Origin of the sequence: Erythrobacter sp. AP23, assembly GCF_001542855.1 — a bacterium.
Classification (GTDB): Bacteria; Pseudomonadota; Alphaproteobacteria; order Sphingomonadales; family Sphingomonadaceae; genus Qipengyuania.
On the sequence record NZ_LNBY01000017.1, the window covers coordinates 57,672 to 114,509 of the forward strand.

Sequence of the window (56,838 nt, forward strand, 5' to 3'; positions counted from 1 at the left end):
GTATGCCGTGATATAGGCTTCGATCAGTTTCCTCTGCTGGCTATCGTCCATTCGCCCTCCCTTCGTCTGCGTCAGGTTCATCGTCGAGGAAGGCGAGCACCTGCCGGACCACCTTGTGCGGAGCTTCCAGCTGCGGCAGATGCCCCGCACCCTCGATCACGGCCAATTCGGCATCGAGGAGAGACGCAAGTCTCCTGCCTCTATCCAGGGGTATCCAGGGATCGCGCTCTCCCCAGAGCACTTTGACGGGAGATTTCACCTCGGACAGGCGATCTTCGAACTCGGCTGTATATCGCTCGTCGGCTTGCGCGAACTGGTTGTAGAAGCTCTTCCGGCCTTCATCTGTCAGCCATGGCGCGCAAAGCCGTTCGAAATCTCCTTGCGGGACGTCCCCAGACAAAGCGCCCTGAATATAGGCGGCGACTACCGCTTTATGGATCGGCGGCGGGAGCCCCTCGAACGCTTCGACATGGCGGCCGACGTGGTCGAAGAATTCGGAACCCCACGGCCGCAGGGCTACGACGTTCATGAGGACGTAGCGGCGATATTCGCATCCGTGGAGAAGGTGCGCCCGCAAAGAAACCGCCCCGCCGAAATCATGCGCCAGCACATGCGGGCGATCCAGCTTAAGCGTGTCGAGCATGTAGGCGAAGACTTCGCCCTGCACATCGAGCGAAGTCGGCCGGGTGCCCGACATTTCCGACTGTCCATAGCCGGGCATATCGTACCAGTGGACGCGGAATCTTCGCGCCAGCGGTTCGACGATCCTGTGCCAGCAGAAGGATGACCATGGCCAGCCGTGGGCCAGGATCAGGTCCTCGCCCTCGCCGCAGGCACCGAAGGCCACCACGCCGGCCGGGGTCTCTACCGTCTGGTCGACATTCCAGGCGAGTTCTGTTCCCACGGATCACACCTTCATTCGCGATGCCATCGTGCAAAGCCTTGCCTCGCACGCGAATCGGTTCTAGCAAAGTAGACAGACCAGTCTACCTAGAGAATCTATGAGCAGTCGAGCCTCACAACGCCTTACCGAAGCCGCCTCGCGCCTATTCCAGGCGAAGGGGCTTTCCTCGGTCGGGATCAACGAAGTGGTCAGGGAGGCGGGCGTCGCGAAAATGTCGCTCTACAACAACTTCCCTTCCAAGTCCGATCTCGCCAAGGCCGCATACGCGCAGCTTTCAAAGGAACGGCAGCAAGCCATCGAGGCGCTCGTGAAGAAGGTGGCCGATCCGGAGACTGCCATACTCGAGATGTTCGACCTCGCCGGTCGCCTCGCGGCGCGGCCGGGGTTTCGAGGGTGCGCCTTCATAGACCTCGCCGCCCATTCGGCGCAGGATATCGGGCTGCGAGATCTTGTCCGGGACCACAAGCGCGCGATCCATCGGCACTTCGAGGAATCGGCCCGACGCCACGGCGCGGTGCGCCCGCGGCAGCTTGCGACCCAGCTTCTCGCCCTCTGGGACGGCGCCCTGACCGATGCTGCCATCGAAGGGAGCCTCGAGCCGATACATGCCGCGCGCGAGGCGGCGCACGTCTTGCTCGCCGCCTCGAAATGACCATGCTCCTCGTGCGCGCTCGCCTTTGCTGACCGGCCGCCTCTCCACACATACTCCCGGAGAAATCGAAACATATGTTGATGGCCTCGTTCATGTTCCGGCCCGGTACGCCGGATGCCGATTTCACTGCCCTGAACCGGGAAATCAGCTCCCGGGCGAATAGTCTCGAGGGTTTCCTGGGAGAGGAGAACTGGATTTCCGACGACGGCTCGTTGCGCGTCGCCAATTACTGGTGGGCGGATCGCGCCAGCCTCGATCTTTTCATACGCGACAAGGTCCATCGTTACGCGAAAAGTCGCCAGTCACGATGGTACGATGGGTATCACGTCGTCATAGTCGAAGTGCTCGCCGCCTATGGAGACGGGCGACTGCCTCACGTGACCGGGGATACGCGACGGCAGGCCGGAGGCAAGCGGTGAGCGCCGAAGTCTGGGCGGCCTTCCTCCTGTTTGCAGTGGTCGCGGTCGCCACGCCGGGCCCAAACAACCTGCTCTTGCTCAACGCTGGCCTGCGTCAGGGGCTCCAAAAGACGCTTCCCTTCGTAATCGGGATAAACATCGGCTTTTCGATGTTGATGCTGGCGATCGGCTTCGGGCTGGGTCGGCTCTTCGAGGAGAGTCCCGCAATTCAGATGGCCCTCAAGATCCTCGGCACTGCCTACTTCCTATATCTTGCATTCCGGTTGTTCCGGCCTGCGGAGGCAAGGGAGCAGGAAGAGAAGCCATGGAGGCTGGGGTTTTGGTCCGGGATCGCCATTCAGGCGGTCAATCCCAAAGCCTGGGTAATGTGCATTACGACGATTTCCCTCTTTCTACCCCGCGATTGGGATATCGGGACGCTGGGATCGATGGTTGGCGCGTTCGTGGTCCTGGGCGCACCGGCGAATATTGCCTGGGCAGGATTGGGACGTTCGCTGAGGTCCATTCTGTCCGACGCCAAGCGGCTCCGGCTCTTCAACATGTCGATGGCAGCGCTACTCATCCTCTCGATTGCACCAGTGTGGATTTCCAGATTCTGATGGAGGTCCAGCCACCTCTGTTGCTTTCCGTTCTCGGTGCGGCATTCATCGCGCAGGTTAGCCCCGGGCCTGCAACGGCCGCGATCGCGCGCGAGGCAATGGTGAAGGGGCGATCCGCGGCGATCCGACTGGCCCTGGGCGTGACGACCGGTTCGTGGGCGTGGTCGGTCCTGGCCGCGGGCGGATTGGGCGCGATCATCCTCGCTCAGGAATATCTCCTCATCCTCGTTCGGATCGCGGCTGCCGTCTATCTCGGCTGGCTCGCCTGGAGGTCGGCCCGCGCGACCTTTGCGTCGAATCGGAATGACCTGCGGGCTTGCGCCCGGCCATCAGGAAACAGCTATGCCAGGGGCCTGTTCATCCATTTGACCAACCCCAAGGCTATCCTGTTCTTCGGCGCGCTATACTCTTTGGCGCTCCCGCGAGGCGCATCGATTGGTGCGATCGCCCTTATCGTCGTGAGCATCGCGATTCAGAGTCTCGCGACCTTTCTCGGACTCGCCATCCTGTTTTCCCATGAGAGGGTGGTTGCCGGGTATCGACAATTTGGGCGAATGCTCGAGTGCCTGTTCGCTGCCGTCTTCGGATCGGCCGCCGTCCTGCTCACCTTCGATCTTGTTCGTGCCGTGAAGGGCGCATCCAAGGCTTCATGATTCGAAGCGTCCCATTCGCGTCGAAAATTCGCAGTCCCAGGCACAGGCGCTGCGCTGTTATGGCAACTTTCCGCCATCAATACCGATTAGGATGAAGAGGTCTTGCACCTCCGGCGGTTGGAAATGCCACTCGCCGCCGAGATGAGACATTCGATAAAACCAATATAATACAGGTATTGCCTCTCGTTCGGATTGCGCTAAGGTGGCGCTGTGACAAATAACACCGGCATTCGTGACGCTTTGCAACGCGACGCAGCTGCCAGCGTCTCCGCTATGCTCGAAGGGCAAGTCGAAGCGGCGAGAACGACGCTGGCCTTGGCGCCGCTCATCGAACGCGCTGGCGCCGAATCGGCGGAGCGTTTGCGAGGTGGAGGTCGTATTGTATTGGTAGGCGCGGGCACGTCGGGACGGATCGCCGTCCAGGATGGGGTCGAACTGGCGCCCACCTATGGCTGGCCCATCGACCGCATGGTCTTCCTGCTGGCAGGCGGACGGGGAGCTCTCATGGAAAGCGCAGAAGCCGCCGAGGACGATGCCGGTCTCGCCGAGGAAGAAATCGCACGCCATGCCATCGCGCCGAACGATGTTGTAATCGGCGTGGCGGCCAGCGGGAGCACGCCTTACACCTGCGCAGCGATCAAACGAGCACGGGCAGCCGGTGCGCTGACCATCGGCATTGCCAATCGGGCGGGCACGCCGCTGCTCGAACTGGCCGAAATCGCTTTGTGCGCGGAGACGGGTGCGGAATTCGTCGCGGGCTCGACGCGGATGAAGGCCGGAACGGCGCAGAAGATCGTCCTCAATACGCTTTCTACCGCGATCATGATCGCACTGGGTCGAACGCATGACGGGTTGATGACGCATATGTCCGTCTCGAACGAGAAGCTCCGCCGGCGCGCAGTCGATATCATCTCGGCCATATCGGGCGCTCCGGCCGACCGCAGCCGGAAAGCGCTGGAGGCGGCGTGCAACGAACTGCCGGTCGCAATCCTGGTGGCTGCGGGGTATGATCGCGAAGAAGCGAAGCGGCGGTTGCTCGAAGCGGATAACAGCGTCGGTCGGGCGCTTTCGCGACGTCCGTCGCATATGGCAGGAGTGCCCGATGACGCTTGACCTGGCCCCGGGCCGGACCCGTTCCACCCCGCTCTATCTGCAGATCGCGGCGAATCTCAAGCAGCACATCATCGCGGGCGAGTGGGGGGTCGGCGAGGCTCTCCCGTCCGAACGCGAACTTTGTGCGCTGACCGATGCGTCGCGAGTCACGGTTCGCAAAGCGATCGAGGAGTTGATCTCCGAAGGATTGCTCGTTCGCCGGCAGGGGTCGGGGACTTTCGTCAACCGCTTGATCGAGGCCAAGAACGACGCCCTGGGCAGCTTCAGCGACGAAGCGGTCGCCCGCGGCGGTACTGCCGGCACGATCTGGATCATGCGGACGATCGCTCGCCCGACTGAAGACGAGGCGGGGATACTGAAGGTCGGCGCGGACAGCGAAGTGGTCCGCTTGGGCCGCGTGCGGCTGCTCGACGGCGAACCGCTGGCGATCGAGCATGCGGTAGTGCCTAAACCTTTCCTGCCGCCGATCGACGACCTTGGGGAATCGCTCTACAAGGCTTTGGAAACGGTTGGAAACCGTCCGGTCGGCGGGACTCAGTCCATTCATGCGTCGCTGGCGACCCCGACCGAGGCGGGATTGCTGTCGATCGAAGAGCAGAGCGCGGTGCTGCGCATCGAACGGGTGACGCGCAATGCAAAGGAAGAGGTCGTCGAGCTGACCCGTTCGGTCTATCGCGGGGACCGCTACAAATTCGTGTCGGACCTGCACCGGTGACCGGCTTTTCGGCCAGTGCGGCAGGTGCCGGAAAGCTTCCCGAAGCGCTGCCGGACATCGACTGGCTCGATACGGACGAGATCCGCCTGCGCCAGACCAGCTACTGGGATGCCTCCTCGCTCACCGCACGGGCGCTAGCCAGGCCCACCACGACGGAGGAAGTCGCCGACGTCCTGCGCATTGCATCGTCGACAGGGCAGCCCGTCTTCACGCATGGTGGCCGGACGACATGCGTGGATGCCGTCAGGACAGGCGCAGGCGACATAATCCTGTCGCTCGAACGGATGAACCGCATCCTCGAGATCGATCCGGTCGAGGGCATTGCGGTCGTCGAGGCGGGGGTGGTGCTCCAGACGCTGCAGGAGGCGGTCGCACAAGCGGGCATGTTTCTGCCGCTCGATCTCGGTGCGCGCGGAACGTGTACCATCGGCGGCAACGTTGCGACCAATGCGGGCGGCGTGAATGTGCTGCGGTACGGCATGATGCGCAATCTCGTCCTCGGGATGGAGGCCGTCCTGCCGACAGGCGAGGTGATCTCGTCGATGAACCGCATGCTCAAGAACAATTCGGGCTTCGACCTGAAGCAGCTGTTCATCGGCACGGAAGGGCTTCTTGGTGTGGTGACAAAGATCGTCCTTCGCCTCGAACCGGATGTCGGCGCTCGCGACGTAGCCATGCTCGCCCTCGAAGATTTCGATGCCGTTCTCAAGCTGCAGGCCGATGCCAAACGGACTCTGGCTGCACGGCTACTGTCGTTCGAGGTGATGTGGGGTGCATATTACGATGCGGTCACGGCGGATGGCGGCCACCGCCCGCCCTTGCCGCGCGAAGCGCCCTTCTACGTCCTCGTCGAAACCGTCGCGGCTGAGGCGGGCGGCGGCGAGACATTGCTGTCCCTGCTCGAACGCAACCTCGAAGGTGGCATCATTGCCGATGGCGTCGTGGCCGGATCCGAGCGCGAACGGTCGGACTTCTGGAGAGTGCGCGACGACTTCGAGCGCATCCTCGCCGAACCGCCTGTCTATCTTTACGACGTCAGCCTCCCGCTCCGGTCGATGGAAGCCTATGTCGGCGAAGTGGAGAAGGCGTTTCGGGATGCTTTCCCCGATGGGGCGCTCCACGTCTTCGGTCACATCTGCGACGGCAACCTTCACCTGTTCCTTGCGCCAGGCACGGCTGGAAGCGACACGCCCGGCACGCGCCGAACTGCGGACGAGGCGGTCTATACCGCTCTGTCGCGCTTCGAAGGTGCGATTTCGGCCGAACACGGGATTGGCCGTGAAAAGAAAGAGTGGTTGCCGATTTCGCGAAGCCCTGAGGAAATCGCCTTGATGCGCAGGCTCAAGCGCACGCTCGATCCCGCCAACATCCTCAATCGCGGACTCGTCTTCGATGTTTGACGACATAGAAAAGCTGGCGTCGGTCGCAGCAAAGGAGGAGCGTCATATCATCGGCTTGATGAGCGGCACATCGCTCGACGGCCTCGACATCGCGCTGTGCCGGGTGGCGGGCTCGGGCGATGCGACCCGCTTGACGCTCGAGGATTTCACCACCGTCCCTTATGCCGCCGCCTTCCGCGAGCGGGTGGCGGAGGTGTTCGCACGGCGAACGATCGATCTCGAGCGGCTTTGCCAGCTCAACCCGTTCGTGGCCCATGTGCATGCGGATATGATCCTGAAAACGCTGGACGAATGGCGTCGCCCGGCCGACAGCATCGACCTGATCGCCAGCCACGGGCAGACGGTCTACCATGCCCCGGGAATGCCGGGTAAGGGCTCGCCCGATGGCAATGCCACGCTTCAGCTGGGCGATGGCGATCACATCGCGCACCGCACCGGCATCATCACCGTGCACGATTTTCGGCAGAAGCAAATCGCGGCGGGTGGCGAGGGTGCGCCGCTGGCCGCTTATGGCGACCATTTGCTGTTCGGAGACGAGGAGGCGGACCGCGTCCTGCTCAACATCGGTGGTATCGCCAATCTCACTTGCGTCTCCAGCGCGAGAAACGGTCGCCGTTCGTCCTGTTCCGACATCGGGCCGGGGAATACGGTGATGGACCAACTGGTCCAGCGCCATTCGCCACTCATGCGTTTCGACGTTGACGGGACCATGGCCGGATGCGGATCGGTGTTGCCCGAACTGCTCGACGCGCTGCTGTCGCATCCATTCTTTTCACAACCCCCACCCAAGACGACCGGGCCCGAAACCTTCAATCTCGCCTGGCTCGACGAAGCGATAGCACGCACGGGCTGCGGGCAGGCGCGCATCGAAGACTTGCTCGCCACCCTCAGCCAGTGTTCGGCCCGTTCGATCGCTACGGCGATCGAGGCACTGAAAATCGCCCCCGATGCATGGGTCTACGTCAGCGGGGGTGGCGCCCGGAATCCCACACTCATGGCGAATATCCGGCGCGAGCTTGCTGGCGGGCACACGGTTGTCACGACCGATGATCTCGGCATCGATCCGGATGCCAAAGAGGCGGTCCTTTTTGCAGTTCTCGCCAATGAGACAATCGCGGGACAGCGCATGGAATCTGGCCGGATCGCCGGCATGCCGGCCGTGTCGATGGGCAAGATCAGCTTGCCGGGATAGGTGACATGCAAAGCAATCCGAAGCACGAAACCGATGCAGGCGAAGTCCGGTACTGGCTTGGCATCGATGCCGGCGGCACCAAGAGCCGCGGCAGTCTTGTCGATGGCGAGGGACAGGAGATCGCTCGCGTTACCGCCGGACCGGGCAATCTTCGTATCGGCGTGGAGGCGGTCGAACAGCTGACGCTCGGGATCGCGCAGGAGGCGTTGGACCGGGCAGGGCTTTCCGGAGACGCGATTGGGACGATCGGTCTGGGCCTTGGCCTCGCCGGGCTTTCGCGGGCGAGCCAGTCGCGCCAGCTGGCGGCCCATAATTGGCCCTTCGCCGAGGTCGCCATCGCCTCCGACGCCGCGATTGCAAACCTGGGTGCGCATGGCGGAGAGGATGGTGCGATCCTGATCGTCGGCACCGGATCGATCGCCTATTTGCGGGTGGAGGGGCGTGTCGACACGATGGGTGGATACGGCTTTCCGATCTCGGATGAAGCCAGCGGTGCCGCTCTGGGTCTGAGCGCGGTCCGTCACGCCCTGCGCGCGCTTGACGGGCGCACGCAGTCCACCCCGCTGAGCGATGCGGTGACGGGCCGGTTCGACGACAATACGGAAGCGGTAATCGAATGGATGGCCGCGGCCACACCCGGAGACTACGCGACTTTGGCGCCGCTGGTGATATCTTATGCGGAACAGGGCGACTATATCGCCCGGTCGATCGTCATCGAAGCGGTCCGGCACATCGAACGCTTCATCGAAACCATCTTCGAAAAGGGCGCGCCGCGGTGCTCGCTTATGGGCGGGCTGGCACCGCATTTGCGACCATGGCTGAGGGCTCGAACGAGTGACATGCTGGTCGAGCCGCTCGGTGATGCGGTGAGCGGAGCCCTGATGCTCGCCGGAGTTCCCAAGGACCGGATGCAGTTCGCCGTCATGGAAGCTGACAGGGAAAGCACATGATCGGGGAGACGCAAACGCGGATGGCCACCGAGGCAGCCGAAGCACCCGATCGCATCGCGCTGCAGGCTGCCTCGCTAGCGGAGCCGCTTGCGGACTTGGCTGCGAAATGGTCGGCCTCGCCGCCCCGCGCGATCGTGACCTGCGCGCGCGGAAGTTCAGATCACGCGGCGCTCTACGGGAAATATGCCCTGGAAATCGCCACCGGGCTACCGGTTGCGTCGCTGGGGCCTTCGGTCGTGTCGGTGCATGAGACCCCGTTGCGGCTGGATGGGATGCTTTACATTACCGTTTCGCAATCGGGGCAGAGCCCGGATCTTCTGCGTTGTGCCGAAGCGGCGCGGGCCGGCGGCGCGCTGGTGGTCGCAATCGTCAACGATTCCGCATCGCCGCTTGCCGGTGCGGCGGACATCGTGCTCGACATGCAGGCCGGTCCCGAACATGCGGTGGCAGCGACGAAATCCTTTCTCTGCACACTTACGACCATTGCCCGCCTCATCGCCGCCATTACCGATTCCCCGGCTACCGATGCGGCCGTGGATCGCCTGCCCGAACAGTTGCGGTCCGGATCGAAAGATCCTTGGCCTTCGGAGATCCTGGATCGGTACGTTGATGCCGGTCGCGCATTCGTCATCGGGCGTGGGCCCGGCCTGGGTGTGGCCGCAGAGCTGGCGTTGAAGGCGAAGGAAGTGGCGGGCCTTCACGCGGAAGCGTTCAGCGCTGCCGAGGTTCAACATGGTCCGAAGGCCGCGATCGGGCCGGATTCTCCGGTGATCCTGCTCGGTACCGAGGATGCGGCCAAGGCCAGTGTAGAGGAGGCCGCCCGCACGGTGGGCGCGCTCGGCGCGCCAACTTTCGGAAGTCTCGTCGCGGTCCCAGGCATCGTCGATCTGCCGACTGTACGAACAGGCCACCCGCTCACCCAGCCGATCGTGCAGGCCGGCGCCTTCTATGGTTTCATCGAGAAGCTTTCGCGTCGTCGCGGGCTCGATCCCGATAATCCACCATCGCTGCGCAAGGTAACAAAGACGCTATGACCACCCTGAGCGGCGCGCAGATTCTGCTACCATCGGGAGATTGGTGCGAGGGTGCCGTCACTCTCGAACAGGGCAGGATCGAGACGGTGGAAGCCGGGCCCGCATTGCCCCGTCGACCGGACACTCTGGAGCTGGATGGCGGCTACCTCGTTCCCGGCTTGTTCGATATCCAGGTCAACGGCGGCGGCGGTGTGCTATTCAACGATGCCCCAACGCTCGAAACCCTGCGCACAATGTCCGAAGCGCATAGGGCATTCGGCACCTGCGCAATGCTTCCGACTTTGATTTCGGACGACATCGACAAGGTGCGGGCTGCGATTGCCGCGGTCGAGCAAGCAATTGCCGAGGGCGTGCCGGGCATTGTCGGCATGCACCTCGAAGGACCGATGCTTAATCCGGCCAAGCGCGGCATCCATGATGCCCGCCATTTCCGTACCTTCGATGCCGAAACGCTGGAGCTGTTTTCCTCCATGCAAGGAGGAAGGACGTTGATAACGCTTGCTCCGGAGGCGGTCGAACGCGACCACATCCGCGAACTGGCACGGCGCGGGATCAGGGTGGCGCTGGGCCACTCCCTTGCCGGATACGACGAGGCCCGCATCGCCGAAGCCGATGGAGTGACCGGCTATACCCATCTCTTCAACGCCATGACCGGAATCGAATCGCGCAAGCCGGGCGCGGTCGTCGCGGCACTCGAAGGCCAGGCCTGGTGCGGACTCATAGTGGACGGACATCATGTCGACCCGGCCGTCCTACGTCTCGCGATCCGGGCCAAGGCCGACCAGCGGTTCTGCCTTGTGACCGATGCCATGCCCGTTGCCGGCACTGACCTCGAGGAATTCGTCCTGGGCGGACGTCGCATAGTGATCCAGGATGGCGCATGCCGGGGGGAAGACGGGACGCTGGCAGGATCGGCGTTGACGATGATCGGCGCTGTTCACCGTGCCACCGAAAGTCTCGGGATCGATCTCGCGAGCGCACTACGCTTCGCTTCTATGGAGCCAGCCCGTTTCATGGGACTGGAGGGCGAACTGGGGACGGTGGAAGCGGGGCGTCGGGCGAACCTACTGCATCTCGATGGCGACCTGCGGGTGCAGCGAAGCTGGATCGATGGCGACATGGTCGAAGTGCCGGCGTGAGCGGCACATCCCGGCGCCTGCTGTCGGTCGATGCCCTGCGCGGCTTGGACATGCTCGTCATCATCGGTCTCGATGCGCTGGTCCATGCCATGGCGCGGGCCTGGCCCATTCCATCTTTAGCCTGGCTTTCCAACCAGTTCACGCATGCCGAATGGGCCGGGGTCCATGCCTACGACCTCGTCTTTCCCCTGTTCATCTTTCTGTCGGGTGTCTCGCTGGCGATCGTCGACGCCCGCCCCTCCTCGGCAGCGATGTCCCGCCGCCGGCGCCTGGCTGGGGCGGCGCGCCGCATGCTTATCCTCGTCCTCCTCGGCATCGTCTACAATTTCGGCTGGGACTGGTCTTGGGACCGGTTGCGCTTCCCGAGCGTGCTCGGGCTGATCGGCGTGAGCTATTTCATCGCAGCAGCCACGCTGATCCTGTTAAGGGGATGGAAGGCGCGCATCGGCGTCGGGCTGGCCATTGCCGGGACCGTCGCAGCCCTGCATCTCGCCTACCCCGTTCCGGAGCATGGTGCTGGCCTGTTGACGGCCGAAGGTAGCGTCAACGGTTATCTCGACCGGCTGCTCCTGCCCGGGCGCCTCCATGGTGGGAGCTACGATCCGGAAGGCTTGCTGGGAATGTTATCGGCTGCGACTATCGCGTTGGCCGGTGCGGGAGCTGGCGCAGTGATGGTCTCGGGCCACCGCTACAGCGGTCCGGCAGCCCTGGGATTGGCGGGGTTGGTCATTCTTGCGACCGGTATTGCGATAGGCGCCGTCTATCCCCCAATCAAAGCAATCTGGACCGTCAGCTTCGATCTGATCGCGATCGGCTGTTGTCTCTTCCTGCTTGCCGCGGCCCGACGACTGTTCGATGGGGAAGGGACAAATGCGATGGTCCGGCGCTTGGGCGAGGTGCTCGCTCCCATCGGCGCAAATGCGATCCTAGCCTACATGCTGGCGCGCTTCCTGATCTACCCGCTGTACCCACCGCTAGCTGCCCTTTCGCCCTTGGCGGAAGTGGCCGGATTGTGCGCGCTTATCGTCATCCAGTGGATCCTGCTTCGCTGGCTTTTCGTCAGGGGCTGGACCCTCAGAGTTTGACGAGCGACGGGCCGCGAAAATCGCGCGATCACGGCAAGCCGCTTGCCAAGAGGTCGTAAAGTGGTAATATATAGGTTCACAAGCTAAGCTATCGGGAGGACCAAGTGAAGACATCCGCAAGACTTTTCGCCGGCACCATGCTCGCAGGTGCCGTAGCCGCCTTCCCCACGGTGGCCTTTGCACAGGATTCCGATCCCGAAAGCGAATCCGGAGCCAGTGAGCCCGGCAATGCCATCGTGGTGACCGGATCGCGAATTCAGCGGACCGAACTGACGGCAACAAGCCCGGTTTCTTCCTTCGATGAGGAACAGATCGAGCTCGATAGGGCGGTCACTATCGAAGATATCAGTGCCCGGATCCCGCAGTTTGCCGGAGGGGTCAACGCCACCCAGACTGGTAGCGACGGGCGTGGCGCGCAGACGCTCGACCTACGTAACTTAGGGCAGAACCGGACGCTTGTACTGCTCAATGGTACTAGAATGGTCCCTTTTAGTTTCCGGAATGCAGTTGACGTCAATAGCATCCCGGCACCGCTTCTTAAGCAGGTCGATGTCCTTACCGGCGGTGCGGCGGCGGTCTACGGTGCCGATGCGGTCGCGGGTGTGGTTAACTTCATCGTCGATACCGCCTTCGAGGGCGTCCGTGTAGGCGGCAGTTGGGAGGGCGCCGACGATCTCCAGACCTACAACACCAATCTCACGCTTGGGGCCAGCCTCGGCGACAGGGGTGGCATCGTCTTTTATGCCGATTACACCGATCGCGGCGAATTGCTGGTGGGCGATCGGGATTTCCTCGCCGACAACACCACTTCGACCCTGGCTGGCGCCGGAGGCAATTTCACCGACGTCGCGAGTGGCAATTTCTTCGCTTTCGACGAGAGCGGGACATTGCGAACGACCCGCCAGACTTCGGATTTCTCCGACCTCTACCCGGCGGTGCAGCCGCTAGAGCGTATCAACGTGTCGACGTTCTTCGACTACGAGATCGCGCCCTTCGCCGAGATCTATGGCCGGGCGATGTACACGAAGGTCGACACGGTGGGCGCCGGCCGCGCGGGCAACAATCCTGTCACGGTCAACGAGACCGTGTTCATCGACGAGACCAACCCATTCCTGACCGACGACATCCGCTCGCGGCTGACGTTCGTCAACGGCCAGGCGGAAGTGGCGGTCGAACGGACGCTGGGAGAGCTCGGCATCCTGACGGCGGCCACCGAGCGAACGACCACGCAGTACCAGATCGGCCTGCGCGGCCCGCTGGCCGATTGGCTACGCTACGATGCCTATGTCCAGCACGGCCGCGTGGAAGAGGAAACGGTAACCTCGGGCGACGCACTCAGGGTCGACGGTTCGGGTAACAGCCGCTTTGCCGCCATCGTCAACAGCGTCGATATCTTCGGCCCCGGTGCGGACCTGGCAGGCTTTGGATCGAATTTCGTCCAGGAAATCCGCGATCGCAAACAGACCGTCGCAGCCTTCAGCATTTCCGGCGACAGCTCGCCCCTGTTCTCCTTGCCGGCCGGCCCGATCCGCTTCGCCGTCGGCTACGAATACCGCGATGAATCGCTCGAAACGGGGGACGAGGCCGCGCTGGTCAACGGCCTGACCTATCGCGGAAGCACGGGTGGCGTGATCGTAGGCGGTTTCGATGCGAACGAGATCTACGCCGAAGTGCTCGTCCCCGTGCTCGCGGACAAGCCCTTCTTCCAGGAGCTTACCTTGGAAGGGGCGATCCGTTTTTCCGATTTTTCGAACGCCGACGTCGGCAACACCGATAAGCTCGGCTTCTCCTGGCAGGTCGACGACAACATCCGCTTTCGCGGAACGCGCCAGACGGTCGTTCGGGCGCCCAATATCGGCGAGTTCGCAGCGCCGGTCTTCTCGATACCGTTCTCGCTGCTCCGCACCGTTCCGCGATTGCAACCCCGCTACCTCGGCGATCCATGCGTGATCGGTACCGGCGATCAGGCGCAGTGCGACCGTTTCGGTGCGCCGCCGCAAGGTTCCTATGACAGCCTCGATCCCGCCAATCTCACGGGTCAGTATTTCTTCGGCGGCAATCCCGATATCGGTCCGGAGAATGGCACGACCTACACGCTCGGGGCGATCATCACACCGCAGTTCGCACGCGGGCTCGAGATCATCGTCGATTACTACGATATCCGGATCACCGATGCGGTGGGGCAAATCCAGCCCGTCGACGCGCTACAGAGCTGCTATGTCGATAATCCCGTGGCGGACAACCCAATCTGTCAGGCCATCTCTCGCGACCCGACGACGGGTTTCATCGACGATGCCTTCGTCAATGATCGCAATCTGGGCGTTATCGAGCAGTCGGGCGTCGATATCGACGTCAATCACAGCATCGATCTGTCCTCGACCGGCTTCGTCACCGGGCTTAGGCTCGGTTACCAGGGTACGATCGTTACCGACTACACGATCCAACGCAATCCGGTGCTCGATCCGGTGGACTGCAAGGGAACCTTCGGATTTGCCTGCTCGTCCGACGCGGTCAGCCTGGTCCAGCCCGACTACCGCCACCGCGTCGCAGCGACATTCGATGCCGACATGGGGATGCTGCAGTTCGTGTGGCGCCGGATCGGCGAGGTGGAAAACGCGTCCGACCGAACCGAAAAGATCGGCGCCGTCGACTATTTCGACATCAATGCCCAGTTCGACACCGGCATCTACGACATGAAGATCAATGTCGGTGTGCGGAACCTGTTCGACAAGGAGCCGCCTCAGCCCGCATCGCCGGGAGCGTTCGGCACCTATCCGGGGACCTATGACATCGTCGGGCGGACTTTCGGGGCATCGGCCAGTATCACCTTCTGATCGTGGAGCTTGACGACCGGTTGGTTTCCCTTCCAACCGGTCGTTGCCTTCGGCGTCGGAGGGAACCGGGCCGAGCGCCCAAGAACTAGGGTGCGCACTCCATGTCCATGACTTCTGGTTTCGCTGCGATCGATTGGCTGGTGGTCGCAGTGTACCTCGTCGGGAATGCGGCGCTGGGCTGGTACCTTTCGCGGCGGGGCGCGCGATCGGCCAAGGAATACTTCCTGGCCGACGGACAGATGCCGGGCTGGTTGATCGCCTTTTCCGTGCTCGCGACCACGCAGTCGGCGGCGACGTTCCTCGGCGGTCCCGACTTCGGATATCGGTCGGACTATACCTATCTCGCGGGATCGTTCGGCGCGGTGCTGGCGAGCGTCGCGGTGGCGAGTATTCTGCTTCCGCGATTCTATGCCCAGAACGTCACCACGGTCTATGAATTGCTCGAGCGGCGCTACGGTGTTCTGGCCTTGCGCAGTGCCGCCGCCATGTATCTTGTCGGCCGTATTTTCGCCAATGGCGCGCGCCTGTTCATGGCTGCGCTCGCCGTGGCCATGATCCTGTTCATGCGCGCCGATTTCGCGGCCATCGCGCTGGCCACCGCGATCATTGTCCTGCTGGGACTGGCATTGACGCTGGTCGGCGGATTGCGATCGGTCATCGCGAGCGACGGCGTGCAGTTCGCCGTCTACGTCGGGACGGCCGTGGTGGTCCTCTACGTTTTGTACATGCAGCTCGGTCTCGAGTTCGAGCAAGTGCTCGCGGCGCTCGATTCCCCGCCATCGGGAGACAGCAAGCTGACTGTCTTCGACTTTTCGTTCACGCTCGACGACCCGTTCACCATTCCAGCGGCGCTGACCGGTGTGGTGCTGCTCAACATCGGCAATTTCGGCCTCGACCAGGATACGACCCAGCGCCTTCTTGCTGCAAAGAGCTCGCGACATGCGGGGCGCGCGCTGTTCTGGTCGACCATCGGCGCGCTGCCCATCATCTTCATCTTCCTGAGCATCGGGCAATTGCTCCACCTGTTCTACGACCGCGGGGATTTGACCGGCATTCCCGTCACCGGTGAGGATCTCGACAGCGTGACGATCTTCATGCGTTACATCCTGACCGAACTTCCCGACGGGCTGAAAGGCCTGTGCGGCGCGGCGATCGTGGCCGCGGCGGTCTCCACGCTGACCTCGGGTCTCAGTTCGATGACCTCGGTCGTCGTCACCGATTTCTACAAGCCATGGGCGGGACCGATGTCGGAAGAACGGACCGTGTTCGTCGGGCGGATCGCGATGGTCGTGATCGCCGTCGTCCTTGGCCTGATGGCGCTGGTCTGTTTCTTCTGGCAACGTCAGTCCGACCTGCCCCTCCTCGAATTCGCCCTGCAGGTGATGGTGTTTGCCTATGCCGGCCTGCTCGGCGTGTTTGCCGCGGCCGTATTCACCGGACGAGGAAGCGAGGCCTCGATCATCTGGGCGTTGGTCGTGGGCTTCTTTGCAATGGTACTCGGCGAAGCGGGAATCGGCGGCGCAATCGGGGTCCCCGACAGCGTGACGTCGCTCGCCTTCTCCTGGAAACTGCTCGCGGGCTCTGCGCTGTCATTCCTCGTTGCCATCAGCGTGCGCGCACCCATCTCTGCGAGCGAACCCCGGCATCCCGAGCCCATGATGACCCGATGATCCACGCGCTGAGCGAGGGAAGGTCCGCTCTCGGAAACGAGGATCGGCTCGGATACGCAGCAGGCGCGGCCTGGGTGCTCGATGGAGCAACCGATATCTCGCAGGTGCAGCTCGAGGGGCGAACAGCCGCCTGGTGGCTGGTTGAAGCCTATCAGGCGGAATTGCAGGATCGGTGTCCATTCGATGTTTCGGAAGGAACCCGGACATTCTTGGCGAGCCTCTCCAGCGGGGTCCGCGACCGGTTGGAGGCGAGATTCCCCGCTGCGCCTGCCCCGGTCCGCAAAGCGCTCGAGCAAGCGTCCGCGGCGCTCAGCCTGGTCCGCAAGACGACTGACGGCTGGTCGGTGCTTTGCTTGGCGGATTGCCCGGTCCTCTACCGCGATCCCGCAAACGGGCGCGTGCAGGCAATTGTCGATCCCGGCTTCGCTCGGTTCGAGCAACGCTCGCTCGATGCCTTGCAGGATGCGCGGGCCCGTGCGCCCGATGCAGATTACGATCGGCTGCTCGAAATGATCCGTCCGGTGCTCGAACAGAACCGTCAGGTGATGAATCTCGAGGAAGGCTATGCCGTGGGGGGCATCCGTCCTCCGCACCAGGCTCTCGTGAGCGAGCGCGATCTGCCCGCAGGAGTGACGGCCTTTGCCATCATGAGCGACGGATTTTCGCGCTGGTACGATCTCTTCCGTCTGGGAACCGCGGAAGATCTATTCGTCCGGATAGAGAAAAGCGATCTCGGTGCGGTCCTCACCGAGCTACGCCAGGCCGAGCGCCGGGATCCGCTTGGCAAGCTTTTCCCACGTTTCAAACAGCATGACGATGCCACCTGCCTCTACGTCCAGGCGGCCGATCTGTGACGCAATCTTGGCGTACACCCCTATGGCTCATCGAGGCCTTTTACGGGACGCCTTGGCCCATGGAGGCGCGGCTGGCGAACTATCGACTGATCGGGCGGTGGGGATACGAAGGCGCAATCTATGCGCCAAAGTCGGACCGGAGTTTGCGGAGCGAGTGGCAACGCGACTTCACGCGCGAAGAAAACTCGCAACTCGAGGAGATGGCTGCGACGGCCCGCGAATCCGGTCTGGAGTTCGGAGTCGGACTGAGCCCACTGGAGATATGGGAGGACTGGTCGCGGGAAAACCGGGCTAGGCTCCGCTCGAAGCTTATCAGCTTGCATGATCGCGGATGCCGTGTGCTGAGCCTCCTGTTCGACGACATGCGTGGCGACCGCCCGCAACTCGCCAGCTTCCAGGGAGAGATCGTCGCATTCGTCCGCGACCACTGGCCGGGACACCGCGTGATCGTTTGCCCGACCTACTATTCGGACGATCCCATTTTGGCTTCGATCTTCGGCGAACCGCCGCCCCGCTACCTGGAAGAACTATCCCATCGTATCGCGCCCGACGTCGGTATCTTCTGGACGGGACCAAAAGTCGTCAGCGACGCGATCGGATTGGATCACATACGCGAGGTGACGTCCCGCATGGGAAGGCAACCGTTCCTGTGGGACAACTATCCCGTCAACGATGGTGCTCGGACGAGCCGCTATCTCTTCCTGAAAGGAGTGCAGGGGAGGGGTCCCCTGATGTCCGGGCAGCTGGTGGGCTACGCTGCGAATCCGATGGTGCAGCCCCACCTTTCGCAGATACCGCTACACGCGCTTGGCAGGCTGGCTCGCGACCCGGTCAATTCTTGCGCCGACGCTGCATTCGAAGATTCGGTCCGCGCGTGCGTTTCCGGCCGGGCGGCGGGTGCGATACTCGCGCACGTCGATGATTTTTGTGAACGTGGGCTCGATCTCCTTTCCGACCGGGAACAGGAGTTGATCGCCGGTGCCTTCCGCGAAATTGGTGGGCCACATGCAAGCGAAGTGGTCGCCTGGTTGGCGAATGAATATGAATTCGATCCCGACTGCCTGACCGGTTGACTGGGACCGGAAACTACCGTCATCGCCCGCGCTCCAAGGCACGCAAGACCTGCAAGAGTCCTCGACGGATCGACTGCTCTCTCGCCTCGGTCCGATCCGGTGAAGTCCTATGCTCACCTGACAGCCCAGCTATTCTGGAGCAGTCTAGCTTAGGCGCGCCCATGCTCGCTAGGTCGGGAAGCGGCTCCTGGGAGCGTGCGACAAACCGCTGCGTCTGCCGGGGAACACATCTGGGAATATCTGCAGATGCTGCCCGGACGCATTCCTGGAACAAAGGAAGTGGCGGAGACGGAGGTGACAAGACTGAAAGACTAAACATCTCATCCTAAGATCAAATTCTGATTGCCAGATGTTGCAGCTCCCACAATTGCCCCAACGGTGAGGCAGCGGTGGGTTAGGCGCGAGGTGCTTTCACGCGCCTTAAGGTGAGAAGGCCAAACTAGGCTAACCGCGGCTTCTTCTACAAGACGGCGTAGCGACGGACCTACGAGTGTCCTTTGGTGCGCGCAGCGATGTCTTGCCTTTAAGTCATGAGCGGGGGCGCTTTCTGATTTGCTATGTGATTAGTCGTCAAAGCCGAGTCCTTATTGCAGAGTAGCCTTGTTGGGGATATCCCTTTCCTCCCGAAGGATACAACTCTCCCGCCGATGCAGTCCAAGCCCCTGTGCCAGGCTCCGGTTTTCTGGGGTGCCAATTCGCTATGCCGATGCGTGCTGATCCACCTGGTCAGTGTCGTAACGCTAGTCTAGGTATTGTGCGCCATACACCTGCGCATCAGACTGCATCGACGCGCACTCTGCACCGCCTCAAAACAGAACTCATCCTTCCGCTTCATTGGATTTTTGTTTACTTTCAAGCAAACAGAACCCCCATTTGAGCGGCATCAAAACCTGTCACGTCCACGATCGATAAATCCACGGACTCATACCGGAAACCCGCGGAGACTCATTCAGGGATCGTCCTATTCATTTTGCCATATGATCGAATACTCGACTAAACAGACTGAAGGCACGATCTCTACCCGAAGCCGGAATCTCCTCAAGTGCTTCCATCAGCCTGGAGTAGTATGGGTTCTCTTCCCCTATCGCGTTAGCAATGGTCCTGACCGTGGTTTCGTCGAACTCGGGGTGAAACTGCACACCAATTGTCTTACCGTATTCGAACTGATAGACCGTTTCTCCTTCGACATGCGCTGCGCCTATCTCTTCGAAAGGAAGAATGTGGTCCTCGTGGAAACAAAACCAGTCCCCCGATGAAAGTGGATCGTTAGGGAAATGCAGGGGGCGAATGCCGATCCTCGGCTTGTCGAGGCGTGCAATCTCGGCACCCAACACACTAGCAATTAGTTGTGAACCGAAGCATATCCCAAAGGTAGGTTTACCCTTCATGAGGTGTTCTTCTACAAGCTTCCGCATCCAATTAATCCAATCGTCATCATCATTGACGCTAGCAGGCGAACCAAGCAGGATCAGGCGATCCACAGTATCAAAATCGCCCCAATTCGATGCATTAATGTCGGAATAAACCCTAGTTTCATAAGGTTGCCCGCTTTCGTCAAGAAATGTGCCCAGATGCCCGAGGCAAGGGAAACTAAAGTGCTGGAAAACCGCCGTTCTTTGCGTCATAAACTATCCTTGAGTTGCGTTAGGAGAAGATGTGTCGTCTGGCATCGACTGGAGCCTGATAAAGACGTTCCTCACGATCTATCGTGCGGGCACCTTTGTTGAGTCGGCGGCTGAATTGGGAGTGGATGAGTCGACCGTTCGTCGTAGGTTGAGCCATCTGGAACGTATGCTGGGTGCCCCCATATTCACCCGGCGCGAAGGTCGACTTTTCTTGTCGGAAGATCAGTCGGGCCTTGTCGAGCAGGCGTTGCGGATGGAAAAAAACGCGAACCAATTTTTGGATATTAGCAAGTCTGGGCAGCGGACGGGCGCAGTCAGGATATCGCTGATAGACCTCTTTGCGATTGACTTGGCCGAAGACTTTGCCAATTTCTGCGATGACAGCCCTGAAATCTTGCTCGATATTACCACGGAACCGCAAATCGTTGACCTCCGGCGTGATGGCGTCGACATAGCGATACGGATGGCGAGGCCAAAACAAGGCGATGAGAAGCTCCGTCGCCTTGGTAGTGTAGGGATAGGGTTGTACGCCTCGCGCGAATATCTGGAACGAGTGCGGGGGACTGATAGGCACAATCTTGTTGCACTCGGTGTTCACTATCCGCATTCGGACCACCAGTTTGAACTCGCCGATGAAATAAAGGCCAGTGACCACAGCGGAATTGGAGCGGCGACAATCATGGTCGACTGTTACCCTGTTATGCTTCGGTTGTGCGAAGTCGGGGCCGGCATTGCACTACTGCCCCATTTCTTGGCAAGGAAGAGCCCATTGCTCGAGCGTTTCGGGAGTTCAGAGTCCGATATTGAGGTTGACGCTTGGGCTCTCATTCGTCCGGAGATAGCCAACGTCCCCAAAGTGAGAAAAACGCTCGACCTGCTTATCGAGGCGTTCCCTAAGCGCTTTGCATAACGGACCGGGTTGAGATATAATTCGCATTTTCCGATGAGGTAGGATTGCCTCAATCCGATGCAGCAAGATTCTGCTCGAAACACAGTCACAGATCGAGCGTGAGGCTTGGCGTTAGGGAGCGCGAGCAGCACAAAGCCATTCGTTTGCCTTCTTTGCGTTCCTCCTCTCTCAAAAACGTATCACGATGATCGGGTGTCCCATCGAGCACCGAAACCACACATGTTCCGCAGATACCCTGCTCGCATGCCACCGGGACATTGATGCCCTCGTTAGCAAGAGCCTTGGCGAGGGTGCAGTCGCCCGGCACCTCAACAGTCTTGCCGGATCGTTCTAGTCGCAAGGTGACGGGATCACCATCAACCGGATCGTTTGGGGCCTTGAAGTGTTCGAAATGGATGAATTCATCGCTCCACCTAGTGGCTTGAGCGGCCTCTACGGTCGCGCCGATGAGTGGCTGCGGGCCGCACACATACAAATGGCGATCTTCTCTGGGCTCTCCTATCAGTTCTGCAAGACCGGCCGAATCGGCTACGCCCTGCTGATCGTCATGCCTCAGATGGACATGATCGCTGAATGCGGAGGAACGCAGTTCTTTCCGAAAGGCTGTGGATGAGCGCGAGCGCGTCAAATAATGAAAGGTAAAGGGCACAGACTGCCTGTGAAGAGTCTGCGCCATTGCCAGCATTGGCGTTACACCAATGCCGCCAGCGACCAGAACAGCACTATCGTGATTGTCGGCCAGAGGAAAATGGTTTCGAGGCTTTCCTATCGAAAGTTCTTGACCGACGGCCAGCGAATGAACTTCACGCGACCCACCCCTTGATTGGGGATCAAGCAGAACCGCGATGCGATAAGAACTGTGCTGTTCCGGATCTGAACAGAGTGAATATTGTCGAATAGTGCCGCTGGGTAGCAGCAAATCGATATGCGCTCCGGCCGAAAAGGCGGGAAGGTGTTCACCTTCACAAGGTTCAAGCTGCAATGATACGATGCCGTTTACTTCTCGACGGCGGCTGCGAATACGAACTTGGCATAGATCAAGTTCGGTCATTTGCGCGCTCCCGAGCTTTGAGCATGAGCGCCCGTGTGCTCGCTAGCGTTGCGCGATGCCTTGATCGACGCAAAACCTGAACCAACATCCAGAACCCCGGGGCCGAAGTCCTCAACTCTTTGCGTACCTGTAAGTGCCATCGTAACTCGCAGTTCCTTTTCTATCTGGTCGAGCATTCCGAAGACACCTTTTTCGCCCTTCGCACCAAGTGCGTAGGCCCAAGCACGACCCAACATTACGCCGCGTGCCCCAAGAGAAAGCATTCGCGCTACATCAAGCCCCGAGCGAACTCCGCCGTCAGCAAGAACGGCCACTCGGTCACCAACAGCATCCGCAATTGCTGGCAGTACGCGAATGGTTGACACTGCACCGTCAAGTTGCCGTCCTCCATGATTCGATACCACGAGGCCGTCGGCGCCCATCGAGGCCGCAGCGATTGCGTCTTCGCTATCAAGTATGCCTTTGATGACTAGCGAACCTGGCCACAAGGCCCGGATTTCCTCAAGATCCTTCCAAGTCACAGTCGGATCGAAGTTTGCGCTCATCCAGGCAAAGAAATCCTCTAGCGGAGGCCGCTTGCGCAGTGATGGCGCGATGTTTCCGAGCGTATGGGGGCGCCCCATAATCCCGACATTCCATGCCCAGTGCGGACGAAATGCTGCCTGAAGGCAGCGCCTCGCGAAACCCGTTATGCCGGACGCACCGGCTAGGCCTGAGCGATAATCTCGATAACGGGTTCCCGGGACCGGCATGTCAACGGTGAAAACTAAGGTTTTACACCCCGCATCCAGAGCGTTTTGAAGAAGATCGCGCATGAATGCCCGATCGCGTATCATGTAGAGCTGAAACCATATTGGTGCCGCTACCGCAGCTGCCACTTCTTCGATCGGACAAACCGAAACGGTCGAGAGGCAAAACGGCACGCCATAACGATGCGCGGCACGTGCGGCAGCAACTTCGCCCCGGCGAGAGTTCATTCCTGCGAGCCCAACCGGCGCTAAGAGCACTGGGCTGGTCAATTTCTGCCCGAACAGTTCCGTTTCAGTGCTGATCTGAGATACATCTCGCAGCACTTTCTGCCGCAAACATATAGCACCTAAGTCTTCTTGGTTGCGGCGCATGGTCTGCTCATCGAAAGCCCCGCCATCGATGTATTCAAACAGAAAAGGAGGTAGTCGCCGCCGCGCTGCTTCACGGAGGTCCGAAACCGACTGCACTGGCGTTATCCTTGGGAATCCGAAAGGAATGCAAGAACATCGCGGTTGAACTCGTCGGCGCGTTCCCACTGTGCCCAATGACCGCATTTGGGATAGACCAGCAGCCTCGCATTAGGCATTTGCCGGGCAAGCACCAATCCTTGTTCGACCGGATTTACCCGATCGTCTCGGCCCCAGATCATGAGCGTTTCGTGAGTTACCGTATCCAATCGCTCGCGCCAAATTTCTTCCATTACAGGAGGCTTGCCGTCGCGCAGGCGGATCGGCATGTACTCGACGCTTTCTGGATCGCTGGCGACCTTGAAGCGTCCCTCGATCAGTTCGTCGGTAACATGCGAAGGATCGTAAACGAGTGCTTCGGAAAATGCTCGCAACTTCTCTCTTGATGGCCCCGGCGGTTCATAGAATGCCAGAAGCGCTTTGATGCCTTCGGTCGGTGCGGGTCCCAAAACGCCGTATCCGCCAGCACAACCCATCAGCACAAGCTTGTTTACCTTTGCCGGTTCACGCAGTGCCAGCATAAGCGATGCTGCACCGCCCAGCGAATTGCCTACGAGATGGGCTTTACCCAGATTCATCGCATCAATAAAATCTCCGACGACTTTCCCGTAGTATCCCCAGACTGGAGAATCTATCCGAACCTTTTCCGAGGCACCATAGCTAGGGAAATCCAGCGTAATCGCCCGGTAGTGTTCGCCGAAGAACTCCATGTTTCGCACGAAATTCGACATGCCGTGCGCCCCGGGACCACCCCCGTGCAAGAAGAGGACGGGCTCTCCTTCACCAACTTCGTCGTAATGCACGCGAACGCCTGCGACATCAACGTCGCCGCTCTTGATATTGCTCATGCTTGAATTCCCTTGCTCTGCGTTCGCTCAGCGCCCACCAAGGCCACGATGCCCCCACATGCTGGGGGTGGTGTGACGAGCCAGTTTCCAATTATCATCGATCACGATACCCCCATAGCCGAACTCTACGGCAAATCCCGATGGTGAAACCATATAGAATGAGGTCACAAGGTCGTTTGAATGACGCCCCAGAGGGATCGGGACGGGCACACCAGCCCGCTCAGCACGGTCGATCGTAAAGCCCACGTCGTCCATTGTAGGCACTTCGAGCATAAAATGATGCATACGCTTATTGCCACCGCCCGGTGCCAAACCGATCGTGTGATGGCGGGGGTTGCAATGGTAAAACTCTAAATCGACGCTGACATCTGGCGTTGATGGATCAAGCGGCATGTGGATAATATCGGACATCTCGAATCCCATGCCTTCTACATAGAATTCGCGCAGACGATCTATATCTGACGATTCCATGAAGATGTGCCCAAGGCCTTGCTCACCTGTGACGAATTCCTTGATTCCCGCGGGAGATACGAACGGAATGTCGGTTAATACATTCGGCCCATAGAAAACTTCGATTTGCAGTCCGCTTGGATCTTCGCATTGAAAGAGGCCCATTACACCACGCTGGGCACAAAGTTCCGGGCTACCGTCAGTTACTTCAACCCCAATATTCCTAAGCCTTTCCCGGATGTCACGCAGGGATGCAACATCTGGAACCTCGTAGCCCGTATAAACTAGATCATCTTCCTCGCCCGGTTCAATGGCAATTCTCCAAGCGTAGCCATCCATCCGCATTCGAGTGGTGTCGCCGTCGGGGACGCCCTCCATCATTCCGAGAATATCGCCAAGAAAAGCCTTCCAAGCTTCCTGATCACTGACTGAAAGCCCAATATAGCCAAGACTACTTACACTCATTTCGAATTCCTCTCCTAAATGATTCGGATCACTTCAAGGCGTGCTTCCACCATTGGCGACAATAAGTTGCCCGGTGATCCACCTTGCACGCCTGTCCACTAGCAAACTAACAACGTCTGCTATGTCCTCTGGTCTGCCGAGGCGGCCGAAACTAGTCTGAGCACTTGCAGCGAGCTTTCGCTCTTCTGGGAAATTGCTCGTCATATCGGTTTCGGTGACTCCCGGGAGAATCGCGTTTACGGCGATGCCACGAACACCGACCTCCTTCGATAATGACCGAGTGAATTGCTCGATCGCCGCCTTTGATCCGGCATAACCGGCGGCCTTCGGCGCCCAGTTTCTGGTGAGGCCGGTGGACAGGTTAATAATATTGCCGCCATCGTTTAGTCGACGAGAAGCCTCGCGCATCATGTAATAGACGCCCTTGGTGATGGCGAACATCTTGTCGAAGTCACCTTCGTCAAGAGATTCAAACGGGCCCATCGCCATCACCCCGGCATTGTTGACAAGGATGTCGACACCACCAAACTCACTTTCAACTGCGTCGAATATGGACGGAATACTTCCGATCTGCGCGATGTCGCCAACAATATCAGAGGCCCTAACCCCCATGCCCCGTACTTGGTCCGCAACCTCTTTCGCAGCATCGCTATTGGAATGATAGTTAATGGCGATGTTCGCGCCGTCACTGGCCAAGCGTAGGGCAATTGCCCGCCCAATCCCTCGTGATGCACCCGTGATCAGAGCAGTCTTCCCTTTGAGTTCCGCCAATCTCTCTCTCCGTGATGCAACCCAACGCTGGGTCGCCGAACCCACCGAAGCCGCCCAAGATGGAGTTCTTCTGATAGGTGCATCGCTTCTGTCTTAGGGCCCAATCAAGCCCACTATTTCATATGAGCCCTGCACACTAAGCGGCCAATATTGCGTTTGGCCATCGGCTCATATGCCGATCAGGATTGCAGAAACGCCGATGGCATTGTCTGGCAAACCTCTACATCCTTCGAGGCTCAAAGTCGGGAAGCGCGAACAGCGTGTGCTCGTGCAGATCCGCAGATGTGGAGGGTGAATTGCTAAAGGAAGCAGCCAAGAATTCCGTTACTTATGCTGAGCATGTGTACGACGACTACTTCGGTGAGGGTCGCGTCCACAGGGCATTGTATACGGATGCCGAAATCTTCAAGCATGAGATGCTGCGCCTTTTTGGTTCAACTTGGATTTATGTCGCCCACGAGAGCGAAATCCCCGATGCTGGTGATTTTGTGACTCGTCGAATGGGTTTGCGCTCGGTGATTGTCACGCGTGACCTGGACGGCGACCTTCATGTGCTGTTCAACCGTTGCTCCCATCGCGGTGCTACCTTGTGCCGGGAAGAGAGTGGGAATGCCAAGGTTTTCACATGCCCCTATCATGCTTGGTCCTTTGGTCACGATGGCGGCTGTCGTGGTCGTCCGCTTCCGAAGGGCTTTGGTGCGTCGACCGACGACTTTCCGTATGATCTGAGTAAGGCCGATCATGTTGAGTCCTACCGGGGCTTCATTTTTGCGGCGATTGATACGAAGTTGTCGCTGAAAGAGCATCTTGGCGGTGCCGCCGAGAAGCTTGATGAGTGGCTCGACCGCAATCCGGGTTCCGATCTGGTGGTCCAGAATGGTTCAATGCCATTCGAAATGCGGACCAACTGGAAGTGCGTCTACGACAACGCTGCCGACGGGTACCACGTTCCCTTCAGTCACGAGTCTCTGCTGCGCATGCTTTCGGCGCGTTACGGCAACGTAGATATTGCGTACTACGAGGGTGACTTTGATGCCTTACCGCTTTTGGTGAAGGACTTGGGCAATGGGCATACAATGCTCGATCAGCGTCCTTTGATGCATGCAGATTCCGCGTGGGAGCGCCAACATGTGCTTCCGGGCAGAGAGTCCATTTGGAGCAAGTTGAATGAGGACCTCGGCGAGGAAGAGGCGCTGAAGCTGCTTAATGGCTCGACTGGTTCGGGGATGAACCTCAACATCTTTCCGAATCTCATGATCATCGGAAACCAGATTCAAGTGCTTGAACCCGTTTCGGTCAATGAGACGATTGTTCGCTGGTACTCGACTTCGCTCACCAACGTTCCGCCTGAGATTAATGCGGTCCGTATGCGCATGCAGGAAGATTTTCCGTCCTTTGGTGAGGTTGATGACACAGCAAACTTTGAGGCTTGTCAGATCGGACTTGAGGAAATTCCCGAAGCGGAATGGGTGCACATCGGGCGCCATATGGATTCCAGGTTGGGCGAGACTGACACCGATGGATTCTGGAAGGAGCCGGTTTCGACCGATCTACACGCCCGCGCTTATTGGCAGGCTTGGCGAACGATCATGGAGTCCAATGAGGGGGGAAAGGCGTGATGGAGATCACTGGGGCACAGCCTGGCTACTTCGATCTTGAATATTACCGCCGGATTCAACGGATTGTCGGGTCGTGGATGGAGCTCGACGAAATATCGTCCGATGACCAGCCACCCGCGGAGGTAGCGGAAGAGTGTAGGGCGTTACTACTTCATGAAGCGCGACTGATTGACAGGCATCAACTTGATGATTGGCTTGATCTATTTACCGACGATGCGGCCTACTGGTTGCCTGCCGACGCCTCTCAACTAGATCCGGCCTCGACTGTATCTTGGGAATTCAATGATCGGCGCCGCATGGAAGAGCGGGTCGAACGCATTCTGACTGGCAAGGCCTACTCTCAAATCCCGCCGACCCGAACCACTCATTGCTATACGAATATCGAGCTTCTGGCCGTGTCTGAGAACGAAGTTCATGCGCTCTGCAATTTCATACTCAATACGCATCGCCCAAAAGGTGGACGACTATTGTCGGGCTGGAACGGCTTCATTCTTAGATGTGAAGAAGGTCGTTGGTTGATCGAACTCAAACGGGTCAACCTGCTTGATGCCGATGCGCCGCAGGGCAATCTAAGCTTCTTTCTTTGAAATACTGGCCGGGGGACGAAAATGGTACAGTCTGCCAATAAAGGCATTGATGCAAACGTAGCGCTGGGATCAGCTGATCTTCGTAAACGTCTCAAGCTGGACGGAAAGGAGTTCGATGCTGAACTGAAGCGCGTAGGCAATCTGATAGAAGAAGCTGGCATCGAGATCGTGCGTGTATCGTTCCTGGATGCGCACGGCATCCTGCGAACGCGACCAATTGAGGCGCGCCATTTCCGCCAGGTGGCCAGCAACGGGATGCCCACTACGTCGGCTATCCTGTCAATGGACACGGCAAACAATATCGCAGTTCCGATTTTCAGCGCCGATGGTGGGCTTGGCCGAGAAGACATGGGTGGTGGTGGTGACATGTACATCCTGCCTGACCTTAAAACCTTCAAGTCACTGCCTTGGGAGCCGAAGAGCGCCATGGTCCTTGGAGATATCTACCTTCGGTCTGGCTTGAGATGCCCGTTCGATCCACGCTTCCAAATGCAGGAGGCGTGCGCTCGCCTGAATGCGATGGGCCTGAAGTTCATGGGCGGCGTGGAGGTTGAGTGCACAATACTCAACGTGACGAACGGTCGCCTGACGATGGAAGACAGTGGGATGCCAGCCACTCCTCCCGCCGTCGCACCTCTCCAGCATGGCTATCAGTATTTTTCCAGCGATGTTGTCGATGGAGCAGGTGATTTGATAGCGGATCTGCGCGAAGCGCTCATCGGCCTTGATCTGCCTCTGCGGATGATTGAGCCGGAGTGGGGCCCGGGCCAAATCGAAATCACCTTCGATCCTTTGTTGGACGTCGACGCGGCAGATGCGGTTGTCTATCTCAAAACTGCAGTGAAACAAGTCGCGCGGCGTCGCGGTATGATTGCCAGCTTTATGGCTACCCCCGGCCTGCCGAACGCTTTCTCGACCGGTTGGCACCTGCATCAGTCATTGGTGGACTGCAAGTCTGGCGTTAATGCGTTTCTTTCTCAGGACGAGGTCATCTCGGATCTGGGCCGGAATTTTGTTGGTGGATTGATCGAGCATTTTGCGGCTGGAGCAGCGTTCTCGAATCCAACAATCAACGGGTACAAGCGACTTAATGCAAGCCCGTTGTCGCCAAAGTTTGCCACCTGGTCGCACCACAATAAGGGTGCGATGGTTCGGTTGATCGGTGGTCCGGGAGACCAGACCACACACTTGGAGAACCGTGTCGGTGAGCCAGCGGCGAACCCCTATCTCTATATGGCAAGTCAGATATTCGCCGGACTTGATGGCATCGAGCGCAAGATCGATCCGGGCGATCCCGTTTCTGACCCGGTCTTGCTTTCGGACAAGCCCATCATGCCGGTCGATTTGATACATGCCATCGAAGCACTTGAGCAGTCCAGCATGTATTCGCAAAGTTTAGGCGAAGAATTCGTCAATTATTACCTAATGATCCAAAAATACGCAATCAATCGCTTCCTATCTACAGTAACTGATTGGGAGCACAGAGAGTATTTTGAGCGCTTTTGATTAAACTTAAGATCTAGAAAAAAGTCAAATGGGGAAGAATTATGTCTAATCAATTGCCAATGAAACCGGGTTTTCGGTTCCTTTTCGCAGCGTCGGCGATGGCCATTGCAGCAATGGCGCCTGGAGGTGCGTTGGCTCAGGACGCTAGTCAGGATGAGAATGTCGAGCAAGATGAAGGTGGCTTTGGGGTCATCGTAGTTACGGCCCAGCGCCGTGAAGAAAACCTCAATGATGTTGGGATCGCTGTAAATGCCTTCAGCGGGGAGCAGATTAAAGAGTTAGGGCTCGTTAACAGCACCGACATCGTGAAGTTTTCTCCCGGTGTATTTATCTCTTCTGATACAGGCGGGCAGAATCAAAAATTCACGGTTCGTGGCGTTGCGCAAAACGACTTTCTGGACGCGGTGGAATCGCCGATCGCAATCTATGTGGACAACGGTTATATCGCGCCTCAGCAAGGTCAGGTTTTTGGCCTTTTCGATCTGGAACGGGTTGAAGTTCTCAAAGGTCCGCAGGGTACTCTCTTTGGCCGGAACGCTACTGGTGGACTCGTGCACTATGTTTCGAACAAGCCTGTTATTGGAGAGACGACGGGTTTTGTGGATGCGCTCTATGGATCGCATGACAATATCCGTTTGGAAGGGGCAGTATCCGTTCCTTTGGGTAATGTCGCAGCGATCCGTGTATCCGGTCTTCTAGACCGCCATGACCCGCTGATCGAAAATGAGTTTGTTGGTGCTGATGATCTTTATGATCGTGACACAAAGGCCGCTCGTGCTCATTTCTTACTCGATCCAGGCAATGGCACGTCCTTGCGGATAACCGCAAGCTATTCAAACGCAACCCAGAGCTCTGGCAACTATGAAGCCGGAGCAATTGTTCCTGTATTTGATGCAAGCGGCCGTTGGGTTGACTCGGTTCTTGCAAGTCCTACCGAGACTCGTGCGGGCATTGGCCCGGGAGGAGTAGGTGTTGCGGTAGGGGCCGTTTCGAGCCGCGCACCTGGCTCCAGTTTCTTTGGATACCGTGACGAGAATGTTGGTGATTTCAGGACCAATACGAACTACGCAGTAGCAAATGCAAACAAGTATAAGAGCTGGGGTTTGCAGGCGGAATTCGAGACCGAACTGAGTGACGACATTGTACTTAAGTCGATCACCGACTACAAAGGCTTTACAAAGGTTGCCTCTTTAGACGTCGATGCAAGTCCTGTCGAAGTATTTACCTATATGGCGGATGCTAGCACAGACACGTTGTCACAAGAAATAAATTTGTCTTACGATGGTGGCGATCTGAATCTGGTTGGTGGCCTTTACTACCTCTATATTGACAATGACACGTTGCAGGGTCTGCCTTTCGCTAGCGATGGTGTGTTGAAGGGGGCCTTTGGTCTTGGGCCGAATGATCCAGGATTGGATTTCACGACGGAAGTTGGACTCGTAACAAATTCCTACTCGATTTATGGGCAACTCGATTATGATTTGAGTCCGCAAATCCGGTTTGTGTTGGGCAGCCGCGTCGTTCGAGAGGAGAAAGATTTTGACTTTGCGCAAAATACTTATCTGAACCTCGATGAAAGTCGAATTGAGGCTGATCCTTTCCAGCTTTTGGGTCCGGTACCACAGCCACCTGGAACCACTCCTTTTTCAGCAAAGTTCGCCGACACGCTCTGGCTCGGAAAGGCGCAACTGGAATTTAGGCCAGACGATGGGTATCTTTTTTATGCTGGCGTGAATCGGGGCGTCAAGTCTGGCAACGTGAATGGCCCTCTTGCAGATGGTAGCCAGATTCAGGCCGATCAATTGATATATGACCCGGAAGTGCTCTGGTCCTATGAAGCCGGATTCAAAGTTGAGGGTTTTCAAGGCGACCTGCGGGCGAATGGCTCGGTGTACTACTATGACTACAAGGATTACCAAGCCTTCACCTTCGTCAACGTATCCGGCTTCATCACCAATGAGCAAGCCAAGGTCGTAGGCGCAGAGCTTGAACTAATAGCAACGCCGTTTGATGGACTTACAGCCGTGGTCTCAGGGGCGTATAGTGACTCTAAGATCAAAGATTTGCAGTTTGCTCCTGGACTGACGAAGGACGTGGAGTCGGTCTTCTCGCCTAAGTATCAGGCCTCCTATCTATTGAGGTATGATATCCCGTTGTCTTCGGGAGAGCTAGGTCTACAGGCAGATGGAAGCTATACTGGCAAGAGATGGTCAAATTTACGCAATTTTCAGGCACATAGGCTCGACGACTTCTTCTTGCAGAATTTCCGAGTTTCTTGGGAAGACGATAGTCAGACATGGTTGCTTTCCGCTTTCGTAACAAATGTTTTCGACAAACGTTACAATGTCGAACGTTTTGATCTCGGAACGCTCTGCGGTTGTACTGATGAGAGTTTTGGACAGCCTCGTTGGATTGGCGCATCAGTGCGATACAGCTTCTAACTGCTAGGGAGATGCCGACCCGTTTCAAGGCAAAGCCAAGATGCGGGTCGGCGAATTTTCCTTCCCTGATCACGTCCAGAGTTTGTTCCTTCATGGGCTAAGATTTGGGCAAGTTTGTCTAACTCGTTCGGTCGAGTTCTTAACGCTTCAGGATGGTGAAAAGGCAGGTTTAATCGTTTCGTTTGGCAATCGTCAGTATGAGCTTTGAGAGCCAGTTAGGCTGGTCGGTACTTGGTACTGAACTTGCCCGGCGTCCATGGGCCAAGGAGACCAATCTTGGATAATGAGTTTGACAAGGCAGCACGGCTACTTCGCGATGCCTACACCAAAAGAGCTATCGGCCCTTTGCGTGATTTCCTTGCACCAACAGATGCAGATGCGGCCTACTCGATTCAAGAGATCAATACACTTTTCTGGAAAGCGCAGGGCCGCCGAGTTGTGGGTCGTAAGGCGGGCCTGACGGCAGAATCCGTGCAAAAGCAACTTGGCGTCGATCAACCCGATTTTGGCGTCTTGTTCGACGATATGCGTGTGGCCGATGGTGGCGTGCTAGAACCTGCGAAATGTTTGCAACCGAAGGCGGAGGCAGAAATTGCGTTCGTGCTCGACCAGGATCTACCTTCTGCCGATACAACACCGGAAGAGGTGGCTGCTGCCGTCGCCACCGTCCATGCAGCAATTGAAATTGTAGACTCCCGTATTGCAGATTGGAAAATCACCTTTGCCGATACGGTGGCCGACAATGGGTCTTCGGCTTACTTCGTTTTGGCAGACGTGAGCCTGCCACTAAAGGGACTCGATCTGGAAGGCGCTCCGATGGAGATGCAGGTCAACGGAGAGACGGCATCTGTCGGGATTGGTTCTGCTGCCCTCGGTAGTCCACTCAACGCTGCTGCCTGGCTGGCCCGAACTTCGGCCCAGCGTGGTGAACCACTTAAAGCTGGCGACATTCTTCTGGCCGGGGCGCTAGGCCCAATGGTGACGCTTCGTCCGGGGGATCATGTTCTCGCCAAGGTTGGCGGTATCGGCACTTGTACCTTTACCTATGGAGTCTCTCAATGAGCGCGAAGACTAAAGTCGCCATCATAGGGTCGGGAAACATTGGTACCGATCTGATGATAAAAATTATGCGTCTTTCAGAAGTGCTCGAGATGGGCGCCATGGTAGGGATTGACCCTGAATCGGATGGCCTAGCCCGTGCCAAGCGTCTTGGGGTGGACACCACCTATGAAGGCATTGATGGGCTGGTGCAACTGCCCGAATGGGACGACATCGAAATCGTGTTCGATGCCACCAGTGCCGGCGCGCACAAGCGGCACAGTGAGGTGGTGTTAGGCGCGGGAAAGCGAATGGTGGATCTGACACCTGCCGCTATTGGTCCTTATGTGATACCACCAGTCAACGGAGAGAATGCGCTAAACGCCGAAAACGTTAACATGGTCACCTGCGGCGGACAGGCCACGATTCCCATCGTCGCCGCGGTAAACCGCGTGTCTAAAGTGCACTATGGTGAGATTGTTGCTTCGATCTCTTCCAAGAGTGCAGGGCCAGGCACTCGTGCCAATATTGACGAGTTCACCGAAACTACCAGCCAGGCGATTATGGATGTCGGCGGCGCTACTCGGGGCAAGGCGATCATCATCCTTAACCCCGCTGAACCGCCTCTGATCATGCGCGATACGGTTTACTGTTTGTGTGAGGATGGCGACCGGGAAGCAATCCGTCAAAGCGTGGAAGACATGGTCAGCGAGGTGCAGACTTACGTTCCGGGATACCGCCTTAAGCAGGCTGTACAGTTTGAGCATATCGGTTCCAACCGTCCGCTGCATATTCCGGAAATGGACGCCAAGTATACTGGCCTCAAAGTCTCAGTGTTCCTCGAAGTTGAAGGCGCAGCACACTACCTGCCTGCCTATGCGGGGAATCTCGACATCATGACATCTGCCGCCATGAAAACCGCCGAGAAGATTGCTGCTCGAATGCATGAGGGAGGCTAACCATGAGCTTCGATCCGAAAACGACCAAACTCTATATCCAGGATGTCACCCTGCGCGACGGCATGCACGCGGTTCGCCATCAGTACGATCTTGACCATGTACGCAAAATTGCAAAGGCGCTCGATGCCGCTAACGTCGACGCCATCGAGGTGGCTCACGGTGACGGCCTGCAAGGCTCTAGCTTCAACTACGGCTTTGGCGCATGCACCGATTGGGATTGGATCGGCGCGGTGGCCGAAGTGCTCGAGCACTCGGTGCTGACCACGTTGCTTCTGCCTGGCATCGGCACTGTGCATGACCTGAAGCATGCATACGAAATGGGTGTGCGCTCTGTTCGTATCGCCACGCATTGCACCGAGGCAGACGTATCGAAGCAGCATATCGAGGCTGCGCGCGGCCTAGGCATGGACGTATCGGGCTTTCTTATGATGAGCCATATGACCGATCCCGAATCACTGGCTCAACAGGCTCTGTTGATGGAATGCTATGGCGCGCAGTGTGTTTATGTCACCGACAGTGGCGGGGCTATGAACATGGAAGAGTATGTAGCGCGCCTGCAAGCTTATGACCGTGTGCTGAAACCCGAAACGCAGCGCGGTGTGCACGCTCACCATAACCTGTCGCTCGGCGTCGCGAATTCGATCGTGGCGGTGCAAAACGGCGCGCTGCGCGTGGATGCCAGCCTCGCAGGAATGGGTGCAGGTGCAGGCAATGCCCCTCTGGAGGTCTTTATTGCTGCGGCAGATCGCTATGGATGGAACCATGGTTGCGATCTCTATGCACTGATGGATGCTGCTGAAGATCTTGTCCGACCGTTGCAGGACCGCCCGGTGCGGGTAGACCGCGAAACGCTGACGCTGGGATATGCCGGTGTTTACTCCAGTTTCCTGCGCCACGCCGAGAAAGCCGCGCAGGACTATGGTCTCGATACTCGAACGATCCTCTCCGAAGTGGGCCGCCGCAAGATGGTCGGTGGGCAGGAAGACATGATCGTCGATGTTGCGTTGGATTTGATGAAGTCGTGAACATGCATCGGCATGGACACTCAACTGCATTTTGTAGTTGGAATCCAAAACGTGCTTCCTGAGCCCTATCTGATTCCATTGAAGCCCCTAGTGTACCCGCAAGGAGGGTCGAACTCGTCTAATGGTAGGTTTTCGCAAAATTCTGGTTGCCAACCGTTCTGAAATCGCGATCCGTGTGTTTCGGGCTGCGACCGAATTGGGTATCCGGACAGTTGCTATCTACGCCGAGAAGGACAAGTTGTCCCTGCATCGGTTCAAAGCAGACGAGGCATACCTTCTCGATCCCGACAAGGGCCCGATCGAGGCGTATCTGGCAATCGACGATATCATTCGAATTGCGAAGGACGTAGGCGTCGACGCGATTCATCCGGGTTATGGACTATTGTCAGAAAACCCTGATTTTGCCGAGGCTTGCGCAACGAATGGAATCACCTTCATTGGTCCCGATCCCGAAACGATGCGTATGCTGGGAAACAAGGTCTCGGCTCGACAGGTCGCGATCTCAGCGAATGTCCCGGTAATACCGGCAAGCGACCCGCTCCCACAAGATCTTGCTGGGACAGAGCGTATCGCAGAGGAGATCGGATATCCACTTATGCTCAAGGCGAGCTGGGGCGGAGGTGGGCGCGGAATGCGGCCCATCCAGGACCCGGCACAGTTGCATGCCGCAGTCGACGAGGGACGAAGAGAGGCGAAAGCCGCGTTCGGGCGCGATGAGGTGTATCTTGAAAAGCTGATTGCTGATGCGCGGCATGTAGAAGTTCAAATACTCGGCGATACAGAGGGCGTGCTCGTCCACCTCTTCGAGCGCGATTGCACTATCCAGCGGCGAAATCAGAAGGTGATCGAACGCGCGCCCGCGCCCTATCTCGACGATGACCAGAGAGCTGCGATTTGCGAGGCTGCGCTTAAGATTGGTCGTCACACCGGTTATCGCAACGCTGGGACGGTTGAGTTCCTGCTCGACCGTTCTAGCAGTGAATTCTATTTCATCGAGGTCAATCCACGTGTGCAGGTCGAGCACACCATCACCGAAGCGGTGACTGGGCTTGATATTGTCAAAGCGCAAATCCGTTTGGCTCAGGGTACGCGGATCGGGGATGTCGACGAAAGCGGTATCCCGGAGCAATCTGCCATCAAGCTTTCAGGGCATGCTATCCAATGCCGTGTAACAACCGAAGACCCACAGAACAGCTTTATCCCGGACTATGGGCGAATAACGGCCTATCGTGGAGCCTTCGGCAACGGCATCCGCATTGATGGCGGTACGGCGTATTCCGGTGCAGTGGTAACTCGCTATTATGATCCGCTCCTCGAGAAGATAATTGCCTGGGCCGCCGACCCCCAAGAAGCGCAGGCCCGAATGTTGCGAGCATTGCGCGAATATCGGATCCGCGGCGTTGCAACGAACCTGCCTTTCCTTGAAAACCTTGTCGCTCACTCCGCATTTGGAGAAGCAGATTACAACACCCGTTTCATCGACAGCCACCCGGAACTGCTCGCGTCGAAGCAGAAGCGCGATCGTGCGACCAAGCTGCTGACCTATATCGCGGATGTGACGGTCAATGGCCATCCTGACGTTGAAGGCAGGCCGATGCCGAAGCGGACGACAGCCCTACCAGCCTCGTTGGGAATTACAGGCGATGTGCAGCCGGGTACGCGTCAAGTGCTCGCGGAGCAAGGAGCAGATGGCTTCGCGCGCTGGCTGCGCAATCAGGATCGCGTACTCGTCACGGATACCACGATGCGCGATGCGCACCAGTCGTTGTTGGCAACGCGCATGCGAACTATCGATTTGGAGCGGATTGCGCCTGACTACGCCCGTGCTTTTCCGCGGCTTCTCTCTATGGAATGCTGGGGCGGCGCCACTTTCGACGTGGCGATGCGCTTCCTCCAGGAAGATCCGTGGGAGCGGATCTACGCACTCAGGGAAAAGCTGCCTAACATCATGACCCAGATGCTGATCCGTGGCGCAAACGCGGTCGGTTATACCAATTACCCGGACAATGTGGTGCAACACTTCATTCGGCAGGCTGCGGAAAGCATTGATATCTTCCGGATTTTCGATTGCTTCAATTGGGTTGAGAACATGCGGGTCGCCATCGACACCGTTGTCGACTGCGGCAAGCTCGCGGAAGGGACGATCTGTTACACTGGTAATCTACTTGATCCGCAAAGATCTAAGTACAATCTGGAGTACTACCGCGAGGTAGCGCGTCAACTTGACGCTGCTGGCTGCCATTTGATCGCGATCAAGGATATGGCGGGGCTACTGACACCGGAAGCTGCACGCCGCCTCGTCGCGGCACTACGCGATGTTACCGACAAGCCGTTGCACCTGCATACCCACGATACTTCGGGGGCGGCGGCAGCAACGCTGATAGCCGCGGCGGAAGCGGGCGTTGATGCGATTGATGCCGCCATGGACAGCTTCTCGGGACAGACATCCCAGCCTTGTCTTGGATCGGTGGCGCAGGCTCTGCGGCATGGCCCGCGCGACACGGGTCTCGACGAGGCGCAGATCTTCCGTTTCAGCAACTATTGGGAAGCTGTGCGCGCCCAATACGCTGCCTTCGAGAGTGACCTGCAGAGTGGAGCGTCAGAAGTCTATCTGCACGAAATGCCAGGCGGCCAATTCACCAACCTGAAAGAACAGGCTCGATCAATGGGGCTCGAGGGTAGATGGCATGATGTCGCGCATGCTTATCACGCGGCAAACGATCTTATGGGAGATATCATCAAAGTTACGCCGTCATCAAAGGTAGTTGGTGACCTGGCGTTGATGATGGTCACACAAAATATTGCACCAGCTGATATCGCAGATGGAAGCAAGTCAATTTCTTGGCCGGAATCGGTTAAGGGCATGTTGCGCGGCGACCTGGGTCAACCGCACCTTGGTTTTCCTAGTGACCTGCAGTCGCGAGTGCTCGGCGAAGAGGCGCCCTATAGCTGTCGCCCTGCGGAACTCTTCGCCCCTGCGGACCTTGAAGATGAACGCAAACAAGCGTCAGATGCTTGCGGGCACGACATCGGTGATGACGATCTTGCTAGCTTCCTGATGTATCCGCAAATCTTCACCGCGTACGACAAGGCTCGGGTCCAGTTTGGCCCAGTATCCCGGTTGCCCACCCCGACCTTCTTCTATGGCATGGAAGCCGGAGAAGCGATCGGAGTCGAAATTGGGCCTGGCAAGACGCTCAACATCGCGTTGATTGCCATCAGTGAGCTCAATGACAAAGGTGAACGCAGGCTCTTCTTCGAACTTAACGGTCAACCGCGAACGATCACCATGCTTGAGCGCAAGGCTACCGTATCATCGGGCGCGGTCCAGCTCGCTAATGCGGGCGACCCATCGCAGATCGGTGCGCCGATGCCTGGGGTAGTAACCTTGGTTTTGGTGCAGGAAGGCGATGTGGTCGAGAAGGGTGATGCAATCCTCTCGATGGAGGCCATGAAGATGGAAAGCGTTGTAGCGGCTCCCGCCGATGGCACCATCCATCAGGTATCCGTTGCCGTCGGAGATCAGGTCGAGCCCAAGCAGCTTCTTTGCGTAATCAAACCTGATATTCAGGAAGCCGTAGTTGATCCAGTGCGCAACGCAGCTACAGATAGTGCAAAGCAAAACTGCCCGTGAGTTTGGGCCGATCCAAAAGTGCTTCGCGCTTTCGGCGCCAAGCGTATGGGCACTTCTCCACAGGAGACAAGATCAAGATCGTCTTGGAAGGGCAGCGCGGTGATGGAGGCATCGCCGAGGTGTGCCATAGAGAAGGCAATGCCCAGAGCCAATTTTTGCATAAAATCTCACTTTGTCCGTAGGATGCCCGATTGCTCTCGCTCTAAAAATAGTCATTCAAATTCAATGCATTGAATTATCCTCAAAAGTGACTGGTACTACCCACGCACATTGGAACTTGACAGGCACACCGGACGCAGCGATGCCGCCGAGATTTCCTGTTAATTATCATGGCTTTGGACGTCATTTTCGGGGCGTGCATCAACCAATTTGAACGCGATTTACGATTTGGATTCGCAAATCAGTTGCAAGTCAGAGACATCCAGGCTGTTGAAATCACTGCCGAACTTTTCATTTTCCTACAGGCAGGCCGCGACTTACATTGGTCGTCGCCTTTCGCAAGGGTGAGCCAGGTTCTTTGAACAAAAGGACTTGGATAAATGAAAAGGAATCATTGTTTACAGACTTACGTTACCGCTCAAGTTGACGACTGGATAAGGGCCCAAGCGCGTGAACGCGGGGTCAGCTCCAGCATCGTGGTTGGCGATTGCATTCACGATGCATGGCTGCGCGATATGGAGGCAGACTTACGCACGCCTGCCACCGATCCGGTGCGTCAGAACATCTTCATCACGGTCGCGCTGGATGCGTTGCTCACGTACCATCCCGAAACCGATCTACGCGAGCGGGTGGTCGATGCCTATCAACGCAGGCTCGCTCGCCTCGGTCTTGTCGCACCCCGTCCGGCGGGAGGCGATCATGGCGAATGAGATCGAGCAATTGTCGATGCCGTTTATCGCGGAGAGCGGCAAGAATGTGTTGCGCAACAGGGACATCAAACGGGTCTTGAGGATCAAGGAAGTGCGGCACAAAACGGGCCTTGGCCGGTCCACCATCTATCGTTGGATGGACGAAGGGAGGTTCCCCAAACCTGTCCATCTTGGAGCGCGTTCGGTCGCGTGGATTGAGCACGAGATCGACCAGTGGTTGATGAGCCGGAGCAAGTGATGATGCTCCGGCTCAGCCGCAAGGTGGGTCAATTGAGCCTGCCATTGCCGGTGCAGAAGGCAGCCCAATCGCGCATCAGGTCGCGGCGCTTATCGAGATAGTTGGTACGTCGATAAGCGGCCTCGACCTTGTTCGCCACGGTGTGCGAAAGCGCCGCTTCTGCGACCTCGCCCGGGTAACTGGTTTGCTCAGCAGCCCAGTCGCGGAAGGACGACCGGAAGCCGTGCACGGTGAAGGGCAGTTTGGCGTAGCGGAGAATCTTCAAGAGCGTCATATCCGACATCGGGCGCAGGACATCGCGCCCGGGAAAGATCAGGTCGCTGCATTCGGCATAGAATGGACGTGCCCGTTGCAAGACATTTATCGTCGCATCGGTCAGCGGAACGACATGCTCCTTGCCGACCTTAATCCGATCGGCAGGTACTGTCCAGAGCCTGTTCTTGAGGTCGATCTCGGCCCACTTGGCGCCCCGCACTTCGCCAGAGCGGGAAGCGCAAAGGATGAGGAATTCTAGGGCGAGACGGGCAACGGTTGTGCGCTTGTGGAGATGTTCAAAGAACGCTGGAATTTCTTCATAGGGCATCGCAGCAAAGTGGCTATCCTGCTTGGGTTGGCGCGGAAGCGCGCGACCAAGCGAGCGCATGGGGGCCTCGGTTTCGCGCATGCCATTGGCGTAGGCCCAGTCGAGAACGACACCTATGCGTTGTTTTACGCGGCGCGCGGTCTCCGGCTTGTCCAGCCAGATGGGAAGCAAGCATTCGCGGATCAGTGGGCCTTCAATATCATTGACCGGGCGATCGCCGAGCGTTGGGAAAGCGTATTTTTCCAACGTCGTGACCCACTGGCTCTGGTGCTTGCCATTCTTCCAGCCTGCCTTCTGCTCCTTGTGAACGGTTCGCGCTGCATCGGTGAATGTCGGGACTACAATTTCCTGCTTCTTTCTTTCCGCAATTGGATCGATGCCGCGCTGGATATCGCGGCGCATCTCGAATGCGTTCTCGCGCGCTTCCTTCAATGTGACGAGCGAAAGCGACCCGAGCCCAATATCGCGACGCCTGCCTTTGATTGTGCTGCGGAGTACCCAGTAGCCTTTGCTCGGGGCGGTTAAGACGAGCGCCAACCCATCGCCATCTCCGTAACGCCCTGGTTCCTTGAGGTTTCGAATCTGTAGTGCGGTGAGCTTTCCCATTTCCATCCTTTCCGTTCCGCTCCCACATCTGCTCCCACAATTCTTCGTAGAAATAGCGGGAAGATTTAGAACATAATAAGAACATAATATTCCAAAGCAAGCCCGAAAAACCGCAGAGGTCTACGACTTTCAGGGACTTTTTAGGATATCACGGGATGTTATAGGTGGCGGAGACGGAGGGATTCGAACCCTCGATACCCGTTACCAGGTATGGCTCCTTAGCAGGGAGCTGGTTTCAGCCACTCACCCACGTCTCCGCTGACGCATCTTGGCTGCGAGGGGCGCGCTATAGCCATGGCCCCGCGTGCCTTCAAGGGGAGTTTTTGCAACGGTTCCGGCGGGCATGACGCCGCCCGGCGACTCGCTTCGCCGCGTTTTCGATTCGGTTCATCGCCGTTTCATTGCCGCGGCGCTCAAAGGGGATTCTTCTCGTGGCGCAGCTGTCTGCGCATGCGCCGCCGACACGGAGGGATCGATGATGAAGTTCACACGCAAACTGCCGCAATTCGGCTTCGCACTCGCCGCATTCGGCATGATGGCCGGCCCGCTTGCGGCGCAGGTCGAGACGATCGACCCCGATACCGCCATCGACGGCGATCTGGTCGAGCAGCCCGGCGACCAGCCGGTCTATGGCGAGCCGGAGGAGGCCACCACCTATACCGCCGAACCCGATGCGGCGGCGCCCGCCGACGCCTATCCCGAACAGCCGCAATGGTCCGAACAGGCGGCGGAGGATGCGGCGAGCGAGGCGGTCGATACGGCCGCCGTCGACGATCCGGACACGACCTATCGCGAGGACGACCTGATCGGTGCGGCGGAGGGCGTCTTCGGCAAGGGCGCCGAGGGCGTCGCCAAGATGGTCCGCAAGCTGCTGGCCGAGCAGGGTGAACCCAACGCCTATATCGTCGGTCGCGAGGCGGGCGGCGCGTTCATCGTCGGTGCGCGTTACGGATCGGGCACGCTTTACCACAAGGTCGAGGGCGAGCGTCCGGTATACTGGACCGGGCCGTCGGTCGGTTTCGATGCCGGAGCGAATGCCGGCAGCACCTTCGTGCTGGTCTACAACCTCTACGACAGCGAGGAACTCTACGAGCGCTATCCATCGGGCGAAGGCCAGGCCTATGTCATCGGAGGCGTCACCGCGAGCTATCTGCGCAAGGGCGACGTCGTGCTCATCCCTATCCGCATGGGCGCTGGGCTCAGGCTCGGTATCAATGCCGGTTACATGAAGTTTTCCAAGAAGCAGCGCTGGCTCCCGTTCTAACTCGAAAGGAGCGCTTCGGGTCGCACAACCAGAATTCCGGATGGCTCCAGGGCCGCGACAGGATTTCCTGTTGCGGCCCTTTCCATATCCGGCGATGAGGCGGGCATGCTTGACCAACTCGAAGCCCAGTCCCCCGACGCGCTGCTCGCGCTTATCAAGATGCACGCACAGGACCCGCGCGAGGACAAGATCGACCTCGGCGTCGGCGTCTATCGCACCAATGACGGCGCGACGCCGGTCTTTCGCGCGATCAAGGCTGCCGAACAGCGGCTGGTCGATGCCCAGGAGTCCAAGAGCTACCTCGGCCCCGAAGGCGACACCGGCTTCGTCGACGCGCTCAAGCCCTATATCTTCGGCAAGGATGCCGCGATGGGTGGCCGGCTCGAAGGCATGCAGACGCCCGGCGGTACCGGCGCGGTTCGGCTTGCCGTCGCGCTGGCCAAGTCCGCCGGTGTAACCCGCATCCACCTCGGCGTGCCGAGCTGGCCCAACCACGCGCAGATCCTGCAGGACGTGGGGGTCGAAACCAGCACGTTCGACCATGCGAAGGACGACGGCACCGCCGATATCGATGCATTGCTCGCTGCGATCGGCAATGCGCGCGAAACCGATGCCGTGCTGCTGCATGGCTGCTGCCACAACCCGACCGGGGTCGATTACACCGACGAACAGTGGGATCGGATCGCCGATGCCCTTGCCGACAAGGGCATCCTGCCGATCCTCGACGTGGCTTATCACGGGCTGGGGCACGGCCTCGAAGAAGACGTGGCGGGAGTGCGCAAGGTGCTCGCCAAGGTGCCCGAGGCGCTGGTGGCCTATAGCTGCGACAAGAACTTCGGTCTCTACCGCGACCGTGTGGGGGCCTTCTACATGGTCGCGAAGGACGCTGCGGACCTGCCGGCGATCGCGTCCAATGCCAATGCGCTGGCGCGGGCCAACTGGTCGATGCCGCCCGACCACGGCGGGGCCGCCGTCCGCATCGTCCTGCGCGACGAGGACCTGACCAGGCAATGGCTCGACGAACTGGGCGAAATGCGGGCGCGCATGCGCCGTGTGCGCGAACGGCTGGCAGCGGCGGACAACGAGGCACCCGGCCTGAACCTTGCCGCGCTGGGCGGGCAGAACGGGCTCTTCGCCATGCTGCCGCTGTCCAAGGATCAGATCGCCAGGCTGCGCGAGGATCACGGCATCTACATGGCCGGATCGGGCCGCATCAACGTGGCGGGCTTGCACGCCGGCAATACCGAGAAGTTCATCGCCGCGCTGGCCGACGTCACGAGCGGATAGGTGGACCGCCAGCCGACTCTCGAGACCGAGCGGCTGATATTGCGCCCGCTCACCGAGGATGACCGCGAGGCGTTGTACGAAGTCGCGTCCGATCCTGCCGTGTGGGAACAGCACCCGATCCACGACCGCTGGCGGCGCGAGGTGTTCGATGCCTTCTTCGATGACGCGCTGGCGAGCGGCGGCGCCCTGGCGGTGGTCGACCGGCGCGACGATGGCATCCTCGGCTCCACCCGCTTTGATCGGTACGACCCGGACGAGGGCGGGGTGGTCGAAATCGGCTGGACCTTCCTCGCGCCGCGGTGCTGGGGCAAGGGCATCAATCCCGAAATGAAGCGCGCCATGCTGGTCCATGCCTTCGCGCACGTCGCACTGGTCGAGTTCCGCGTCGGCGATACCAATTACCGCTCGCGCAATGCGCTTGAGGCGATCGGCGCAGAGCGCACGACCCGCTACGAACTGGAGAAATACCAGGGCAAGCGCGTCGTCCACCTGGTCTACGAGATTACGCGAGAGAGCTTTGCCGACGGCCCGCTCATGTGATGTTGGACCGGTGTAGGACTGCCCGAGGGAAGTACAGCGACATGGACCGCATGGACCACGGTCCAGAGCAAAAAAACGCGGTTGGGTGAGCGAGGCCGCAGCGGTTCTCATTGCTGACTGGAAAGACCCTCGCGCCATCGCGGTTCGTCAAGCAAATCCCGGGCAAGTAGGAAAGTCGCTGCGATCCCACCCCTTGCGGTGCACGCCAGCCTGCGGCAGCAATGGTTGCCGAGAGGATAGGGAGAGAGCGATGGCACAGGCGCATATCGATGCCGGGCCGCAAAAGCCGGCAGTCGCCGACGATCTGGCAGCGGCAGATCTGCTACAGAGCCTTGCGAAAGGGTGGGCGGATTTTCGTGCCCATCCCCGGTTCGGATTTTTCTTCGGTGCGATCTACGTGGTGGCTGGATGGGCGCTATCCTATGCGCTGGCGGGATCGGCCGGTACCGCGTGGCTGATCGTGGCGGCGGCTGGCTTTCCGCTCGTCGCGCCGTTTACCGCGGTCGGTCTCTACGAAGTCAGCCGCCGCCGCGAGGCGGGTCTGCCGCTCGGCTGGCGACCGGTACTGGGCGCCTTGCGCGGCCGCGGCGACGACCAGTTGCTGATGATGGGCGGCATCATCTTCGTCGCTTTCTCCTTCTGGATGATCCTCGCTCACGGGATCTTTGCCATCTTCCTCGCCGAATCGGGGGTGGGTAGCCACTCGCTCGAGATATTCTTTACGTCCGCGGGCCTCGCGATGTTGCTGGTGGGCGGCATCGTCGGCGGGCTCCTGGCGCTGGCTTTCTTCGCGGTAACCGTGATCAGCCTGCCGATGCTGGTAGACCGGGACACAGACTTCATTTCGGCGATCATCGCCAGCCTTGCCGCGATGCGCGCCAATCGCGGCGTGTTGCTGCTCTGGGCGGGCTTGGTCGCGATCGCATTGTTCGTGGCGATGATTCCGGCATTTCTCGGATTGCTGGTCGTGCTGCCGGTTTTGGGCCATGCCACGTGGCATCTCTATCGTCGCACTGTCGCTCCCGAAGACTAGCGCGGCGCTTCCCGCCGCACGTCGCAAGCGAAATTGCGGTGGCAGGCGAGCGAGGGAGGCCCGGCGTCGAAATCGCTTTCCATCCGCCAATGACCTGCTAATGCGAACGCTTATCAAAAAAGGACCCATTTCTATGCGTAAGCTGGTACTTGCCGCCGCCCTTTCGGGAACCATGCTCACTCTCTCGGCCTGCTCGGGCGGAACCGAAGACGCCACCGAAACGAGTGAGGCTGCCGTTCCTGCCGATACCGGATCCGCTGACGCTGCAGCCACCGACGGCGCCGTGCTCGATGCCAGCACCGCCACCGTCGAAGAGCTTGCCGCTGTCGAAGGCGTGAGCGAAGAGCTTGCGGCAGCCATCGTTGCCGGACAGCCCTATGCCAGCGTCACAGACCTCAACGCCAAGCTGCTCGAAACGCTTGACGCCGAACAGGCCGCCGCTGTGCTGGAGGGCGTCTTCGTGCCGGTGAACCTCAACACGGCGAGCAAGGACGAACTCCGTCTCATCCCCGGCATGACCGAGAAGATGGAGCACGAGTTCGAGGAATACCGCCCCTATGCCGACATGGGTGACTTCGACCGCGAGATCGGCAAATATGTCGACGAAGCCGAAGTCGCCCGGTTCAAGAACTACGTCACTCTCTGACGGCGTTGCAGGTAAACCCTGACGATCTCGATCGCGGCCAGGACCCCTACGTGGATCCAGGCCGTGGTCGGATCGAAGGCCGACCATACCCAGTGCAGGAAGGTCAGGATAGCCGCCGGATAGACGAGGCGGTGCAGTTTCTTCCATGACCGCCTCAGCCGTCGCACCGACATATCGTTCGAGGTGATCGCCAGCGGCAGGAAGAGCGCGAGCGCGATCCAGCCCACGAAAATGTAAGGTGTCGACAACTCGGCAAGGATGAGGTCGGGCGATGCCTTGCGTATCAGATAGATCAGCGTGTGCCCCGCGGCATAGGCGAAGCTGGCGAGGCCAAGATCGCGGCGCCGCCGCATGAGCCAGCCGGTCCACCGCTGGCGGCGGAACATCAGCCGCAGCGGCGTGACCGCCATCGTCGCCATCAGCAGCCAGGCCGCCCAGTCGCCGCTATCGCCGATCGCATGACCATAGCCATAGACGTCGGGTGTCATGGCCCAGCGCCAGCCGATCCACAGCCCCGGCAGCGCAAGTATGAGCCACAGCAGCGGGCGGGAGTTCACGAGGATTTTCGGCACTGCGCGCCCCGGGGTTCCTGTCAGGCGGCGAGGCTTTGCATCCGCCTGAGATAGCGTGCGAGCACGTCGATCTCGAGATTGACCGCATCGCCCTCGGACAAATCGCCCAAGGTGGTCACCTCGCCCGTATGCGGGATGATGTTGAGTGCGAAGCGCACATCACCATTGGGCTCGTCACTTACATCGTTGACCGTCAGCGATACGCCATCGACGGTGATCGAGCCTTTCTCCGCGACAAAGGGGGCGATGTCCTCGCCCGCGAGGATTTCGAGCCGGGTCGATCCGCCGATGTCTTCGGCCAGAGCGACGCGGCCGACCGCATCGACATGCCCGGTGACGAGATGTCCGCCGAGCTCGTCGCCCAGCCGCAGCGCGGGCTCGAGGTTGAGCCTGCGATCCTTGCGCCACTGGTCCTGTGCGGTGCGGCTCACGGTCTCGCCCGACACATCGACCGCAAACCAGGCATCGCCTTCCTCGCCGCCCTTTTCCACCACGGTCAGGCACACGCCCGAACAGGCGATCGAGGCGCCGATGTCGATTCCGGCCGGATCCCAGGGACAGGCGATGACGACGCGCAGATCGCCCTTGTTCTCGATACTGGCAATGGTGCCGATGGCAGTAACGATCCCGGTGAACATGCGTGCTCCTGGCTATCCCTCTATTTCTCGCGCAGGCGGCTGTAGGCTTCGAAATTGTCGCTGCCAAGCTGGCGACGCTCGGCAAGGGCCCAGCGGTCACGCGCATCGGCGAGGACTGCGAGGCCGATATCGCCCACAGCCCCGCGTCCGCCACCGATAACGATCGGCGCGCGATAGATTTCGAGCCGGTCGACGAGGTCGGCGGCGAGGAAGCTGGCGGCAATGTTAGCGCCCGCCTCGACATAGAGATAAAGCGCCTCGAGCGCCGCGATCTGCTCGGGTGTGTTGATGACCTTCACCCCGTCGGGCGGCACGCCGCGAGTGAGCACCACGCGCTGCGGGCTGGATCCTTCGAGCCCGGGCAGGCGGACATCGAGCTTCGGTTTGTCAGCACGCCACGTTCCGCCGCCAACCACGATCGCATCGGCCATCGCGCGGCGCGAATGGACATGCGCGCGCGCTGCCCCGCCGGTGATCCATTGGCTTTCGCCGCTGCTCGTGGCGATGCACCCGTCGAGCGACATGGCGATTTTCATCGTCACATGGGGCCGTTGGGACCGGGCACGGGTCAGATATCCCGCCAGGCTCGCCTCGGCAGCGGGCAAGAGGAGTAGATCGGCGTCGATTCCCGCTTCACGCAGGCGGGCCATGCCATCGCCTGCCGTTCTTGGATCGGGATCTTCGACGCCCGCGACGACACGTGCCACGCCTGCCTCGACCAGCAGCGTGCTGCATGCCGGGCCGCGTGCCGAGCGGTGGGCGCAGGGCTCCAGCGTGACATAGGCGGTCGCGCCGCGTGCCCTCTCACCTGCCTGCGCCAGGGCCACCGCCTCGGCGTGCGGTCGCCCCCCGGGCGCAGTCCAGCCGCGACCGACCACGATACCATCTTTGACCAGGATGCAGCCTACGCCCGGATTGGGATAGCTCGACGGGCGCGTGCGCGTGGCCAGACGCGCTGCCGCTTCCAGCCAGCGCGCGTCAGTCGCCGGTGCCGTCAACCGCCGAGCCCGCCCGGTAAAGTTCGCGCTGCCGGGCTTCTGCCTCGGCCTCTTCACGTGCGCGGTCGATCGCCGCCTGCCGCTCCATCGCCTCGACATCGAGCCCGGTCGCCCGGCCGAGCGCCTTGTAGGCCTCGATCTTGCGCTGCTGCAACTCCGCCGCTTCCGCCTCGCGCGCTTCCTTGCGCCGCTGGTTCTCGATGTTCGAGCGGCGGATTTCTTCGTCGCTGCGCCCTTCGGCGAAGGTGGTGATATAGGTCACTTCGGGCGCGTCGGGCGGGCGGAAATGCGATTCCTGCGACAGCACGGCCAGCGAGGTGAGGGGGATTGCGAAAGACACTGCAAGCAGCGGCCAGCGATAGGGCCGCGGTTCGCGGATATAATCCCACAGATCGGCAAACCCCGCCTTGGCATTGAAACGTGTCTTGAAGCGCATGGCCCACAAGATAGGGGCTTTCGATGAACCGCGCCAGTATCGCTTACCCGAATGCGGCGTAGAGCTCGCGGCCATGGCGGCTCAGCCAGCCATTGGCCTGCTCGATATCGTCCTCGTAGAGCCGTTCGAGCAGCGCGTGGAAAGCAGGCGAGTGATCGAAATGAACCAGATGCGCGACTTCGTGCGCGACGACCGACCGACGGACGGGGTCCGGCGCCTGGACCAGCCGCCAATTGAGTCGCAACACGCCTTCCGAGGAGCAGCTGCCCCAGCGGCGCCGCGCGCGGGTCAGCCTGACCTCGGCGGGTTTGAGCTCGCCGCGCGCGCAATACCGGGCCGCATCGTCGGCGAACAGCCGCCGCGCCTCGCCCTCGAGCCAGCGTTGCAGCCGCTTGCCGAGCGTATGTTGCGGCCCGCCGAGCGACAGTGCTCCGCCCGACAAGGAAGGCTTACGCGGTGCGTCCTCGCGCCAGTCCACGGTGATCGGGGCCCCGCGATACAGCACTTTGCCCTCGCGCACCGGATCGCGCCGCTCGGGCACCTTGGCGAGTTCGGCGGCCAGCCATTCGCGGCGCGCATGGGCGAAGGCAATCGCCTCGACGCTGCGGCACCAATGCGGCAGGGTGATGCGCACCGCGCTGCCATCGGGCGCCATCCGCAAGGTCAGGCGCTTGGCGCGGCGGTTGCGGGTCAGCTCGATCGGTAGCTCGCGTCCGTCCAGCTCGATCACCGGCTCCAGCGCTTCGCGGCGGAGCCAGTCGATCATGCCGCCGCCTCCTCGTCGTCATATTCCCCGTCGCCCCAGTCGACGACATGGTGTTCTAGCGGCCCTGCCTCGTCCTCGCCGATCACCCGGCCCGCGACCGATACTCCGGCGCGCACCACACCCTCGCGGTCGCCGGTCAGCAGGTAATGCCAGTGAGGGAGCGGCTGGTCGTCCGCCCGCCTGCGATAGGCGCAGGTCGACGGCAGCCAGGTGACGTCGTCGACGATCCTGAGCGTCAGACGCAGGCAATCGGGCACGAAGGCCTTGCGGTGCGCGTAATCGGTGCAGCGCGCGGTCTGCGTGTCGAGCAGCTTGCACGCGACATTGGTATGCTCGATCTCGCCGGTGTCTTCATATTCGACCTTATGCAGGCAGCATCGGCCGCATCCGTCGCACAGCGCTTCCCATTCGTCCTGATTCAGGTCGGCCAGCGGCCGTTCCCAGAAGCGGTCCCTCAGCGCACCCATTTTTCCAGTTCCGCAGCAACCGCTACAGGCCCCTCGTCGGTCGGAAGCATGGCCAGCGGATTACCGTCCGGACCGAACAGATAGGTGATGTTGGTGTGCCCGACGAGGTAACCGCCCGCCTCGTTGGGCTCCTCGATCGTATAGGCCGCGGCAAAGGCATCGGTGACCGTATCGATCTGTTCCTTGGTGCCGGTCATACCGATCAGGCGCGGGTGGAAATTGTCGGTGAATTCGGCGAGCACGTCGGGCGTGTCGCGCGCCGGGTCGACGCTGATGAAAAGCGGCTGGATCTGCGCGCCGAGCTCCGGATTATCCTGTTCGAACGCCTTCAGCCCCGCCATCGCGCGCTGGGTATCGACCGGGCACACGTCGGGGCAGTAGGTATAGCCGAAATAGAGCGTGCGGTACTGCCCGTCGAAATCGCTCCAGCTTACCGGCGTGCCGTCTTCACCGGTCAAGGTGAATTCGTCCCCGATCGCGGCGCCGGCGAGCGGGGGTTCGGGTGGCGGCGCGCTCTCGCAAGCAGACAGCAGGGCAAGGGCGGCGATAGGGGGGACGATCTTGCGTAGCATGGTCTGACGGTTCATGGTCTGCTAAGCGCCGCTCCGCAAGGGCGTGTCGGTCTTTGATGTGCGGATAATAGGGGCTTTCAGACGGTGAAGCGTTTCGCGAAATTTTCTCTTCTCTTCACGCTTGCAGGAGCGATTGTCGCAACTCCGCTGCAGGCGCAGATGCAGCGCGACGGATATCAGTTCCTCGAGGCGGTAAAAAAGCGTCAGGGCGACGAGGTCACCCAATTCCTTTCCGAGCCGGGTAGCATTCTCGTCAACACGCGCGACGTCACCAGCGGCGAGACCGCGCTGCATATCGTGACGCAGAGGCGCGATGCGGTGTGGATGCGCTTCCTTCTCGCCAAGGGCGCCAATCCCGACATTGCGGACAAGAACGGTACGACGCCGCTCCAGCTTGCCGCGCAACTCGGTTTCGTCGAAGGGGTCGAAATCCTGGCGGAGCGCGGAGCAAAGGTCGACGTGCCCAACAGCACCGGCGAAACGCCGCTGATTTCCGCCGTGCATCGGCGCGACGGGGGGCTCGTCCGTCTCTTGATCGAGAAGGGGGCCAGCGCCGACCGCGCCGACAATTCGGGCCGGACCGCACGCGATTACGCAACCTTGATGGGCGCGCGCTCCGACATGCTCGAGGAGATCGAGCGGGCCGAGGCCCAGCGCGGCGAGCAGACCGAAACCTACGGGCCGAACTGAGCGATGGATGTCGAAGACCTGACGCTCGATGAGCTGCGGCTCGCGCTTGCCCCCGGCATTGCCGAGGCGGCCGTATTCGACGGCTGGAGCCATGCCGCGCTCGACATGGCCGCCGATCAGCTCGGCGCCGATCGCGACGTTGCGCGCCTGGCCTTCAAGGACGAAGGCGCGATGGGCATGATCTGCGCCTGGATCGAAACCATCGACCGGCAGATGGCGCTCGACCTTCCGGCGGAAAAGCTCGCCGAAATGAAGATTCGCGAGCGTATCCGCAGCCTTATCCAGTACCGGCTCGATGCGGTCGTTGGGCTTGAGGAGGCGCTGCGCCGCGCGCTCGCGATTATGGCCATGCCGCAGAATGCAGCGCGCGCGCTCAAGACCGGCTGGCACAGCGCCGATGTGATATGGCGGCTCGCGGGCGATACGGCGACCGATTACAACCACTATACCAAGCGCGCGATCCTCGCCTCGATCTACGGCGCGACGCTCGCGGTCTTCGTCGAGGACGAGAGCGAGGACAAGGCGGATACGAAAGCCTTTCTCGATCGCCGGATCGACGGCGTCATGAAGTTCGAAAAGGCCAAGGCCAAGTGGCTGAATTCCGAGCGCGAGAGTTTCAGCGTCTCGCGCTTCCTTGGAAGACTGCGCTACCCGGCGCGATAGCTCGCTATTGATAACCAGTTGCAACTGGCGCCCACTTCTGACAGGGCGACGCGCATGACGCTCGACGGTTTCGAACATGACAAGACTGCGCGCATCGTCGCGGTCGACTGGGCTGCCCTGGCCGAGGACGAGGGCAAGCGCCTCAAGGCGCTGGGCGTGGACGAGGGCGCCGAAGTGGCGGTTGTCCACCGCGGCATTTTCGGCACGCGCGACCCGCTCGCAGTGCGTATCGGGCGGATGACCATCGCCTTGCGCCGGTCGCATGCCCTCGCAATCGAGGTCGAGGCCGCATGAGCCGCGACGATCCGGTAAAGGGGCGCATCGCGGCGCTCGTCGGCAACCCCAATGCCGGCAAATCGGCGCTGTTCAACGCGCTGACCGGCGCGCGCCAGAAAATCGCCAACTACCCGGGCGTTACCGTCGAACGAAAGGCTGGGCGACTGCTCTTGCCCGGCGGCGATCCCGTCGAGCTGATCGACTTGCCGGGCTCCTACAGTTTCGATGCCGCGAGCCCGGACGAGGAAGTCACGCGCAAGGTCGTGCACGGGGAATTCGAGGGCGAGGCGATGCCCGACGTGATCGTGCTGGTGCTCGACGCAGCCAATCTCGAGCAGCATCTCGTCTTCGCACAGGAAGTGCTCGAACTGGGACGTCCGACGGTCGTCGCCCTCAACATGATCGATCTCGCCGAGCGGGACGGGCTGACGCTCGATGCCGAAGCGCTTTCCCAAGCGCTGGGGGTTCCCGTCGTCCCGACGGTCGCGGTGCGTCGCAAGGGGCTGGCGGAACTGGCCGCAGCCATCGCCGAAGCCGAAAGGCACGCCGACGAAGAGGCGCACAAGCGCTGGCACATCACATTGCCCGAACGCAGGCTGGCGGCAAAACACATGGCGCGGGGCGCGATCCTGTCGAAGTCGGCGCGCCACACGGTCGAGAACGGCATCGATCGCGTGCTGCTCAATCCGTGGATCGGGCCGGTCATCCTGTTCGGCCTGCTATTCGTGATTTTTCAGGCGGTGTTCGCGTGGGCAACGCCTTTCGCCGATGCGCTCGAAGGCGGCGTGGGCGCGATCTCGGGCCTCGTCACGGACACATTGGCGCCCGGTTTCATCCGCGATTTCCTGACCGAGGGTGTGCTGGCCGGCGTCGGCTCCGTGGTCGTTTTCCTGCCGCAGATCGTCATCCTGTTCTTCTTCATCCTGGTGATGGAGGCGAGCGGTTACATGGCCCGGGCAGCCTTCCTGATGGATCGGCTGATGGCGGGCGTGGGTCTTTCGGGGAAGAGCTTCATCCCGCTGCTGTCGAGCTTCGCCTGCGCCATCCCGGGTATCATGGCCACGCGCAGCATTCCCGATGCCAAGGATCGACTCACCACCATTCTCGTCGCTCCGCTGATGACTTGCTCGGCACGCTTGCCCGTCTATGCGGTGATCATCGCGGCGGTCATTCCGGAAACGACGGTCGGGCCCGGCGTGGGGCTGCAGGGACTGGTGCTTTTCGCGCTCTATATTGCGGGCATCGTCGGCGCGATGGCGGTCGCCCTGGCGCTGCGCAATTCGGTCGCCAAGGGTGCGGCGAGCGGTTTCATCATGGAAATGCCGCGCTACCAGCTGCCGCGCATAAAGGATCTCGCCATCGGCCTGTGGCAGCGCGCCTGGGTGTTCCTGCGCCGTGCGGGCACGATCATTTTCGTCGTCACCATCGCGCTGTGGTTGATGCTGAGCTTCCCCAAGGCCGAGCCGGGCGAGAGCCAGATGGATGCGAGCGTCGCTGGCATGATCGCCGATGGCCTGCATCCGGTGCTCGAGCCGATCGGCTTCAACCGCGAAATGAGCCTGGCCCTGGTTCCCGCAATGGCCGCGCGCGAGGTCGCCGTCTCGGCGCTCGCCACGACCTATGCGGTCGATGCCGAGGACGAGGACCTTGCCGCGGAGGGCGTGACCGACCGGATCGCCGAGCTGTGGAGCCTGCCCACCGCGCTGGCCTTCCTCGCCTGGTTCGTCTTCGCACCGCAATGCATTTCGACGATCGCGGTCGCCCGGCGCGAGACCAATGGCTGGAAATGGCCCGCCTTCATGGTCGGCTATCTCTTCGCGCTGGCCTATGTTTTCGCCGGACTGACCTTCTGGATCGCGACTGCGCTCGGCTTGTAGCGAATTCGCTCCGCCATGGTGGAAACTCGACCGTGGCCCTAGAAGCGACTCGAAGCCTCGGTTAGGCCCTTCGCCAACAGATACAAAGGGACGATTCGATGGCCGGAAGCCTCAACAAAGTCATGCTGATCGGGAACCTGGGCGCAGACCCGGAAATCCGCAGCTTCCAGAATGGCGGCCGCGTCGCCAATTTGCGCCTCGCCACCACCGAAACGTGGAAGGATCGCAACACCGGCGAACGCCAGGAACGCACCGAGTGGCACAGCGTCGCGATCTTTTCCGACGGCCTCGTCGGCGTGGTCGAACGCTTTCTGCGCAAGGGTTCGAAGGTCTATGTCGAAGGCCAATTGCAGACCCGCAAGTGGCAGGACCAGTCGGGCAACGACCGCTATTCCACCGAAGTCGTGATCCGCGGCCTCAACGGCACGCTGACCATGCTCGACGGTGCCCAGGGCGGTTCAGGGGGCGGCGGCAACCGCGGCGGGAGTGGCAATTACGGTGGCAGTTCTGGCGGAGACCAGGGCGGCGGCTGGAACCAGGGCGGTGGCGGATCGTCGGGCGGCAGCTCCGGCGGTTCGGGCGGCGGTTCGAACTACGACGATCTCGACGACGACATCCCGTTCTGAGTCGCGCCCCGTGTTCAGCCCCGCGTGGGCGGGACTGAACCGATGGGAGCGTCCACTAGCGACCCCAATTGCGGACGTTAGAAAATACGCTTATCACCGCTGTGATGCAGGATTTTGTCGCACATAACTCTCGTTGGCGTCTGGCTGCGATTTTTCTAATCGCGGCTGGCTTCGTCGCACTTGGAATATGGTTCATTGGTGGGTTCGGTGAGGCCCCAAGCTCAAGTAGACGTCCTGCCGCCTACGACATTGCCATTGGATGGCTCTGCATACTTTTCTTCGGTTTGTGCGGCCTCGCCATCGTCAAGAAATTCTTCGATGACCGGCCGCAGTTACAGATCGGTCCCTCAGGAATACAGTGGACCCCCTGGTCCGACGATATCATCCCGTGGTCGGAGATAACGGATGTGACCACATGGAGTTACAAGGGGCAGGATACCATTGTTCTGCACCTCAACGAACCGAGCCGCTTCCCCGGGAGAGGCCTGATCGCAAAACTAAGGGGAGCAAATCGAATGCTGACAGGTGGCGACGTTGCCATTTCTCTGACGGGCACCAATCGCTGTTATGATGGCGCGATGGCAGCGATAGCCTCTTATAGGAATGCCCCAACCTGACTTATTAGTGTCCGCTTCCCACCCATTAGCGGACGCTAGCCGCTCTCGCCTTTGAGCTTCGCCAGCGCTTCCGCCAGCGGGCCGCTCGGCGCTTGTTCTTCGTCGCTGGTGATGCCGGCTTTCAGGCGTATCTCGTCGGCGCCGGGGCCTTCGCGGTAGGGATCGATGGCGAGCGCCAGCGTCTGCGCGATGGCTTCGCCCAGGTCGAAACTGTCGCCCTCATACTCGATCTCGTCGAGATCCTCGCTGTCGAGCTCGATCTCCTCGTCCGGTGCGTAATCCGGCGCCGACCCGGCGGGTACGAAGCGCAGCGCCAGGGGTTCCTCGACATCGTAAGACAGGTCCTCGCGCGTCACCGCGCAGGGTTGTAAGATGGTCGCGGTCAGCGTGCCATTGGCCAACACAGCCTCGTCCTTCGTGTCGAATTCCACCCTGGCGGTCAGCTTGGGGATCGCGGTCACCGCGAATCGTTCGGCCAGCGCGGCGCGTTCGGTTTCGCTGGCCTCGATCACCACTGTCTCGGCCGGTAGCGCGCGCGGCTTGACCAGGCGGCTGAGTTCTGGGGCGCTCATGTAGCGATCTCTCCGGCGCGCAGCTGATCGATCGTCGTGCGTTCGAGCCGTGCGTGGAGCGCGGCCATCCGTTGGACCAGCGCTTCGGCCTCGTCCGGCTGCGCCATGGTGACGTTGCGGCGCACCGCATCGACCAGCACCTTGGGGTCGCTGCGCAAGCCTTCGCGATAGGCGCCGATGCGCCCGTTCAGGCTTTCCATCAGCGCATTGATCTTCTTGCCCACGGTGGGATCGCCGATGCCGGCCTCGCGCATCTGGCCTTCCATGTCCTCGACGAACAATTCGGTCAGCCGCGCGGTGCTGGCGTCCATTCCGCCTTCGTCTTCAAGTCGCAGCATGACCAATGTCAGAACCAGCGTGATCATGTCGTACCGCCCCTCGACGCTGTCGGCGACGCCGCACATGCGATACCAGTCGGGATCGCGCGCTTCGGCGACGGTGCGATGCCATAGCGCGCGCCATTCTTCGCGCGGGTCGGGCTGGGTGCCGAAGAGGCGGGACAGGAAGGACACGAGAATACTCCGTTCAGCGGCAATTCAAACCGCGATCCCCAAGCGCTTCCCATTGCCGAGTTGCATGGGTCGACGCTTTCGGATTAAGGCGTTCCCCGAGCATATAGGCAGGGGGCCGCCCGCGGCCAAGCGCCTGCCGACAGACGGAGATTTGCTGTTCCCATGAACAGGTCGAAAATTCTGGGCCTCGCCGCCATCGGTGCGGCAGCCATTGCAGTGAGCGGCTGCACCTCGATCCGCGAACCACGCGGATACATCGTCGATGCAACTTTGCTGCAGACGGTCCAGCCCGGGATCGACAACCAGCGCAGCGTCGAAGGCACGTTGGGCCGCCCGACCTTCGAAAGCCAGTATGGTCAGACCACCTGGTATTACGTGTCGAGCACGACCGGCCGCCGGCCCTTCGTCCGCCCGCGCATCCGCGAACATTCGGTGCTGGCGGTAAAATTCGACGAGGCCGGCAATGTGATCTCGGCCGAACGGACCGGGATCGACAAGGTCGTCTACCTGAGCCCCGATGGCGATGCGACGCCGACGCTCGGCCGCGAGCGGACCTTCCTCGAAGATCTGTTCGGCAACATCGGCGCAGTCGGTGCGCCGGGCGCCGCTGGGCCGGGCCAGTAAACAGCTGAAGCGCACGGCTTGACCCCCGCCGCGCGCGCCCCATATCGCGCGGCATGAGTTCACAAGACGATCGCCACGGGCTGACCCAGTGGCATTCCACCACCATCATCGGCGTCAAGCGCGGCGATAAGACGATTATTGCCGGGGACGGACAGGTCTCCATGGGCAACACGGTGATGAAGCCCAATGCGAAGAAGGTTCGCCGGATCGGCGACGAGGGTAAGGTCGTCGCCGGGTTCGCGGGTGCGACCGCCGATGCCTTCACCCTGTTCGAACGGCTCGAGCGCAAGCTCGAACAGCACAATGGCCAGCTCCTTCGCGCAGCGGTGGAGCTGACCAAGGATTGGCGCATGGACAAGTACCTGCGCAATCTCGAAGCGTTGATGATCGTGGCCGACAAGGAGAACCTGCTGGTCCTCACCGGCAACGGCGAC

Annotated in this window: 58 protein-coding genes and 1 tRNA gene (2 of these 59 running past the window's edge); 40 read left to right on the forward strand and 19 right to left on the reverse strand. The window is 60.1% G+C overall.

Features of this window, described 5'->3' with window-relative positions; all coding sequences use genetic code 11:
• Together ASS64_RS10175 and ASS64_RS10180 are read right to left on the reverse strand one after the other, a co-directional pair.
• Positions 1-51, reverse strand: the start of a protein-coding gene (locus ASS64_RS10175; RefSeq protein WP_067693744.1) for a nuclear transport factor 2 family protein. It extends 345 nt beyond the left edge of the window; the window shows 51 of its 396 coding nt (coding positions 1-51); its start codon is at positions 49-51; the stop codon falls past the left edge of the window.
• The gene (locus tag ASS64_RS10180) at positions 41-904 is read right to left on the reverse strand and encodes an alpha/beta fold hydrolase (RefSeq protein WP_067693747.1); all 864 of its coding nucleotides are present in this window, start codon (positions 902-904) and stop codon (positions 41-43) included. The genes ASS64_RS10175 and ASS64_RS10180 overlap by 11 nt, the downstream gene beginning before the upstream one ends.
• 97 nt (positions 905-1,001) lie before the next feature.
• On the opposite strand from ASS64_RS10180, the gene ASS64_RS10185 reads away from it, so the two are divergent.
• The 16 genes from ASS64_RS10185 (at position 1,002) to ASS64_RS10260 (ending at position 18,286) form a co-directional block, all read left to right on the forward strand.
• Positions 1,002-1,556, forward strand: a complete 555-nt coding sequence (locus tag ASS64_RS10185) for a TetR/AcrR family transcriptional regulator (RefSeq protein WP_067693750.1) — start codon at positions 1,002-1,004, stop codon at positions 1,554-1,556.
• A gap of 80 nt (positions 1,557-1,636) precedes the next feature.
• Positions 1,637-1,975 (forward strand): antibiotic biosynthesis monooxygenase, encoded by a 339-nt coding sequence (locus ASS64_RS16695; protein ID WP_157075161.1) that lies wholly within the window; start codon positions 1,637-1,639, stop codon positions 1,973-1,975.
• Positions 1,972-2,574: a LysE family translocator gene (locus ASS64_RS10195; protein ID WP_067693756.1), complete on the forward strand. Its 603-nt coding sequence runs from the start codon at positions 1,972-1,974 to the stop codon at positions 2,572-2,574. Before ASS64_RS16695 ends, ASS64_RS10195 begins: the two co-directional genes overlap by 4 nt.
• Entirely contained in the window at positions 2,556-3,227 is a 672-nt protein-coding gene (locus ASS64_RS10200) for a LysE family translocator (RefSeq protein WP_157075162.1), read from the forward strand. Before ASS64_RS10195 ends, ASS64_RS10200 begins: the two co-directional genes overlap by 19 nt.
• A gap of 210 nt (positions 3,228-3,437) precedes the next feature.
• Positions 3,438-4,340 (forward strand): N-acetylmuramic acid 6-phosphate etherase, encoded by a 903-nt coding sequence (locus tag ASS64_RS10205; RefSeq protein WP_067693762.1) that lies wholly within the window; start codon positions 3,438-3,440, stop codon positions 4,338-4,340.
• Positions 4,330-5,055, forward strand: coding sequence for a GntR family transcriptional regulator (locus ASS64_RS10210; RefSeq protein ID WP_067693765.1), 726 nt, complete (start codon positions 4,330-4,332; stop codon positions 5,053-5,055). Before ASS64_RS10205 ends, ASS64_RS10210 begins: the two co-directional genes overlap by 11 nt.
• Entirely contained in the window at positions 5,052-6,455 is a 1,404-nt protein-coding gene (locus tag ASS64_RS10215; protein WP_067693768.1) for an FAD-binding oxidoreductase, read from the forward strand. The genes ASS64_RS10210 and ASS64_RS10215 overlap by 4 nt, the downstream gene beginning before the upstream one ends.
• Complete coding sequence (locus tag ASS64_RS10220) at positions 6,448-7,647, forward strand: anhydro-N-acetylmuramic acid kinase (RefSeq protein ID WP_067693771.1); 1,200 nt, start codon at positions 6,448-6,450, stop codon at positions 7,645-7,647. The genes ASS64_RS10215 and ASS64_RS10220 overlap by 8 nt, the downstream gene beginning before the upstream one ends.
• A 5-nt stretch (positions 7,648-7,652) precedes the next feature.
• Positions 7,653-8,597, forward strand: a complete 945-nt coding sequence (locus ASS64_RS10225; RefSeq protein ID WP_067693774.1) for a BadF/BadG/BcrA/BcrD ATPase family protein — start codon at positions 7,653-7,655, stop codon at positions 8,595-8,597.
• Positions 8,594-9,631: an SIS domain-containing protein gene (locus ASS64_RS10230; RefSeq protein ID WP_067693777.1), complete on the forward strand. Its 1,038-nt coding sequence runs from the start codon at positions 8,594-8,596 to the stop codon at positions 9,629-9,631. The genes ASS64_RS10225 and ASS64_RS10230 overlap by 4 nt, the downstream gene beginning before the upstream one ends.
• Positions 9,628-10,770: an N-acetylglucosamine-6-phosphate deacetylase gene (gene nagA, locus ASS64_RS10235; RefSeq protein ID WP_067693780.1), complete on the forward strand. Its 1,143-nt coding sequence runs from the start codon at positions 9,628-9,630 to the stop codon at positions 10,768-10,770. The genes ASS64_RS10230 and nagA overlap by 4 nt, the downstream gene beginning before the upstream one ends.
• Positions 10,767-11,855: a hypothetical protein gene (locus ASS64_RS10240; protein WP_067693783.1), complete on the forward strand. Its 1,089-nt coding sequence runs from the start codon at positions 10,767-10,769 to the stop codon at positions 11,853-11,855. Before nagA ends, ASS64_RS10240 begins: the two co-directional genes overlap by 4 nt.
• Positions 11,856-11,959: 104 nt before the next feature.
• Complete coding sequence (locus ASS64_RS10245) at positions 11,960-14,689, forward strand: TonB-dependent receptor domain-containing protein (protein WP_234002379.1); 2,730 nt, start codon at positions 11,960-11,962, stop codon at positions 14,687-14,689.
• 101 nt (positions 14,690-14,790) lie between these two features.
• Entirely contained in the window at positions 14,791-16,359 is a 1,569-nt protein-coding gene (locus tag ASS64_RS10250; RefSeq protein ID WP_198147693.1) for a sodium:solute symporter, read from the forward strand.
• Positions 16,356-17,213 (forward strand): protein phosphatase 2C domain-containing protein, encoded by an 858-nt coding sequence (locus ASS64_RS10255; RefSeq protein ID WP_067693792.1) that lies wholly within the window; start codon positions 16,356-16,358, stop codon positions 17,211-17,213. The genes ASS64_RS10250 and ASS64_RS10255 overlap by 4 nt, the downstream gene beginning before the upstream one ends.
• Positions 17,210-18,286: a beta-N-acetylglucosaminidase domain-containing protein gene (locus tag ASS64_RS10260; RefSeq protein WP_255356033.1), complete on the forward strand. Its 1,077-nt coding sequence runs from the start codon at positions 17,210-17,212 to the stop codon at positions 18,284-18,286. Before ASS64_RS10255 ends, ASS64_RS10260 begins: the two co-directional genes overlap by 4 nt.
• A 965-nt stretch (positions 18,287-19,251) precedes the next feature.
• Here the strand turns inward: ASS64_RS10260 and ASS64_RS10265 are convergent.
• On the reverse strand, positions 19,252-19,911 hold the full coding sequence (locus tag ASS64_RS10265) for a type 1 glutamine amidotransferase (RefSeq protein WP_067693798.1): 660 nt from the start codon (positions 19,909-19,911) through the stop codon (positions 19,252-19,254).
• Between the two features lie 31 nt (positions 19,912-19,942).
• Here ASS64_RS10265 and ASS64_RS10270 point away from each other — a divergent pair, with 31 nt between their 5' ends.
• Complete coding sequence (locus tag ASS64_RS10270) at positions 19,943-20,821, forward strand: LysR family transcriptional regulator (RefSeq protein ID WP_067693801.1); 879 nt, start codon at positions 19,943-19,945, stop codon at positions 20,819-20,821.
• 85 nt (positions 20,822-20,906) lie between these two features.
• Here ASS64_RS10270 and ASS64_RS16415 read toward each other — a convergent pair whose 3' ends face one another.
• Genes ASS64_RS16415 through ASS64_RS10295 form a run of 5 tightly spaced genes read right to left on the reverse strand, consistent with a single transcriptional unit; the run spans position 20,907 to position 25,623 of the window.
• Positions 20,907-21,872, reverse strand: a complete 966-nt coding sequence (locus ASS64_RS16415; protein WP_083508301.1) for a PDR/VanB family oxidoreductase — start codon at positions 21,870-21,872, stop codon at positions 20,907-20,909.
• Positions 21,869-23,098 carry an FMN-dependent L-lactate dehydrogenase LldD gene (gene lldD / locus ASS64_RS10280; protein ID WP_369815374.1) on the reverse strand — a complete coding sequence of 410 codons (1,230 nt, stop codon included), beginning with the start codon at positions 23,096-23,098 and terminating at the stop codon, positions 21,869-21,871. Before lldD ends, ASS64_RS16415 begins: the two co-directional genes overlap by 4 nt.
• Positions 23,095-23,937, reverse strand: a complete 843-nt coding sequence (locus ASS64_RS10285; protein ID WP_067693807.1) for an alpha/beta fold hydrolase — start codon at positions 23,935-23,937, stop codon at positions 23,095-23,097. The genes lldD and ASS64_RS10285 overlap by 4 nt, the downstream gene beginning before the upstream one ends.
• Positions 23,938-23,964: 27 nt before the next feature.
• Positions 23,965-24,852 (reverse strand): VOC family protein, encoded by an 888-nt coding sequence (locus ASS64_RS10290; protein WP_083508303.1) that lies wholly within the window; start codon positions 24,850-24,852, stop codon positions 23,965-23,967.
• A gap of 33 nt (positions 24,853-24,885) precedes the next feature.
• Positions 24,886-25,623: an SDR family oxidoreductase gene (locus ASS64_RS10295; RefSeq protein ID WP_067693810.1), complete on the reverse strand. Its 738-nt coding sequence runs from the start codon at positions 25,621-25,623 to the stop codon at positions 24,886-24,888.
• Positions 25,624-25,919: 296 nt separating this feature from the next.
• On the opposite strand from ASS64_RS10295, the gene ASS64_RS10300 reads away from it, so the two are divergent.
• The 10 genes from ASS64_RS10300 (at position 25,920) to ASS64_RS10350 (ending at position 39,539) form a co-directional block, all read left to right on the forward strand.
• Positions 25,920-27,242 (forward strand): aromatic ring-hydroxylating dioxygenase subunit alpha, encoded by a 1,323-nt coding sequence (locus tag ASS64_RS10300; protein WP_198147694.1) that lies wholly within the window; start codon positions 25,920-25,922, stop codon positions 27,240-27,242.
• Positions 27,242-27,829: an aromatic-ring-hydroxylating dioxygenase subunit beta gene (locus ASS64_RS10305; protein WP_067693816.1), complete on the forward strand. Its 588-nt coding sequence runs from the start codon at positions 27,242-27,244 to the stop codon at positions 27,827-27,829. Before ASS64_RS10300 ends, ASS64_RS10305 begins: the two co-directional genes overlap by 1 nt.
• A gap of 21 nt (positions 27,830-27,850) precedes the next feature.
• Positions 27,851-29,335 (forward strand): glutamine synthetase family protein, encoded by a 1,485-nt coding sequence (locus tag ASS64_RS10310; RefSeq protein ID WP_083508305.1) that lies wholly within the window; start codon positions 27,851-27,853, stop codon positions 29,333-29,335.
• A 41-nt stretch (positions 29,336-29,376) separates the two neighbouring features.
• Positions 29,377-31,776: a TonB-dependent receptor gene (locus ASS64_RS17060; RefSeq protein WP_083508306.1), complete on the forward strand. Its 2,400-nt coding sequence runs from the start codon at positions 29,377-29,379 to the stop codon at positions 31,774-31,776.
• A 276-nt stretch (positions 31,777-32,052) separates the two neighbouring features.
• Positions 32,053-32,838, forward strand: coding sequence for a 2-keto-4-pentenoate hydratase (locus ASS64_RS10320; protein ID WP_067693824.1), 786 nt, complete (start codon positions 32,053-32,055; stop codon positions 32,836-32,838).
• Complete coding sequence (locus ASS64_RS10325; protein WP_067693827.1) at positions 32,835-33,773, forward strand: acetaldehyde dehydrogenase (acetylating); 939 nt, start codon at positions 32,835-32,837, stop codon at positions 33,771-33,773. The genes ASS64_RS10320 and ASS64_RS10325 overlap by 4 nt, the downstream gene beginning before the upstream one ends.
• Positions 33,774-33,775: 2 nt before the next feature.
• Positions 33,776-34,798: a 4-hydroxy-2-oxovalerate aldolase gene (gene dmpG / locus ASS64_RS10330; RefSeq protein ID WP_067693830.1), complete on the forward strand. Its 1,023-nt coding sequence runs from the start codon at positions 33,776-33,778 to the stop codon at positions 34,796-34,798.
• 121 nt (positions 34,799-34,919) lie between these two features.
• A complete protein-coding gene (gene pyc, locus ASS64_RS10335) occupies positions 34,920-38,432 on the forward strand; it encodes a pyruvate carboxylase (RefSeq protein ID WP_083508307.1) in 3,513 nt (1,170 codons plus the stop codon).
• 539 nt (positions 38,433-38,971) lie between these two features.
• Positions 38,972-39,301 carry a hypothetical protein gene (locus tag ASS64_RS10345; RefSeq protein ID WP_067693836.1) on the forward strand — a complete coding sequence of 110 codons (330 nt, stop codon included), beginning with the start codon at positions 38,972-38,974 and terminating at the stop codon, positions 39,299-39,301.
• The gene (locus tag ASS64_RS10350; protein WP_369815370.1) at positions 39,291-39,539 is read left to right on the forward strand and encodes an AlpA family transcriptional regulator; all 249 of its coding nucleotides are present in this window, start codon (positions 39,291-39,293) and stop codon (positions 39,537-39,539) included. Before ASS64_RS10345 ends, ASS64_RS10350 begins: the two co-directional genes overlap by 11 nt.
• Positions 39,540-39,567: 28 nt before the next feature.
• On the opposite strand, the gene ASS64_RS10355 is transcribed toward ASS64_RS10350, so the two are convergent.
• Both ASS64_RS10355 and ASS64_RS10360 read right to left on the reverse strand, forming a co-directional pair.
• Positions 39,568-40,728, reverse strand: a complete 1,161-nt coding sequence (locus ASS64_RS10355; RefSeq protein ID WP_067695175.1) for a site-specific integrase — start codon at positions 40,726-40,728, stop codon at positions 39,568-39,570.
• Between the two features lie 165 nt (positions 40,729-40,893).
• A tRNA-Ser gene (locus ASS64_RS10360) sits at positions 40,894-40,985 on the reverse strand.
• A gap of 218 nt (positions 40,986-41,203) precedes the next feature.
• Here ASS64_RS10360 and ASS64_RS10365 point away from each other — a divergent pair.
• The 5 genes from ASS64_RS10365 (at position 41,204) to ASS64_RS10385 (ending at position 45,498) form a co-directional block, all read left to right on the forward strand.
• On the forward strand, positions 41,204-41,992 hold the full coding sequence (locus ASS64_RS10365; protein WP_157075164.1) for a DUF1134 domain-containing protein: 789 nt from the start codon (positions 41,204-41,206) through the stop codon (positions 41,990-41,992).
• A gap of 105 nt (positions 41,993-42,097) precedes the next feature.
• Positions 42,098-43,279, forward strand: a complete 1,182-nt coding sequence (locus tag ASS64_RS10370; RefSeq protein WP_067693839.1) for an aromatic amino acid transaminase — start codon at positions 42,098-42,100, stop codon at positions 43,277-43,279.
• Entirely contained in the window at positions 43,280-43,819 is a 540-nt protein-coding gene (locus tag ASS64_RS10375) for a GNAT family N-acetyltransferase (RefSeq protein ID WP_067693843.1), read from the forward strand.
• 250 nt (positions 43,820-44,069) lie between these two features.
• The gene (locus tag ASS64_RS10380) at positions 44,070-44,852 is read left to right on the forward strand and encodes a DUF2189 domain-containing protein (protein WP_067693846.1); all 783 of its coding nucleotides are present in this window, start codon (positions 44,070-44,072) and stop codon (positions 44,850-44,852) included.
• Positions 44,853-44,985: 133 nt separating this feature from the next.
• A complete protein-coding gene (locus ASS64_RS10385) occupies positions 44,986-45,498 on the forward strand; it encodes a hypothetical protein (RefSeq protein WP_067693849.1) in 513 nt (170 codons plus the stop codon).
• On the opposite strand, the gene ASS64_RS10390 is transcribed toward ASS64_RS10385, so the two are convergent.
• Genes ASS64_RS10390 through ASS64_RS10420 form a run of 7 tightly spaced genes read right to left on the reverse strand, consistent with a single transcriptional unit; the run spans position 45,483 to position 49,962 of the window.
• Positions 45,483-46,070 carry a sulfite oxidase heme-binding subunit YedZ gene (locus ASS64_RS10390; RefSeq protein ID WP_234002381.1) on the reverse strand — a complete coding sequence of 196 codons (588 nt, stop codon included), beginning with the start codon at positions 46,068-46,070 and terminating at the stop codon, positions 45,483-45,485. The genes ASS64_RS10385 and ASS64_RS10390 overlap by 16 nt on opposite strands.
• A 20-nt stretch (positions 46,071-46,090) precedes the next feature.
• Positions 46,091-46,708: a riboflavin synthase gene (locus ASS64_RS10395; protein ID WP_067693851.1), complete on the reverse strand. Its 618-nt coding sequence runs from the start codon at positions 46,706-46,708 to the stop codon at positions 46,091-46,093.
• 20 nt (positions 46,709-46,728) lie between these two features.
• Positions 46,729-47,706 (reverse strand): bifunctional diaminohydroxyphosphoribosylaminopyrimidine deaminase/5-amino-6-(5-phosphoribosylamino)uracil reductase RibD, encoded by a 978-nt coding sequence (ribD, locus tag ASS64_RS10400; RefSeq protein WP_067693854.1) that lies wholly within the window; start codon positions 47,704-47,706, stop codon positions 46,729-46,731.
• The gene (locus tag ASS64_RS10405) at positions 47,687-48,142 is read right to left on the reverse strand and encodes a hypothetical protein (RefSeq protein WP_067693857.1); all 456 of its coding nucleotides are present in this window, start codon (positions 48,140-48,142) and stop codon (positions 47,687-47,689) included. Before ASS64_RS10405 ends, ribD begins: the two co-directional genes overlap by 20 nt.
• Positions 48,143-48,185: 43 nt before the next feature.
• On the reverse strand, positions 48,186-48,908 hold the full coding sequence (locus ASS64_RS10410; RefSeq protein WP_067693860.1) for a M48 family metallopeptidase: 723 nt from the start codon (positions 48,906-48,908) through the stop codon (positions 48,186-48,188).
• Positions 48,905-49,375: a YcgN family cysteine cluster protein gene (locus tag ASS64_RS10415; RefSeq protein WP_067693863.1), complete on the reverse strand. Its 471-nt coding sequence runs from the start codon at positions 49,373-49,375 to the stop codon at positions 48,905-48,907. The genes ASS64_RS10410 and ASS64_RS10415 overlap by 4 nt, the downstream gene beginning before the upstream one ends.
• Complete coding sequence (locus tag ASS64_RS10420) at positions 49,363-49,962, reverse strand: SCO family protein (protein WP_067693866.1); 600 nt, start codon at positions 49,960-49,962, stop codon at positions 49,363-49,365. Before ASS64_RS10420 ends, ASS64_RS10415 begins: the two co-directional genes overlap by 13 nt.
• A 144-nt stretch (positions 49,963-50,106) precedes the next feature.
• Between ASS64_RS10420 and ASS64_RS10425 the strand changes: the two genes are divergently transcribed.
• The 6 genes from ASS64_RS10425 to ASS64_RS10450 all read left to right on the forward strand — a co-directional run bounded on the left by ASS64_RS10425 (position 50,107) and on the right by ASS64_RS10450 (position 54,696).
• Positions 50,107-50,637: an ankyrin repeat domain-containing protein gene (locus ASS64_RS10425; RefSeq protein ID WP_083508359.1), complete on the forward strand. Its 531-nt coding sequence runs from the start codon at positions 50,107-50,109 to the stop codon at positions 50,635-50,637.
• Positions 50,638-50,640: 3 nt separating this feature from the next.
• Positions 50,641-51,300: a COQ9 family protein gene (locus ASS64_RS10430; RefSeq protein WP_067693873.1), complete on the forward strand. Its 660-nt coding sequence runs from the start codon at positions 50,641-50,643 to the stop codon at positions 51,298-51,300.
• Between the two features lie 54 nt (positions 51,301-51,354).
• Positions 51,355-51,594, forward strand: a complete 240-nt coding sequence (locus ASS64_RS10435; RefSeq protein WP_067693876.1) for a FeoA family protein — start codon at positions 51,355-51,357, stop codon at positions 51,592-51,594.
• Positions 51,591-53,453 (forward strand): ferrous iron transporter B, encoded by a 1,863-nt coding sequence (locus ASS64_RS10440; protein ID WP_067693879.1) that lies wholly within the window; start codon positions 51,591-51,593, stop codon positions 53,451-53,453. Before ASS64_RS10435 ends, ASS64_RS10440 begins: the two co-directional genes overlap by 4 nt.
• A gap of 98 nt (positions 53,454-53,551) precedes the next feature.
• Positions 53,552-54,079, forward strand: coding sequence for a single-stranded DNA-binding protein (gene ssb / locus ASS64_RS10445; RefSeq protein WP_067693881.1), 528 nt, complete (start codon positions 53,552-53,554; stop codon positions 54,077-54,079).
• Positions 54,080-54,183: 104 nt separating this feature from the next.
• Positions 54,184-54,696: an STM3941 family protein gene (locus tag ASS64_RS10450; RefSeq protein WP_067693883.1), complete on the forward strand. Its 513-nt coding sequence runs from the start codon at positions 54,184-54,186 to the stop codon at positions 54,694-54,696.
• Between the two features lie 35 nt (positions 54,697-54,731).
• Here ASS64_RS10450 and ASS64_RS10455 read toward each other — a convergent pair whose 3' ends face one another.
• Both ASS64_RS10455 and ASS64_RS10460 read right to left on the reverse strand, forming a co-directional pair.
• Positions 54,732-55,268 (reverse strand): DUF177 domain-containing protein, encoded by a 537-nt coding sequence (locus ASS64_RS10455; RefSeq protein ID WP_067693887.1) that lies wholly within the window; start codon positions 55,266-55,268, stop codon positions 54,732-54,734.
• Complete coding sequence (locus tag ASS64_RS10460) at positions 55,265-55,780, reverse strand: ubiquinol-cytochrome C chaperone family protein (protein WP_067693890.1); 516 nt, start codon at positions 55,778-55,780, stop codon at positions 55,265-55,267. The genes ASS64_RS10455 and ASS64_RS10460 overlap by 4 nt, the downstream gene beginning before the upstream one ends.
• A gap of 162 nt (positions 55,781-55,942) precedes the next feature.
• On the opposite strand from ASS64_RS10460, the gene ASS64_RS10465 reads away from it, so the two are divergent.
• Both ASS64_RS10465 and hslV read left to right on the forward strand, forming a co-directional pair.
• On the forward strand, positions 55,943-56,404 hold the full coding sequence (locus ASS64_RS10465) for an outer membrane protein assembly factor BamE (RefSeq protein WP_067693893.1): 462 nt from the start codon (positions 55,943-55,945) through the stop codon (positions 56,402-56,404).
• Positions 56,405-56,457: 53 nt separating this feature from the next.
• On the forward strand, positions 56,458-56,838 hold the 5' portion of the coding sequence (gene hslV, locus ASS64_RS10470; RefSeq protein ID WP_067693896.1) for an ATP-dependent protease subunit HslV. Its footprint extends 180 nt past the window's final position; the window shows 381 of its 561 coding nt (coding positions 1-381); its start codon is at positions 56,458-56,460; the stop codon falls past the right edge of the window.

Excerpts from the sequence above, each read along its gene's own strand:
- ASS64_RS10420 (WP_067693866.1), bottom strand. The coding sequence starts at position 49,962 with ATGAACCGTCAGACCATGCTACGCAAGATCGTCCCCCCTATCGCCGCC.
- ASS64_RS16415 (WP_083508301.1), bottom strand. The coding sequence starts at position 21,872 with ATGACCGAACTTGATCTATGCCAAGTTCGTATTCGCAGCCGCCGTCGA.
- ASS64_RS10380 (WP_067693846.1), top strand. The coding sequence starts at position 44,070 with ATGGCACAGGCGCATATCGATGCCGGGCCGCAAAAGCCGGCAGTCGCC.
- ASS64_RS10285 (WP_067693807.1), bottom strand. The coding sequence starts at position 23,937 with ATGAGCAATATCAAGAGCGGCGACGTTGATGTCGCAGGCGTTCGCGTG.
- ASS64_RS10355 (WP_067695175.1), bottom strand. The coding sequence starts at position 40,728 with ATGGGAAAGCTCACCGCACTACAGATTCGAAACCTCAAGGAACCAGGG.
- ASS64_RS10435 (WP_067693876.1), top strand. The coding sequence starts at position 51,355 with ATGACGCTCGACGGTTTCGAACATGACAAGACTGCGCGCATCGTCGCG.
- ssb (WP_067693881.1), top strand. The coding sequence starts at position 53,552 with ATGGCCGGAAGCCTCAACAAAGTCATGCTGATCGGGAACCTGGGCGCA.
- ASS64_RS10365 (WP_157075164.1), top strand. The coding sequence starts at position 41,204 with ATGATGAAGTTCACACGCAAACTGCCGCAATTCGGCTTCGCACTCGCC.
- ASS64_RS10350 (WP_369815370.1), top strand. The coding sequence starts at position 39,291 with ATGGCGAATGAGATCGAGCAATTGTCGATGCCGTTTATCGCGGAGAGC.
- ASS64_RS10410 (WP_067693860.1), bottom strand. The coding sequence starts at position 48,908 with ATGATCGACTGGCTCCGCCGCGAAGCGCTGGAGCCGGTGATCGAGCTG.
- ASS64_RS10455 (WP_067693887.1), bottom strand. The coding sequence starts at position 55,268 with ATGAGCGCCCCAGAACTCAGCCGCCTGGTCAAGCCGCGCGCGCTACCG.
- ASS64_RS10345 (WP_067693836.1), top strand. The coding sequence starts at position 38,972 with ATGAAAAGGAATCATTGTTTACAGACTTACGTTACCGCTCAAGTTGAC.
- ASS64_RS10425 (WP_083508359.1), top strand. The coding sequence starts at position 50,107 with ATGCAGCGCGACGGATATCAGTTCCTCGAGGCGGTAAAAAAGCGTCAG.
- ASS64_RS10290 (WP_083508303.1), bottom strand. The coding sequence starts at position 24,852 with ATGAGTGTAAGTAGTCTTGGCTATATTGGGCTTTCAGTCAGTGATCAG.
- ASS64_RS10405 (WP_067693857.1), bottom strand. The coding sequence starts at position 48,142 with ATGCGCTTCAAGACACGTTTCAATGCCAAGGCGGGGTTTGCCGATCTG.
- ASS64_RS10450 (WP_067693883.1), top strand. The coding sequence starts at position 54,184 with ATGCAGGATTTTGTCGCACATAACTCTCGTTGGCGTCTGGCTGCGATT.
- ASS64_RS10305 (WP_067693816.1), top strand. The coding sequence starts at position 27,242 with ATGGAGATCACTGGGGCACAGCCTGGCTACTTCGATCTTGAATATTAC.
- ASS64_RS16695 (WP_157075161.1), top strand. The coding sequence starts at position 1,637 with ATGGCCTCGTTCATGTTCCGGCCCGGTACGCCGGATGCCGATTTCACT.
- ASS64_RS10325 (WP_067693827.1), top strand. The coding sequence starts at position 32,835 with ATGAGCGCGAAGACTAAAGTCGCCATCATAGGGTCGGGAAACATTGGT.
- ASS64_RS10265 (WP_067693798.1), bottom strand. The coding sequence starts at position 19,911 with ATGACGCAAAGAACGGCGGTTTTCCAGCACTTTAGTTTCCCTTGCCTC.
- ASS64_RS10395 (WP_067693851.1), bottom strand. The coding sequence starts at position 46,708 with ATGTTCACCGGGATCGTTACTGCCATCGGCACCATTGCCAGTATCGAG.
- ASS64_RS10220 (WP_067693771.1), top strand. The coding sequence starts at position 6,448 with ATGTTTGACGACATAGAAAAGCTGGCGTCGGTCGCAGCAAAGGAGGAG.
- ASS64_RS10370 (WP_067693839.1), top strand. The coding sequence starts at position 42,098 with ATGCTTGACCAACTCGAAGCCCAGTCCCCCGACGCGCTGCTCGCGCTT.
- ASS64_RS10255 (WP_067693792.1), top strand. The coding sequence starts at position 16,356 with ATGATCCACGCGCTGAGCGAGGGAAGGTCCGCTCTCGGAAACGAGGAT.
- ASS64_RS10385 (WP_067693849.1), top strand. The coding sequence starts at position 44,986 with ATGCGTAAGCTGGTACTTGCCGCCGCCCTTTCGGGAACCATGCTCACT.
- ASS64_RS10465 (WP_067693893.1), top strand. The coding sequence starts at position 55,943 with ATGAACAGGTCGAAAATTCTGGGCCTCGCCGCCATCGGTGCGGCAGCC.
- ASS64_RS17060 (WP_083508306.1), top strand. The coding sequence starts at position 29,377 with ATGTCTAATCAATTGCCAATGAAACCGGGTTTTCGGTTCCTTTTCGCA.
- ASS64_RS10230 (WP_067693777.1), top strand. The coding sequence starts at position 8,594 with ATGATCGGGGAGACGCAAACGCGGATGGCCACCGAGGCAGCCGAAGCA.
- ASS64_RS10310 (WP_083508305.1), top strand. The coding sequence starts at position 27,851 with ATGGTACAGTCTGCCAATAAAGGCATTGATGCAAACGTAGCGCTGGGA.
- dmpG (WP_067693830.1), top strand. The coding sequence starts at position 33,776 with ATGAGCTTCGATCCGAAAACGACCAAACTCTATATCCAGGATGTCACC.
- pyc (WP_083508307.1), top strand. The coding sequence starts at position 34,920 with ATGGTAGGTTTTCGCAAAATTCTGGTTGCCAACCGTTCTGAAATCGCG.
- ASS64_RS10415 (WP_067693863.1), bottom strand. The coding sequence starts at position 49,375 with ATGGGTGCGCTGAGGGACCGCTTCTGGGAACGGCCGCTGGCCGACCTG.
- ASS64_RS10210 (WP_067693765.1), top strand. The coding sequence starts at position 4,330 with ATGACGCTTGACCTGGCCCCGGGCCGGACCCGTTCCACCCCGCTCTAT.
- ASS64_RS10440 (WP_067693879.1), top strand. The coding sequence starts at position 51,591 with ATGAGCCGCGACGATCCGGTAAAGGGGCGCATCGCGGCGCTCGTCGGC.
- ASS64_RS10430 (WP_067693873.1), top strand. The coding sequence starts at position 50,641 with ATGGATGTCGAAGACCTGACGCTCGATGAGCTGCGGCTCGCGCTTGCC.
- ASS64_RS10225 (WP_067693774.1), top strand. The coding sequence starts at position 7,653 with ATGCAAAGCAATCCGAAGCACGAAACCGATGCAGGCGAAGTCCGGTAC.
- ASS64_RS10250 (WP_198147693.1), top strand. The coding sequence starts at position 14,791 with ATGTCCATGACTTCTGGTTTCGCTGCGATCGATTGGCTGGTGGTCGCA.
- nagA (WP_067693780.1), top strand. The coding sequence starts at position 9,628 with ATGACCACCCTGAGCGGCGCGCAGATTCTGCTACCATCGGGAGATTGG.
- ASS64_RS10185 (WP_067693750.1), top strand. The coding sequence starts at position 1,002 with ATGAGCAGTCGAGCCTCACAACGCCTTACCGAAGCCGCCTCGCGCCTA.